The organism is Methylophilus sp. (genome assembly GCF_052173275.1).
Taxonomy (GTDB): domain Bacteria; phylum Pseudomonadota; class Gammaproteobacteria; order Burkholderiales; family Methylophilaceae; genus Methylophilus.
This window is the reverse complement of sequence record NZ_JBQMUL010000002.1, coordinates 796,054-853,724: the sequence shown is the minus strand read 5'-3', so window position 1 is coordinate 853,724 and position 57,671 is coordinate 796,054. Positions and strand designations below refer to the sequence as shown.

General features: G+C 52.1%; 49 protein-coding genes and 3 tRNA genes (2 of these 52 only partly in view). 37 read left to right on the top strand and 15 right to left on the bottom strand.

Translation table 11 applies throughout. The features are described from left to right. Positions 1-588: the final stretch of a pilus assembly protein gene (locus ACTS9Y_RS05640; RefSeq protein WP_442584996.1), read on the top strand. It extends 3,519 nt beyond the left edge of the window; 588 of the gene's 4,107 nt are visible here — the last part of the coding sequence; the start codon falls outside the window, past its left edge; the stop codon is at positions 586-588. A gap of 354 nt (positions 589-942) precedes the next feature. Here the strand turns inward: ACTS9Y_RS05640 and ACTS9Y_RS05635 are convergent, their stop codons facing one another. Beyond that, the gene (locus ACTS9Y_RS05635) at positions 943-1,098 is read right to left on the bottom strand and encodes a hypothetical protein (protein WP_379033177.1); all 156 of its coding nucleotides are present in this window, start codon (positions 1,096-1,098) and stop codon (positions 943-945) included. Between the two features lie 260 nt (positions 1,099-1,358). Between ACTS9Y_RS05635 and ACTS9Y_RS05630 the strand changes: the two genes are divergently transcribed. Further along, entirely contained in the window at positions 1,359-1,769 is a 411-nt protein-coding gene (locus ACTS9Y_RS05630; RefSeq protein ID WP_442584995.1) for a hypothetical protein, read from the top strand. Between the two features lie 4 nt (positions 1,770-1,773). Here ACTS9Y_RS05630 and ACTS9Y_RS05625 read toward each other — a convergent pair whose 3' ends face one another. The 3 genes from ACTS9Y_RS05625 to ACTS9Y_RS05615 are packed head-to-tail and all read right to left on the bottom strand — an operon-like array spanning position 1,774 to position 4,081. Then, positions 1,774-2,277, bottom strand: coding sequence for a DUF1993 domain-containing protein (locus ACTS9Y_RS05625; RefSeq protein WP_442584994.1), 504 nt, complete (start codon positions 2,275-2,277; stop codon positions 1,774-1,776). Positions 2,278-2,288: 11 nt separating this feature from the next. Beyond that, positions 2,289-3,788: a YifB family Mg chelatase-like AAA ATPase gene (locus ACTS9Y_RS05620; protein ID WP_442584993.1), complete on the bottom strand. Its 1,500-nt coding sequence runs from the start codon at positions 3,786-3,788 to the stop codon at positions 2,289-2,291. A gap of 44 nt (positions 3,789-3,832) precedes the next feature. Then, entirely contained in the window at positions 3,833-4,081 is a 249-nt protein-coding gene (locus ACTS9Y_RS05615) for an accessory factor UbiK family protein (RefSeq protein WP_442584992.1), read from the bottom strand. A gap of 254 nt (positions 4,082-4,335) precedes the next feature. Here ACTS9Y_RS05615 and ACTS9Y_RS05610 point away from each other — a divergent pair, with 254 nt between their 5' ends. The 6 genes from ACTS9Y_RS05610 (at position 4,336) to ACTS9Y_RS05585 (ending at position 11,971) form a co-directional block, all read left to right on the top strand. Next, positions 4,336-5,292: a TorF family putative porin gene (locus ACTS9Y_RS05610; RefSeq protein ID WP_442584991.1), complete on the top strand. Its 957-nt coding sequence runs from the start codon at positions 4,336-4,338 to the stop codon at positions 5,290-5,292. A 74-nt stretch (positions 5,293-5,366) separates the two neighbouring features. Then, positions 5,367-5,705: a P-II family nitrogen regulator gene (gene glnK, locus ACTS9Y_RS05605; RefSeq protein WP_018986930.1), complete on the top strand. Its 339-nt coding sequence runs from the start codon at positions 5,367-5,369 to the stop codon at positions 5,703-5,705. A gap of 15 nt (positions 5,706-5,720) precedes the next feature. Then, entirely contained in the window at positions 5,721-7,124 is a 1,404-nt protein-coding gene (locus ACTS9Y_RS05600) for an ammonium transporter (protein WP_442584990.1), read from the top strand. A gap of 128 nt (positions 7,125-7,252) precedes the next feature. Then, a complete protein-coding gene (locus ACTS9Y_RS05595) occupies positions 7,253-8,926 on the top strand; it encodes a peptidase domain-containing ABC transporter (RefSeq protein WP_442584989.1) in 1,674 nt (557 codons plus the stop codon). Then, positions 8,919-10,226 carry an HlyD family secretion protein gene (locus ACTS9Y_RS05590; protein WP_442584988.1) on the top strand — a complete coding sequence of 436 codons (1,308 nt, stop codon included), beginning with the start codon at positions 8,919-8,921 and terminating at the stop codon, positions 10,224-10,226. Before ACTS9Y_RS05595 ends, ACTS9Y_RS05590 begins: the two co-directional genes overlap by 8 nt. Before the next feature lie 11 nt (positions 10,227-10,237). Next, complete coding sequence (locus tag ACTS9Y_RS05585) at positions 10,238-11,971, top strand: TolC family protein (protein ID WP_442584987.1); 1,734 nt, start codon at positions 10,238-10,240, stop codon at positions 11,969-11,971. Between the two features lie 40 nt (positions 11,972-12,011). On the opposite strand, the gene ACTS9Y_RS05580 is transcribed toward ACTS9Y_RS05585, so the two are convergent. Beyond that, the gene (locus ACTS9Y_RS05580; RefSeq protein WP_442584986.1) at positions 12,012-12,656 is read right to left on the bottom strand and encodes a hypothetical protein; all 645 of its coding nucleotides are present in this window, start codon (positions 12,654-12,656) and stop codon (positions 12,012-12,014) included. A 22-nt stretch (positions 12,657-12,678) separates the two neighbouring features. Further along, on the bottom strand, positions 12,679-15,102 hold the full coding sequence (locus ACTS9Y_RS05575) for a penicillin-binding protein 1A (RefSeq protein WP_442586905.1): 2,424 nt from the start codon (positions 15,100-15,102) through the stop codon (positions 12,679-12,681). Between the two features lie 220 nt (positions 15,103-15,322). Here ACTS9Y_RS05575 and ACTS9Y_RS05570 point away from each other — a divergent pair, with 220 nt between their 5' ends. The 8 genes from ACTS9Y_RS05570 (at position 15,323) to ACTS9Y_RS05535 (ending at position 23,251) form a co-directional block, all read left to right on the top strand. After that, positions 15,323-16,396, top strand: a complete 1,074-nt coding sequence (locus ACTS9Y_RS05570) for a pilus assembly protein PilM (protein WP_442584985.1) — start codon at positions 15,323-15,325, stop codon at positions 16,394-16,396. Then, entirely contained in the window at positions 16,393-16,986 is a 594-nt protein-coding gene (locus ACTS9Y_RS05565; RefSeq protein WP_442584984.1) for a PilN domain-containing protein, read from the top strand. Before ACTS9Y_RS05570 ends, ACTS9Y_RS05565 begins: the two co-directional genes overlap by 4 nt. Positions 16,987-16,994: 8 nt before the next feature. Further along, positions 16,995-17,642 carry a type 4a pilus biogenesis protein PilO gene (locus ACTS9Y_RS05560; RefSeq protein WP_442584983.1) on the top strand — a complete coding sequence of 216 codons (648 nt, stop codon included), beginning with the start codon at positions 16,995-16,997 and terminating at the stop codon, positions 17,640-17,642. Continuing rightward, positions 17,639-18,169 (top strand): pilus assembly protein PilP, encoded by a 531-nt coding sequence (locus tag ACTS9Y_RS05555; RefSeq protein WP_442584982.1) that lies wholly within the window; start codon positions 17,639-17,641, stop codon positions 18,167-18,169. The genes ACTS9Y_RS05560 and ACTS9Y_RS05555 overlap by 4 nt, the downstream gene beginning before the upstream one ends. Positions 18,170-18,219: 50 nt before the next feature. Next, complete coding sequence (gene pilQ, locus ACTS9Y_RS05550) at positions 18,220-20,427, top strand: type IV pilus secretin PilQ (RefSeq protein WP_442586904.1); 2,208 nt, start codon at positions 18,220-18,222, stop codon at positions 20,425-20,427. An 80-nt stretch (positions 20,428-20,507) separates the two neighbouring features. Next, positions 20,508-21,050 (top strand): shikimate kinase, encoded by a 543-nt coding sequence (locus ACTS9Y_RS05545; RefSeq protein ID WP_442584981.1) that lies wholly within the window; start codon positions 20,508-20,510, stop codon positions 21,048-21,050. After that, positions 21,038-22,117 carry a 3-dehydroquinate synthase gene (aroB, locus tag ACTS9Y_RS05540; protein WP_442584980.1) on the top strand — a complete coding sequence of 360 codons (1,080 nt, stop codon included), beginning with the start codon at positions 21,038-21,040 and terminating at the stop codon, positions 22,115-22,117. Before ACTS9Y_RS05545 ends, aroB begins: the two co-directional genes overlap by 13 nt. Positions 22,118-22,129: 12 nt before the next feature. Beyond that, on the top strand, positions 22,130-23,251 hold the full coding sequence (locus ACTS9Y_RS05535; RefSeq protein WP_442584979.1) for a deoxyguanosinetriphosphate triphosphohydrolase: 1,122 nt from the start codon (positions 22,130-22,132) through the stop codon (positions 23,249-23,251). Between the two features lie 155 nt (positions 23,252-23,406). On the opposite strand, the gene dksA is transcribed toward ACTS9Y_RS05535, so the two are convergent. Together dksA and folD are read right to left on the bottom strand one after the other, a co-directional pair. Beyond that, positions 23,407-23,829, bottom strand: coding sequence for an RNA polymerase-binding protein DksA (gene dksA, locus ACTS9Y_RS05530; RefSeq protein WP_442584978.1), 423 nt, complete (start codon positions 23,827-23,829; stop codon positions 23,407-23,409). Positions 23,830-23,969: 140 nt separating this feature from the next. After that, a complete protein-coding gene (gene folD / locus ACTS9Y_RS05525) occupies positions 23,970-24,827 on the bottom strand; it encodes a bifunctional methylenetetrahydrofolate dehydrogenase/methenyltetrahydrofolate cyclohydrolase FolD (protein ID WP_442584977.1) in 858 nt (285 codons plus the stop codon). Between the two features lie 82 nt (positions 24,828-24,909). Here folD and ACTS9Y_RS05520 point away from each other — a divergent pair. From ACTS9Y_RS05520 to ACTS9Y_RS05460, 13 genes are all read left to right on the top strand, one after another. Further along, a tRNA-Pro gene (locus ACTS9Y_RS05520) sits at positions 24,910-24,986 on the top strand. Positions 24,987-25,023: 37 nt separating this feature from the next. After that, positions 25,024-25,100 (top strand) — tRNA-Arg (locus ACTS9Y_RS05515). A 17-nt stretch (positions 25,101-25,117) separates the two neighbouring features. Next, a tRNA-His gene (locus tag ACTS9Y_RS05510) sits at positions 25,118-25,193 on the top strand. Between the two features lie 147 nt (positions 25,194-25,340). Continuing rightward, positions 25,341-26,354 carry a GGDEF domain-containing protein gene (locus tag ACTS9Y_RS05505; protein ID WP_442584976.1) on the top strand — a complete coding sequence of 338 codons (1,014 nt, stop codon included), beginning with the start codon at positions 25,341-25,343 and terminating at the stop codon, positions 26,352-26,354. A gap of 127 nt (positions 26,355-26,481) precedes the next feature. Next, positions 26,482-28,407, top strand: coding sequence for a pilus (MSHA type) biogenesis protein MshL (gene mshL / locus ACTS9Y_RS05500; protein WP_442584975.1), 1,926 nt, complete (start codon positions 26,482-26,484; stop codon positions 28,405-28,407). 10 nt (positions 28,408-28,417) lie between these two features. Continuing rightward, positions 28,418-29,131, top strand: coding sequence for a hypothetical protein (locus ACTS9Y_RS05495; RefSeq protein ID WP_442584974.1), 714 nt, complete (start codon positions 28,418-28,420; stop codon positions 29,129-29,131). A gap of 2 nt (positions 29,132-29,133) precedes the next feature. Beyond that, positions 29,134-30,852 (top strand): GspE/PulE family protein, encoded by a 1,719-nt coding sequence (locus ACTS9Y_RS05490; RefSeq protein ID WP_442584972.1) that lies wholly within the window; start codon positions 29,134-29,136, stop codon positions 30,850-30,852. Beyond that, complete coding sequence (locus ACTS9Y_RS05485) at positions 30,849-32,048, top strand: type II secretion system F family protein (RefSeq protein WP_442584970.1); 1,200 nt, start codon at positions 30,849-30,851, stop codon at positions 32,046-32,048. The genes ACTS9Y_RS05490 and ACTS9Y_RS05485 overlap by 4 nt, the downstream gene beginning before the upstream one ends. After that, complete coding sequence (locus ACTS9Y_RS05480; RefSeq protein WP_442584969.1) at positions 32,020-33,570, top strand: hypothetical protein; 1,551 nt, start codon at positions 32,020-32,022, stop codon at positions 33,568-33,570. Before ACTS9Y_RS05485 ends, ACTS9Y_RS05480 begins: the two co-directional genes overlap by 29 nt. Then, a complete protein-coding gene (locus ACTS9Y_RS05475) occupies positions 33,567-34,184 on the top strand; it encodes a hypothetical protein (RefSeq protein ID WP_442584968.1) in 618 nt (205 codons plus the stop codon). The genes ACTS9Y_RS05480 and ACTS9Y_RS05475 overlap by 4 nt, the downstream gene beginning before the upstream one ends. An 8-nt stretch (positions 34,185-34,192) precedes the next feature. Next, positions 34,193-35,353 (top strand): hypothetical protein, encoded by a 1,161-nt coding sequence (locus ACTS9Y_RS05470; protein ID WP_442584967.1) that lies wholly within the window; start codon positions 34,193-34,195, stop codon positions 35,351-35,353. An 8-nt stretch (positions 35,354-35,361) separates the two neighbouring features. Further along, positions 35,362-36,096: a type II secretion system protein gene (locus ACTS9Y_RS05465; protein ID WP_442584966.1), complete on the top strand. Its 735-nt coding sequence runs from the start codon at positions 35,362-35,364 to the stop codon at positions 36,094-36,096. A 21-nt stretch (positions 36,097-36,117) separates the two neighbouring features. Continuing rightward, positions 36,118-36,870, top strand: coding sequence for a HesA/MoeB/ThiF family protein (locus ACTS9Y_RS05460; RefSeq protein WP_442584965.1), 753 nt, complete (start codon positions 36,118-36,120; stop codon positions 36,868-36,870). On the opposite strand, the gene ACTS9Y_RS05455 is transcribed toward ACTS9Y_RS05460, so the two are convergent. Further along, positions 36,858-37,079 carry a (2Fe-2S)-binding protein gene (locus ACTS9Y_RS05455; protein ID WP_442584964.1) on the bottom strand — a complete coding sequence of 74 codons (222 nt, stop codon included), beginning with the start codon at positions 37,077-37,079 and terminating at the stop codon, positions 36,858-36,860. The genes ACTS9Y_RS05460 and ACTS9Y_RS05455 overlap by 13 nt on opposite strands. Positions 37,080-37,214: 135 nt before the next feature. Between ACTS9Y_RS05455 and ACTS9Y_RS05450 the strand changes: the two genes are divergently transcribed. Next, on the top strand, positions 37,215-38,237 hold the full coding sequence (locus ACTS9Y_RS05450) for a serine endopeptidase (protein WP_442584963.1): 1,023 nt from the start codon (positions 37,215-37,217) through the stop codon (positions 38,235-38,237). A gap of 75 nt (positions 38,238-38,312) precedes the next feature. Here the strand turns inward: ACTS9Y_RS05450 and ACTS9Y_RS05445 are convergent, their stop codons facing one another. Beyond that, positions 38,313-41,210, bottom strand: a complete 2,898-nt coding sequence (locus tag ACTS9Y_RS05445) for a valine--tRNA ligase (protein WP_442584962.1) — start codon at positions 41,208-41,210, stop codon at positions 38,313-38,315. A 177-nt stretch (positions 41,211-41,387) separates the two neighbouring features. Here ACTS9Y_RS05445 and ACTS9Y_RS05440 point away from each other — a divergent pair, with 177 nt between their 5' ends. The 6 genes from ACTS9Y_RS05440 (at position 41,388) to ACTS9Y_RS05415 (ending at position 50,654) form a co-directional block, all read left to right on the top strand. Next, on the top strand, positions 41,388-41,825 hold the full coding sequence (locus ACTS9Y_RS05440; RefSeq protein WP_442584961.1) for an NfeD family protein: 438 nt from the start codon (positions 41,388-41,390) through the stop codon (positions 41,823-41,825). 89 nt (positions 41,826-41,914) lie between these two features. Continuing rightward, the gene (locus ACTS9Y_RS05435; protein WP_442584960.1) at positions 41,915-42,754 is read left to right on the top strand and encodes an SPFH domain-containing protein; all 840 of its coding nucleotides are present in this window, start codon (positions 41,915-41,917) and stop codon (positions 42,752-42,754) included. Positions 42,755-42,926: 172 nt separating this feature from the next. Beyond that, positions 42,927-46,214, top strand: coding sequence for a transglutaminase family protein (locus tag ACTS9Y_RS05430; protein ID WP_442584959.1), 3,288 nt, complete (start codon positions 42,927-42,929; stop codon positions 46,212-46,214). Between the two features lie 90 nt (positions 46,215-46,304). Next, positions 46,305-48,842, top strand: coding sequence for a circularly permuted type 2 ATP-grasp protein (locus ACTS9Y_RS05425; RefSeq protein ID WP_442584958.1), 2,538 nt, complete (start codon positions 46,305-46,307; stop codon positions 48,840-48,842). A 21-nt stretch (positions 48,843-48,863) separates the two neighbouring features. After that, positions 48,864-49,751 (top strand): transglutaminase family protein, encoded by an 888-nt coding sequence (locus ACTS9Y_RS05420; RefSeq protein ID WP_442584957.1) that lies wholly within the window; start codon positions 48,864-48,866, stop codon positions 49,749-49,751. 243 nt (positions 49,752-49,994) lie between these two features. Next, on the top strand, positions 49,995-50,654 hold the full coding sequence (locus ACTS9Y_RS05415; RefSeq protein WP_442584956.1) for an HAD family hydrolase: 660 nt from the start codon (positions 49,995-49,997) through the stop codon (positions 50,652-50,654). A 5-nt stretch (positions 50,655-50,659) separates the two neighbouring features. On the opposite strand, the gene tmpT is transcribed toward ACTS9Y_RS05415, so the two are convergent. The 3 genes from tmpT to ACTS9Y_RS05400 all read right to left on the bottom strand — a co-directional run bounded on the left by tmpT (position 50,660) and on the right by ACTS9Y_RS05400 (position 53,152). Then, positions 50,660-51,319, bottom strand: a complete 660-nt coding sequence (gene tmpT / locus ACTS9Y_RS05410; RefSeq protein WP_442584955.1) for a thiopurine S-methyltransferase — start codon at positions 51,317-51,319, stop codon at positions 50,660-50,662. A 63-nt stretch (positions 51,320-51,382) separates the two neighbouring features. Further along, on the bottom strand, positions 51,383-52,645 hold the full coding sequence (locus tag ACTS9Y_RS05405; RefSeq protein WP_442584954.1) for a hypothetical protein: 1,263 nt from the start codon (positions 52,643-52,645) through the stop codon (positions 51,383-51,385). A gap of 204 nt (positions 52,646-52,849) precedes the next feature. Continuing rightward, positions 52,850-53,152 (bottom strand): hypothetical protein, encoded by a 303-nt coding sequence (locus ACTS9Y_RS05400; RefSeq protein ID WP_442584953.1) that lies wholly within the window; start codon positions 53,150-53,152, stop codon positions 52,850-52,852. A gap of 207 nt (positions 53,153-53,359) precedes the next feature. Here ACTS9Y_RS05400 and ACTS9Y_RS05395 point away from each other — a divergent pair, with 207 nt between their 5' ends. Beyond that, positions 53,360-53,995, top strand: coding sequence for a PEP-CTERM sorting domain-containing protein (locus ACTS9Y_RS05395; protein WP_442584952.1), 636 nt, complete (start codon positions 53,360-53,362; stop codon positions 53,993-53,995). A 51-nt stretch (positions 53,996-54,046) separates the two neighbouring features. On the opposite strand, the gene ACTS9Y_RS05390 is transcribed toward ACTS9Y_RS05395, so the two are convergent. Beyond that, positions 54,047-56,077, bottom strand: a complete 2,031-nt coding sequence (locus ACTS9Y_RS05390) for a M3 family metallopeptidase (protein ID WP_442584951.1) — start codon at positions 56,075-56,077, stop codon at positions 54,047-54,049. A 143-nt stretch (positions 56,078-56,220) separates the two neighbouring features. Beyond that, positions 56,221-57,671, bottom strand: partial view of a phosphoenolpyruvate--protein phosphotransferase gene (gene ptsP, locus ACTS9Y_RS05385; RefSeq protein ID WP_442584950.1) — the 3' portion only. It continues 301 nt past the right edge of the window; only the last 1,451 of its 1,752 coding nucleotides appear in the window; its start codon lies beyond the right edge, outside the window; the stop codon is at positions 56,221-56,223.

Here is a 57,671-nt window from a genome sequence, read left to right as displayed (position 1 = left end):
ATGGTGGGGACTGGCAAGTTCCTGGAGCCGGCTGATCTGACTAACACCCCATTGAATTCGGTCTACGCATTCAAAGATAACGGCCAGACTTCGCCAATAGATGCTCGCAAATTAGAACCCCGGAAACTTGAAGAGGATCGCAGGGTTTCCTCCACCGTGGATGTGAGTTTTGACAATAGTTATGGCTGGCTTCTGGATTTCCCGCCTGGCGAGCGTGTGAATCTGGATCCTTTGTTATTGAACGGCGTGTTGTTAATGCCAACCATGGTACCTACCAGCCAGGCTTGCAGTGGCGCTGGTTTTGGATGGTTTAATTACTTTGACTATAAAAAAGGGCGCTCTATCCTGCCGAGTGGCCTCGTTTCAGAGCGTATGACTTCACCCGCCGTAGGTTTTAATATCGTCTATGATGGCAAGGGTGTCCCCCATGTCGTGGTGACGGGCAGTAATGACCCCACCCCGCAGCAGCTAAGTTTGGATGACCAGGTATTTGGCATCTCAGGCACGGGTAAGACGGGTAATATCTTCAAGCAGAAAACCAACGGCAGTTACGGCACCAAGCAAAGCTGGCGTGAGCTGATCCAATAGGCGATAAAAAGCCCCTGGTTGAAATGCCCGACAATAGCAGACGCAATGTCTGAAAGCGGGCAGTTCATTGAGGGGCTTTTTACAGGGCTGTGTTACTTCACTATTTTTGCGAACACATACAAGATCACACAAATCACTACAACAATACCGATCAGCGCATAGATTCCAATCGCTCCTAGAAACATACTTGCCTCCTGTCGTACCAGTTGAGGGAAGGTTTATTCTAGGGAAACATCCGGGAGCTGTCTAGGCGTATATGGCCTACAAAAAGAGAGGCATTGAGGGCAGGTGCGTAGATACACCACTGCTGCAGGCAAAGCATGCATTGAGCGCATGTTTGCTTTTTAAAAAACCTTAAACGACTTCGAGTGACAATTCAGCAGGTTTGTAGATTGCCAGGATATTGTTATCAGCCACGATGTCTTCTGCCAGGTACATAATGTCCTGCGCTGTCATCAGTTCCGGCATGCTAGCGGTGTAGGTCAGGGGTTCTTCCAGCCAGTTGTTCATGATTTTTCCTTTAGATGTGATCTGTATAAGTCTTTAACGTCATGCCGGATGAATTCTTGATGGCAGGGCGCGCATTGTTCACGCTTATTTACATCTGCTATTCATCCTGTTAATCAATAGCTTACAGACCATGTATGAAGATTTAATGAAGTAAATGTGGAAAGCATGTGTCACGGATTTGCCTGCTGGCACAAAGAAGAAAATACGCGCAAAATGACCTGACGCGCACGGCGCAACTCACTCAATGAAAGCGGCTAACGATGAAAACTGTACAGGTGGTCGGCATTCTGGCCATGGTGTTAATCACAAGTGCAGGGGTGCTCTACTGGCAGAACATGGCGGATGACCCCTCAGATCTGCCGCTCAGTGCACTGGCACAGACGTTGAATCAATGTGACCTGATTGCCGGCAAGGCGGCTGCGAGCTTGCCAGAAGCGCTGCCTTTTCAGAAGCTGGAAAAAATGGCCAGGCAGTCGCGGGTGCTGGACAGGTGCATGCAAGATCGCGGCTATCAGCAGAACCCGGCATGGGTAGCCAAAGCGAATGCTCGCGCGAGTGAAATCGCCCATGCGCAAAGCATTTCGCAGGACGAAGCCTACGAAACCCTGCGCAGGCAGGCGATGTTGAGGGATGATGCGGCGGGCACCAGCTACTGGCGCGCGCGAAAATAAGCGCTTAGCGTTTTTGCCCCAGGTAATCGGTTTTGCCCAAAGGCACACCGATGTGGCGCAGGATGTTATACGCGGTAGTACTGTGGAAGTAGACATTCGGCATCACCCATTTTTCCAGGTAATCAATGCCAGTAAACGTCAGGTCGGCTTTGCGTATGGTCAGTACGACTTCTTTATTTTCAGCCCCTTCTAATTGTGCGGGCTGAATCTGCGCTAAAAAATCCAGGGTTTTGGCTATGCGCGCATATAGCATCTCAAAACTGGTTTCATCATCTGCATATTGCGGAATTTCCAGCCCGGCCAGCCTGGCACCTGCGCCTTTGCTCATATCGCTCACCAGCTGTACCTGGCGGGTCAGCGGGTACATATCGATGGAGAGCCGACTATTGAGTATCGCCTCAGGCTCCACTTTTTTCTGCTCGGCATACAGTTCACCTTGCTGCAGGATATGTTTCAGGTTGTGCAGGTTGCGCACCAGCGGCGCGATACTGACATCATATAAATGCATGGCTAACGCTTTCAATATTCATAACGACGATATTGTAACGCCTCAGCGATATGCGCATCACTTATCGTTTGCTGCGCCGCTAAATCTGCAATCGTGCGTGCCAGCTTCAGGATGCGGTGATAGCTGCGCGCAGAGAGCGAGAATTTTTTCATGGCTGCCTGTAGCAGCGCCTGGCTTTTATCATCCAGCTGGCAGTACATCTCTATTTCCAACGGCCCCAGCGCTGCATTAGGCTTGTTCTGGCGTTGCATCTGCCGCTGTCTGGCCATCACGACACGCTCGCGGATAGTCGCACTGGCTTCGCCCGCCTGGCTATGGCTTAACTCTTCCGGTTTGAGCGCAGGCACTTCGATATTCATATCAATGCGATCCAGCAAGGGGCCGGAAAGTTTGTTTTTGTAACGGGCGATTTGCTCCGGCGTGCAGCGGCAGCGTTGGTTGTAGTGGCCGTAATAACCGCATGGGCAGGGGTTCATGGCCGCCAGCAACTGAAACTGCGCCGGGAAAGTTGCCTGCCTGGCCGCGCGTGAGATGGTGATCATGCCGCTTTCCAGCGGCTCGCGCAGCACTTCCAATACTTTTCTGTCAAATTCAGGCAACTCATCAAGAAATAACACGCCATGATGCGCAAGGCTGATCTCCCCCGGGCGTGGCACGCTACCACCGCCCACCAGCGCCACGGCTGAAGCCGTATGGTGCGGCGCGCGAAACGAGCGCTGTTTCCAGCTGGCTGCAGGAAACTGGCTGGTGAGTGACAATATCGCTGCGCTCTCCAGCGCCTCTTCGGTAGACATCGCGGGCAAAATGCTCATAAACCGATGCGCCAGCATGCTTTTGCCGGTGCCGGGCGGGCCGCTCATTAATACGCTGTGTTGTCCGGCGGCTGCCAGTTCCAGCGCACGCTTGGCGCGCAGCTGCCCTTTCACTTCCCGGTAATCTGACAACAAGGGCAATGCACTATGCGTCAGGGCCGGCTGCTGCGGCAAAACCTGTTTTTCAGACAAATGCGCACATACCGCCAGCAGGCTATCAGCGGCATAAATGGTTGAACCTTCGACCAGGCTGGCCTCGTATGCACTCTCTTGGGGCAGAATCGCCGCGCGCCTGTTTTCGGTGTCCTGACGAAGCTGATAAGTCATCGCCAGCGCGCCACGGATCGGACGCAGCGCGCCGGTGAGGGCCAGTTCGCCAGCAATCACATAATTGGCCAGATGTTTTTTGGGGAGTTGGCCGGAGGCGGCCAGAATGCCAAGTGCAATGGGTAAATCATAGCGGCCACCTTCTTTAGGTAGATCCGCCGGGGCGAGGTTGACGGTGATTCGCCTGGCCGGGAATTCGAATTGGGCAGTCTGGATTGCGGCGCGAACGCGGTCTTTGCTCTCTTTGACCTCGGTTTCAGGCAAACCGACAATGGTAAAACTGGGCAAGCCATTGGCTAAATGCACTTCTACAACCACTTCCGGTGCTTCCATGCCGCTTAACGCGCGGCTATATAACACTGCCAGACTCATGCTGCACTCCTTTTTAACGGAATGCTAACAATTGTAAATTATTTTTAACTGTCTGTTGTGTGAGCTTGTTCCAGCGCAGTGATTTTTTCTTCCAGCGCACGTAATTGTTGCTGGGTGCGCGCAAGTAAAGCCGATTGGATATCAAATTCCTCGCGCGAAACAAGTTCCATTTTGGTGAGCACGCCCTGAATTAGTGCATGAATATTCGATTCAAGCTCTGAAATTGGGCTTGAATCAATTAATTGTTTGATTTTAAAAGATAATTCTTTAATTTTTTCGTTTGAAAATAGCATGGTTGAGTGCTCCTTTTTCTTGGATTTTAGCATGCATAGTGATTGAACAGATACGTTTTATCCAGTATTTATTCCTATAAGTTTATAAAAATCAATTACTTATAAAAGTATTTATATTTATAATTAACAAAAAATACTATAACTATATGATTTTAAAGGGTTATATATATTGGCACATGCTTTGCTTAGTCGTCAATGTTGTTTCATTATCGTTTACAACATTCGATCAAGACTTTTAGAGAGAGGACTCATAGATGCGTCAATCTATTTTGATTACAGCAGTGTTAGGCACCTTGTCATTGGCACAAGTTTCTTATGCAGCTGAAGAGGAAGCAAAATCTCCTTGGGCAGCGACAGCCAACATTGGCTTCGTGTCAGATTACTATGCACGTGGTATTTCACAAAACTGGCATAAGCCTTCTGTGCAAGGTGGCCTGGATATCACGCATGACAGCGGCTTTTACGTCGGCGCCTGGGGTTCTAACGTGACGCCAAACACATTTCCTGATGCAACGGCTGAAGTTGATGTGTACGGTGGTTATAACGGTGCCGTACCTGGCATTGAAGGTTTAGGTTACAGTGTCGGCTTGATCGGTTACTTGTATCCAGGTGGTTCATGGAAAAAATACAGAAGTTCAGCAGCAGTGGATGCAGGGGGAAATAATGCTGCAAACACAGTATTAACGCCACGTGGCGGCCGCTGGGATACCGCTGAAGTTAACTTTGGCCTGGCTTATGGCTGGGTAAGTGCCAAGCTTTCTGTGACTTTGACTGACTGGTTTGGCGCTGAACGTGCTACCGGCTGGGATGGCAGCACCAAAGGCAGTACTTATTTTGAAGTGAACGCGAACTATCCATTGCCATGGTGGGATCTGACACTAGTTGGTCACGTAGGCCAATTGAATGTGAATGGTAAACTGGATACGACTTTCTCAAGCGATGGCGGCACAAACCTGCCGAGTTCGAGTTTCTCTGGTGCTTCCAGCCCTGATTACACTGACTACAAAATCGGTTTGAGCAAAGCGTTTAAAATCGGTGCTTCTGAAGGTTGGAACGGTGGTATCTACTACGTTGGTGCCAGCAACAAGCAGTACTGGGGTGAGAACGGCTACGGCGGTACCAGTTTTAACGGTAAAGGCGATAGCGTCCGTGCACAAAGTAAAGATTTGAACGAAGGTCGTTTGGTATTGACCTTGACACGTACTTTCTAAGTACAGTCAACACAAGTGCTGTAAACACATCTGGCGGGCACGGTGCCTGCCAGAGTTAACAACAGGAGAAGCAAATGAAATTTGTGTCCGCAATAATCAAGCCATTCAAGCTTGATGAAGTGCGTGAAGCTTTGTCCAATATCGGGGTACAAGGCATCACCGTCACTGAAGTAAAGGGGTTTGGACGCCAAAAGGGGCATACCGAGTTGTACCGTGGCGCTGAATACGTCGTAGACTTTTTACCAAAGGTAAAGCTCGAAGTAGCCATTAAAGACGACATGCTGGATCAGGTGGTCGATGCCATCGAAAAAGCAGCGGCGACTGGCAAGATTGGCGATGGCAAAGTATTTGTCTTCGATTTGGAACAAGTTTATCGTATCCGCACCGGTGAAACCGGTCCGGATGCGCTATAAGAGAGGGCTTCAGTTATGAAGAAAATTCTTTCTGTATTATCGCTGGTCGCCCTGATGGGTCTGGCAGCAACTCCAGTCACCTATGCTGAAGAAACTGTGACAGAGGCTGTGACGGTGACGGAAACAGTCACGCCTGATGCTGCACCTGCAGCCGAAGCGCCAGCAGCAGAAGCCGCGCCCGCTGAGGCCGCCGCCGAAGCACCTGCGACACTGGATGTCGGTAATACCGCATTCATGATTATCGCAACTGTGCTGGTGATCCTGATGACGATTCCTGGTTTGGCACTGTTCTACGGTGGCCTGGTACGTCAGAAAAATATGCTCTCGGTATTGATGCAGGTGTTCGTGGTGTTCTCGCTGATCTCAGTGTTGTGGGCGGCTTATGGCTACAGCCTGACCTTTACTGAAGGCAATATGATCGTTGGTGGGTTAAGCAAGGCGTTTCTGTCTGGCATTACTACTGACAGCCTGACCGGCACCATTCCTGAATATGTGTTCCTGACCTTCCAGATGATTTTTGCTGCGCTGACGCCTGCACTGATCGTTGGTGGTTTTGCCGAGCGTATCAAGTTCTCTGCGGTGCTGCTGTTTACTGCTTTGTGGGTGACATTTGCTTATATCCCGATTGCGCACATGGTGTGGGGTGGTGGTTACCTGGCTGAACTGGGTGCCAAGGACTTTGCTGGTGGTACTGTGGTGCACATCAACGCTGGTGTGGCTGCTCTGGTTGGCGCATTGATGCTGGGCAAACGAATCGGTTACGGTAAAGAAGCCATGCCTCCGCACAACCTGGTGATGACCATGATCGGTGCTTCATTACTGTGGGTGGGTTGGTTCGGTTTCAACGTAGGTAGCGAACTGGCTGCAGATGCGACTGCTGGCATGGTGCTGGTGAATACACAACTGGCAACGGCTGCTGCAGTATTGGGCTGGATCTTTGCTGAGTGGTTGTTCAGAGGCAAGCCTAGCATGTTGGGTGCAGCTTCAGGTGCGGTTGCTGGTCTGGTGGCGATTACTCCGGCGTGTGGTTTCATCGGCCCTATGGGTTCTATCATCCTCGGTTTCACTGCCAGCTTCGTCAGCCTGTGGGGCGTTACTAAACTGAAAGGTGCGCTGGGTTATGATGACTCTCTAGATGTGTTCGGCGTGCATGGCCTGGCAGGTATTTGGGGTGCGGTAGGTACTGGTGTATTGATGGCCCCTGGCTTAGGCGGTGTAGGTTACGCTGAAGGCGTGACCATGGGTGGCCAAGTGACTACGCAGATCATCGCGGTGGTTGTGACGCTGATCTGGACCGGTATTGTGAGCGTGATCTTGTACAAAGTTGTTGATGTCGTGGTTGGTCTGCGTGTCAGCGAAGAGTACGAGCGCGAAGGTCTGGATACGACTGAGCATGGCGAGCGTGCATACAGCTTGTAATGCGAATGATTAGCAGCCTGTGACCACAGGTTTGCTGGGGAAAAACGGCTCTTTCAGAGCCGTTTTTTTTGAACTAAATGCAGTGCAGGGTTACCAATGCACTGGGCCTGAATTACAATAACTTTATTATGGCAAATGCACAGTCGGATTTAACGCCTCTTCAACGAGTTTCCCAACTAATCAGTTTTGAAAAGCAGGATATCCTGCTCTTGGTTTACCTCACCATGGGCTACGGCCTGTTGGGCATCGCAACGCCTGTTGCCGTGCAAACCATGGTCAATCTCGTCACCATGGGCGGCGTGCTGCAACCGCTGTATGTAGTCGGTTTTATCCTGTTTTGCCTGCTGGCACTTTCCGGGGCTATCTATGCGATTGAAAGTTTCCTGGTAGAACTGATCCAGCGCCGGATCTTTATACGCAGCAGTTTGCTGATCGCCCAGAATACCCAGCAGATCCATATTTCTGTCTATGACAAAAACAACCCGGTAGAGCTGGTGAATCGTTATTTCGATATCCAGACTGTACAGAAGTCGGTTGCGACACTACTCACCATCGGCCTGACGGCTTTGCTGCAAGGCCTGATAGGCAGCATCGTGCTGCTTTTCTACAGTTTGTATTTCGGCATCCTGGTCATCATCATGCTAGTGGTGTTGTGGGCAGTCATTTTCTGGCTAGGCAAGCAGGCTGAGCAAAGCGCATTACAGGAATCCAAAGCCAAATATACGATGGCGGCGTGGCTGGAAAATATTGCCAGAAACAAATGGCTATCTAAATTCTATGGCGCAAAGCAGCGCACGCTGGATAAGACAGAACACCTGGCGCAATATTATCTCAAGGCCAGAAGTGACCACTTCAAAGTATTGATGACGCAGCTGATCAGCGCGGTCAGCATGTATGCGGTGATAGGCACCGGCATGCTGGTACTGGGGGGTACGCTGGTGATCAAGGGGCAAATCAACCTTGGGCAATTTGTCGCCGCCGAACTGATTATTTTTGGCGTGCTGTCGGCATTTGTGCGCTTTATCACCAAGCTGGAATATTTTTACGACCTGCTGGCTGCGGTGGATAAGTTAGGCGTGCTGGAAACATTGCCGGTAGAAGCCTCTGGTCAGCATCAATCGAATGGCGATGGTTATCACGAGTTACAGGCCATAGACCTGAGCTTTAATCATCATCATCAAACCGCCTTGGTCAACAAGCTCAACTTTACTGTGCAGCGCGGGCAAAGCCTGGCCATACTTGGTGCCCTGGGTACAGGTAAAAGCACACTTCTGGAACTGATTGCCGGTTTGCGGCAGCCTGAGCAAGGGCATCTGACCTATAACGGCATTGATTTGCGGCAACTGGATTTAAACCACCTGCGTGATCGTATCGGGGTGGCGAACAAGGTGGAGTGGCAGCAGGGCACGATACTGGAGAATCTGCGCCTGACCAGAAACGGGATCGAGATCGATGTGATTATCGATGTCCTGCAGGCACTGGGTTTGTGGGAGGACATCAGCAAACTGGAGCGCGGCATAGAAACCGAACTGACGGATTACGGTGCGCCCATGTCTTACACCCAGTTGCAACGCCTGATGCTGGCGAGAGCCATCATAGGTGCACCGGATTTAATGATTGTGGATGGCTTGCTGGATGGCCTGGCGCAGCATGAGCTGGAACAGGTGCTGACCGTACTCAAGCGCTACGAAGCCAACTGGATGCTGATTGTAACCACGCGCTTCAAGCATATCGCGCAACAATTCCAGCAGGTAATCACGCTGGACAGCGCTAACGGTAAGTCAGGGGCTGAACATGCATAATAAAGTGCAAACAAGCCTGATGCGTGGTGTTGAAACGCCGAATCGGCTGCGGATATGGATCAAGCGCATGGCTTGGTTACTCTTGGTGCTGCCGACCATTTTTATGTTCTTACCCTGGCAGCAAAACGTGACTGCCCTGGGCAAAGTCACTGCCTACTCGCCTTCAGAACGCGTACAAACGATTGATGCGCCGGTGAGCGGGCTGATCAACCGCTGGCATGTACAAGAAGGCACGCAGGTGAAAGAAGGCGATCTGCTGCTGGAGATCAGCGATACTGATCCCAATTTCAAGCAACGCCTGGAAGCACAGCGCGATAACCTGCAAAGCAAATTCACCGCCAAGCAGGATGAGTTAAGTGCCTATGAGTTGCAAAAACAGAGCCTGACTTCAGCCCGGGATGCCAAGATTTCGGCTGCCCAATATAAACTTGATGTCGCCAATCAAAAAGTCCGCAGCAGCCAGGAGGCCGTGAATTCTGCCCAGGCGACGCTGGACGCAGCCAGCTTGCAGGTGGCACGACTGCAACGTTTGTTTGGCGATGGCCTGGTCTCCAAGCGCGACCTGGAAGTGGCCGAGCGCGACCATATTATTGCCAGCCGTAACCTGAGTGCCGCGCAGGCACAATGGCAATCCGCCAAGGCAGAAACCAGCTCTGCCGGGGCCGATATCCAGCAGATCCGCTCGGATACACAGGCTTATCTGGATTCTACTTCTGCGACCATCAACAAGATCAAGGGTGAAATGGCCGATAGTGAAAACAGCCTGCATAGCTCTGAGATATCGTTGGCGCGCCAAAACATGCAAAAAATCGTTGCACCGCGTGACGGCACTATTTTCCGCCTGCCGGTGAACTCGCAATCGCAAATCATCAAACAAGGTGACCCTTTGCTGGTCATCGTGCCGCACACTACACAACGTGCGGTCGAGTTATGGGTAGATGGTCGTGACGCGCCTCTCATCACCCAGCGCAGTGTGGTGCGGCTGGAGTTTGAGGGCTGGCCTGCCATCCAGGTGCCAGGCTGGGCGCAAGTCGGGGTCGGCACCTTTGAAGGCGAGATTTCCTTTGTTGACCCTACCGATAATGGCAGCGGTCACTTCCGCATTATGGTGGTACACAAACCCGGTTCGCCAGAATGGCCTTCACCACGATTCCTGCGGCAGGGCATTAGTGCCAAAGGTTGGGTCTTGCTGGAGCGCGTGACCATAGGCTACGAGATCTGGCGCTTGCTGAACGGCTTCCCGCCGCGTATCCCACACGAAGTGTCGCCCTTGAATACTGGCGTGAGCAAACCGGCATGAGGCGAACTAGCATGAGGCACGCTGGCCGCCTCTGGCAGTGTGCGGGTCTATATGTGCTGATCTGCCTGTCTAATATGGCATGCGCTGACGAAGTCAGTGATACGCGTACCCGGCAGCGATTGGAAAAACCGGAAGGCCGCGCACTGGAAAAATACAGCCAGCAACCGGCACAGCCCTTGCACGATGCGATCAAACAGCAACAACGCAAGCCATCAGTCGCGGTAGATCTCAAGCGCGCGCTGCAACCGTTTGATAACCCTGAAGACGATAGCATGCTGCTCGAAGCGCAAGGCCAGCAGGTGACAATCACCGATATCCGCCAGCGCGCTCTGCAGAATAATTTGCAGGTGAAAGTCGCCCGTATGGACCCGGAACTGGCCAGACAGTCATTGCGCGAGGAGCAAGCCAAGTTCGATCAGGTGATTTTTGCTTATGCCAAATATGCCGAAAAAGACACGCCAGCCATGTCTGGCGATAAAGTGATCATCAAATCTGATAATCCGCTGCTGGATGGCGAGTTGGCCAAGCTAAACCTCGATGCGCAGAAAAAACAATACTGGGATGTGGAAGCTGGCATCAAAGTGCCATTGCGTACCGGCGGCACGGTGACCCTGAGTGCGCCGCTGGAAAACCGGCAAAGCCTGGGCAAATTCGCCAGTGACCAATACCGCAGCGCCCTGCGTTTTTCATTTAGCCAGCCTTTGTTGCGCAATGCCGGGCGGGATGTGAACGAAGCCAGCATCCGCATCGCCGAGCTGGACCGGGACGGCGTGCAGTTGCGTACCCGTTTGCAGACAATTCGTATCGTGGCCATGGTGGATAAGGCTTATTGGGAATTATACGAAGCCTGGGCAGCGCTGGATGTGCGTAAAAACCAGTTTGAATATGCCAGCCAGAATATGGCTATGGTGAAACGCCGGGTACAGGAAGGCCTCACCGCTGCCGTAGAAATCAACCGTGCCGAGATAGGTGTGGCTGACCGCATGGAAGCACTGATTATTGCCGAAACCAACCTCAAACTCGCGCACCGGCAATTACAGTTTTTGTTGAATGATCTGCCGGATGATCAGGAAAAACAATCGCCCTGGGTGCCCGCGACCCCGCCTAACCTGGTCAGATTCGAGTTTGACCGCGCGCACCTGATCCGTGACGCCCTCGACAGCCGCATCGAGCTGCTGGACCAGGAACTTAAATTAAGCGCTGACCTGATACAGATCGATTATCTACAGAACCAGACCTTGCCGATGTTCTCGCTGGATTATCAATATGGCGCATTGTCAGGCTCTGGCGAGCGCTTCAGCGATATAGGCCAGGATCTGTTTGATGGCCGCTACCGTGACTGGTCGCTGGGCCTGAAATTCGAGATGCCGGTGAGCAACGAGGCGCGCAAAGCCAAGCTGGACCGGGCGGTGGCGCAGCGCATGCAGCGCCTGACCACTAAAACGCTGCAAACGCTGACGGTGAAACGCGAGATTCATGATGCGCTCGATAAGATAGACCAGAACTGGCAGCGGATCATTGCGGCACGCCAGCAGGTATTGGTCGCTGGCATCAACTACGAAGCCGAGCTCAAGCAGTTTAACGAAGGGCTACGCACCATGACTGAAGTGCTGGAGACATTGACTCGCCTGGGCGAAGCGCAACTCAAGGAGATACGCGCCATCAGTGATTACCAGATATCGCTGGTCGATGTGGCTTTTGCGACTGGTACCGTATTAGGTCACGGCCAGATCAGTTTGCAGTAGGTTTTTACAGCAGGCGTTGGTGTCGCGAAGAGGGGTTTGGCTATGTCGGATCTGCTGAAGGCTGCGTACGCACCAACTCGCTGAACTGCGATAAATTCATGCGCTGTATGCCGGATTTCTCGCCATTTTTACGCGGTGCCGAGCGAATGTCATCCGCCTCGAAAATACTGATGCGTTGTGTGCCGAACCTTGTCTCAACCAATACCACCGGCACGCGTTTACGCACCAGTTCATGTTTCTGTTTGCCAGGCCGATCTGACATACGGTATTGCTGCTCATCGCCGTGATAAGGGATGTTCTGGTTGAGCAGGTATATCTCTAATTCTTTGGCGCTTTCGGCGAAGACATGGATATCCGTATCGGCATAAGGGCCAGCGGTGCCGTCCAGTACCGAGCCGGTCAGGTGCGGATTGAATTTTTGTAGTAATTGCATGGTCAGCAGCGCAGCCTGGCGCAGATCCAGCAAGTGGGCAGCGTCTGCCTCATCAGCATACAGCGCATGATATTCGCGCAAAGCCATATCGATTTCGGCATTGGTTGGCAGCGGCGCATCCTGCTGGATACCCAATACTTTCACCGCCTTGCGCTTAGCCCGTGCGTAGTCGCTAATGCCTTCTTCAAACATCAGCCTAGCTGCCGATTGCGCTATTTCCTGGCGCAGGTCATTTGGAAAGTCGTCGAACATACGCGCTTTTAACAATCAATCTCTAATTAGGGCTCAATAGTTTTGCTGCAGGGTTGACCGGTGCTTTTCTGTCCTCATCACCGCCGGAGTGTTCACCGATCAGGCGCTCGAGGAAGGAGGGTTCATCCTGATCCGGCGCCTGATCACTCTCAGGGTCAAACAACCCTGGCAGGTTTTCAGGTTGAGATTGCGGCAGGTGCTCTTCATAGAAGTATTCAAAAATGCCCTGGTCATCTTCTCCCACCTGTGCGCCGGTGTAAGTATCCACTTTCAGTTGCAGTATGCCTTCAGGCACTTTGTACTGATAAATCGGTACGCCTTTTAGGGTGTCCTGCATGTATTTGATCCAGATCGGCAAAGCGGCACGGCCACCGGTTTCACCACGCCCCAGGTTGTGCGGGTTGTCGTACCCGACCCAGGCCACTGCGACTTCTTTGGGGTGATAACCGGCGAACCAGGCATCAAACTGGTCATTGGTGGTGCCGGTTTTGCCAGCGATATCCGGACGGCGCAGCGACAGGGCTGCGCGTGCCGTGCCGTCACGCACTACATCTTGCAGCATGGTGGTGATAATGAAGGCGTTACGCTGGTCTATGACCCGCTCTTGCGAGATATGCTTGCCTGGTTGCACCGCCATCACCACCTTGTCACGACTGTCTGTGATCTTTTCGATCAGGTACGGGTGTACCTGATAGCCGCTGTTGGCGAAGGTCGCATAGGCTGCCGCCAGTTGCCAGGACGTGGTGGAACCCGCGCCCAACGCCGTGGACAGATACGGTGGATGGTCTTTAGGATTAAAGCCGAATTTGCGCAGGTAATTTTGCGCATAGCGCGCACCGATGGCGTTCATCAGGCGGATAGAAATAGTGTTTTTCGATTGTGCCAATGCTTCGCGCAAACGCATGGGGCCTGCGTATTTTTCATCATAGTTGCGTGGCTCCCAGTTGCTGTTGCTACCGGTTTCGGTAGAGGCAAAGCTGATGGGTGCATCTTCAAATACGCTGGCAGGTGAATAACCTTTTTCCAGCGCAGCAGAATAAATAAAGGGTTTGAAACTTGAGCCAGGCTGGCGACGTCCCTGCGTCACATGGTTATATTTATTGCGTAGGAAACTGAAGCCGCCTATCAGTGCATTGACCTGGCCGGTTTCCGGGTTGAGCGCGATAAAACCGCTTTCTACCTCCGGCAATTGCACCACCATCCAGTTATCGTTTTGCTGGTAGACGCGAATCACGGCACCTGCGGCCAGTGAGGTCGGTGTGCGCTTGGCGGGCGGCATATGGTTTTTCACCAGTAGCAGGGCTTTGTCCTGCAACTTGAGCACGGTGCCACGCTGAGTGACCAAAGTGAGCAGGTTGGGTTCGACCTTGGTGACCAAGGCGGGCACAAACTGGTTGTAAGTGACAAAATCACGCAGTAATTCGCGGGCTTCGGAAGCCCGCATTTTGCCCGCTGGCAATGGAATGACTTTTTCCGGGCCGCGGAATCCATGACGCAACTCGAAGTTGATGATGCCCTGGATCACCGCGGCATTCGCGGCTTCCTGGTGCTGTTTGTGGATGGTGGTGTAAACCTTGAATCCGCTGCTATAGACTTTTTCGCCATAACGTTTGTACAAGCTGGTGCGGACGATTTCAGACACATATTCTGCGCCTAATGCCTGCACCATGCGTTTTGACGACTGGAACTTGAGCGGTGCCTCCATGGCGGTCTCAAATTCATTTTGTGAAATCATGTTGTAGCGGCGCATATCACGCAGTACTTCATGCTGGCGCCTGATGGCAAAATCCGGGTGAATATAAGGGTCGTATTTGCTGGGCGCCTTTGGCAGGCCGGCCAGCAGGGCGGCTTCCGCCAGGTTAAGTTGACGCAGGTCTTTATCAAAATAGGTTTTCGAGGCCGCGGCAAACCCATAGGCACGCTCGCCCAGGTAGATCTGGTTCAGGTAGAGCTCGAGGATCTTATCTTTGCTGATGGCGTTTTCAATTTTAATCGCCAGCAGGGCTTCCTTGATTTTGGTCCACATGTTACGTGGCGTGGTCGGGCTGCTGAAAAAGTTCTTCGCCACCTGCATGGTGATGGTACTGGCGCCTTCGTGGCCGCGCCCGGTCAGGTTGTTGCGGATCGCGCGCAGGATGCCGGTGGTGTCAATGCCGTTGTGCTGGTAAAAGCGGCGGTCTTCAATCGCCAGGATGGCGTCTTTCATCACCTTGGGTGTTTGCTCGATTGGCACAAACGCGCGTCTTTCCTGGCCAAACTCACCGATCAGGTTGCTTTCGGCATCGTAAATGCGCAACGGAAGTTTCGGGTGGTAATCGGTCAGGGCTTCAAGCGACGGCAGCGAGGGGTAGAGGATGCTTATCATCAATACCAGTAGTGCCGCGACGATCAAACTGCCGATGATGGAGATAAAAAGAAAAGACTGTAACCAGCGTTTTGAATTCATGCCTAGTGTTGCCATCGTGAGAATTACCCCTGAATTGTAATCTTTTTTTGCTGATTCATCGGCAGTTAATTATGGAATCATGCAAATAGTCAGCGCTCGTCTATATATATGAGCAATAACATAATTTACACAATTTACATTAATGCATAAAAAAATTGAGGGGTTGGCACGTTTGATGCATGCCCCTTTAAGAATTTAATACTAGCAAAGGGCAATTCAGTTGAGTCTGGGCTTTTTACAACGGAAAAAAACCAGTTTTATCGGTGTGGATGTCAGCGCGACCGCTATCAAGATGGTGGAGCTATCGGCGATTGGCAAGCACCAGTTTCGACTGGATGGTTACGCCAGCGTTGCCCTGCCTAAAGGTGTGATCAGCGATGGCAATATCAATGATTTAACGCAGGTGGCAGATACGATACGTTCGGCCTGGCGTTTGCTGGGTTCGCGTGCGCGACAAGTGGTGATGGCTTTGCCTGCGTCTGCTGTGATTTCAAAACGCGTCATCATGCCTGCCGGCTTAAGCGATGAAGACCTCGAACTACAGGTCGAAGCCGAGGCTAATCAGTACATCCCTTTTCCGCTGGAAGAAATGAATCTGGATTTCCAGGTGCTGGGGCCGATTGGTAAAAGCACAGATGAAGTGGAAGTGCTGATTGCGGCAGCAAAAAAAGAAAAGATCGATGACCGTGTCGCCGTGGCTGAGGAAGCCGGTTTGAAAGTCAGCATCATGGATGTGGATGCCTACGCCACAGAAACCGCTTACCGTCAGATTTTTAAACAACTACCCGCGCATACCAAAAAAACCGTGACCATGATTCTCGATATCGGTGCCCATGTCACCCATATCAGCGTGATGGTCGGTTTGCATTCAGTGTATTCACGGGAGCAGGCATTTGGCGGCGCTATGCTGTCACAAGAGATTCAACGACGGTTCGGGCTTTCTCCTGAAGAAAGCGAGATCGCCAAACGTCAGGGCGGCTTGCCGGATTCTTATGATCAGGAAGTTTTGCAACCGTTTTTGCAGACGCTGGCGGGTGAGGCAGCGCGTGCTGTGTCTTTCTTCACCAACTCGACCCAGTACAACAAAGTCGACCATTTGCTACTGGCTGGTGGCGTGGCAGCGACAGAAGGCCTTGCGGCTCTGATACAGCAAAAAACCGAGATACACACGCTGGTGGCTAACCCGTTTCACGGCATGACGCTGGTGAATAAAGTGAAGCCTTCACAATTGGAAACCGACGCACCTGCGCTGATGATCGCCTGTGGCCTGGCATTGCGAGGGGTAGACGCATGATTAAAGTCAACCTGCTACCGCATCGCCAGATCCGCCGTGCCGAACGGCAGCGTGAGTTTGGCCTAATGGCATCGCTGGTCGCGATTGCTGCCGCTGCCATCCTGTTTGTCAGCTGGAGTTATGTGGGGGCGCAGATCCGTACCCAGCAGGAACGTAACCAGCGCTTGCAGGACGAAATGGGGCGCCTGGATAAAGAGATTGCGGTGATTGTGACGCTCAAGGAGCAGATCAAGCATGTGCTTGAACGCAAACAGATCGTGGAAGGTTTGCAAAGCGACAGGAACCAGGCAGTGCAGATACTGGATGAACTGGCCAGACTGCTCCCGGAAGGCGTGTCGCTGAAAAGCATCAAGCAGATAGAAAACGAGATAGAACTAAAAGGCATCGCCGATACCAATGCCAGGGTCGCCTCACTGGTGCACAACCTTAGCGGTTCGGCCATTATCCATAGCCCCAATCTGGTGGAAATCAAGGCGACCACTAGCCAGCAGGACATCAAGCAATATGAGTTTGTCGTCAAGATCACGCTCAAGCAAGAACAACCGGATGATAGCCAGGCTAAGCAAAAGCCGGCGGCCCCACAAGGATAATGCGCGTCATGCAACTTTCGGATTTTAACAATATTGATTTAAAAAACGCCGGCAACCTGCCAGTGCCCATGAAAGTGGTGCTGCTGACCATATTGGCGGCCGTGGTGCTAGTACTTGGGTATATGTTTCTGCTCAACCCTAACTTGAAAGAGTTGCACACCGAAAAAGAAAAAGAACAGGGTTTGCGCGATGAATACCTCGCGAAAAAAGCCCAGGCGATGCGAGTGCCAGCCTATCAGCAGCAAGTCGAAGAAATCCAGCGCACCTTTGGTGTGTTGCTCAAACAATTGCCCGATAGATCTGAAATGGATGGCTTGCTGACGGATGTGAATCAGGCCGGTTTGAGCCAGGGATTATCGTTTGAGGCCTTTGTGCCGCAGCCGGAAGTGTTTGCCGAGTTTTATGCTGAAAAACCTATCAATATCAAGGTATTGGGACGTTATCACGAACTGGGTGCCTTTGTGACCGAAGTGGCCAAGTTGTCACGTATCGTCACCCTGCATAATTTGCAGGTGCAGCCGATGGCAAAAGACGACAAGCAGCCACATAGAGATATTCTGGTGATGGAAGCGGTGGCAAAAACCTACCGCTATCTGGATGCGGAAGAAGTCGCCGCACGCAAGGCACAAGAAGACGCCAAGGCAGGTAAAAAATGATGCGCATTCAACCCCTGTTGATTATTAGTCTGACTCTGCTGCTGGCAGCCTGCGGCGCTTCGAAAGAGGATGATCTGACGCAGTTTATGAACGAAGCCGACCATGCGCCAGTTGCGCCGATCGAGCCATTGCCGCAAGTGCAGGGATTCTCGCCTAAGCAATATAACGCGGATGGCGCGCTGCATGACCCGTTTGTGCCGCGCAAGGCGACGGTACATAACACTTTCCAGCCTGACCTTAAACGCCATAAAGAACCGCTGGAAGCTTATCCGCTGGAAAGCCTGAAGTTCGTTGGCGTGATGAGCAAGGCGAGCAAAATATTTGCCACCATACAAACGCCAGACAACATGGTTTACCAGGTCAAGCCAGGCAATTATGTAGGCGAGAAGCTGGGGCTGATCACCGCGCTGGCCGAAAACAGGCAGACATTGAAATACGAATTAAAAGTTAAAGAGACCATTCAAGACACGGTAACTGGTGAATGGACCGAGCAAATGACGACATTGGAATTGCAGGAACATCAATGATGAAAACACTTATATCTTTTGCTACACCGCTAGCATTATTTTTCGTTGGGATGACAACGCAACCATTGATGGCGGCAGACATGCCCGCGGGTAATAATCAATTGCAAGCGGTTGAAGTGACGACACTGCCAGGCGGGCGGCTGAATGTGCAGTTGCAACTGGCACGGCCATTGTCTGCGGCTCCGGCCAGCTTTACTTTGTCGAATCCGCCAAGAGTGGTGTTTGATATCCCGCGCACCAGTAATGCAACGGGTAAAAATGTCGTGGCTATCAATCAGGGCGCGTTGAAATCCGTACAGGTTGCGCAGGCGAATGATCGTAGCCGTATCGTGCTAAATTTATCCAAACCAGTGCAACACCAGTTGCAGTTACAGCAAAATAACTTGCTGATCGCGCTCGCGCAGGAAAGTGGCGAGCTGGTGCCTGCTGCCGCGGCTGCGAAAAGATTCTCGGAGCCAGCCGCAGTAGCAAATCACCGCATCCAGAATATTGATTTTGTACGTGGCAAAAATGGCGAAGGCCGTATCCTGGTCGACCTGTCTGACAGCCATGTCGGCGTGAATGTGCGAAATGCCGGTAAAACGGTGGTGATTGATTTCACCAACACTGAGTTGCCCGAGTCCTTGCAGCGCCGCCTGAATGTGACTAATTTCAACACGCCGGTGCTGTATGTCGACGCCATGCGGCATAACAACCAGGCACAGATTGTGATTGAGCCGCAGGGCGACTGGGAGCAATCAGCGTATCAGGCTGACCGCAAACTGGTGGTGGATATCCGGCCATTGGTGAAAGACCAGAACAAGTTGATTCAGGGTTCTAAACAGGGTTATGCGGGTGAGAAACTATCGCTTAATTTCCAGCGTGTAGATGTCAGGGATGTACTGAAAGTGATTGCTGACTTCACCGGTAAAAATATCGTGGTCAGCGATTCTGTTTCAGGCAGCGTCACCATAGGCCTGAAAGATGTGCCATGGGATCAGGCGTTGGATGTCATCATGCAAAGCAAAGGCCTGGATATGCGGGTGAATGGCAGTGTGATCTCCATCGCCCCGGCGGAAGAATTTGCAGCCAAGGAAAAAGCGCAATTAACCGCAGATGCAGAGCGTGAAACGCTGGAAACATTGCGCACAGAAGTGTTTTCCTTGAAGTATCAAAAAGCCGCTGATTTCAGGAATATGTTACTGGGCGGTGGTGCTGGTGGTGGGGCTTCAACATCGGGTACTTCATCATCGACAGGCTCTTCAGCAGGCCGTATGAACCGTATTCTGTCGCAACGTGGCAGCGTGACTTTCGATGCACGTACCAATACCATTTTTGTACAGGATACGACCAAGAAGCTGGAAGAGATCCAGACCATCATTAATAAAGTAGATGTGCCGGTGAAGCAAGTGATGATTGAGTCACGCATGGTGATCGCTTCCAATACCTTCTCCAAAGCGCTGGGCGCGCGTTTCGGCATTCAGCAAACGGGTACGCCTGGCAGTAATTCGGCCGTAGCGATTGGTGGCAACATCGGTAATAGAGCCACGGCTTACACCGCACCCACTACGCCAACGGGTAATGGTACTTACACCCAAGGTACGCAAGGCGGTACTGTGCAAACAGTGACTGGTTTTGATAACGGGCGTGTGGACCCCAATGGCTATCTGCTGAGTTCAAATGGGCAACCTGACCTGATGTCCAACTTGCCAGTGACCAATGCCTATGGCGGGATCGCCCTGAGCCTGCTCAAGCTGTCGGCTAACTTGTTATTAAACCTTGAGTTGTCTGCTCTGGAAGCAGATTCTCGCGGTAAAGTGATTTCCAGCCCGCGCGTGACCACTGCCAACCAGCAAAAAGCACGTATTGCACAGGGTGTAGAGATCCCTTATCAGACCGCAACCAGCAGCGGGGCAACGGCTGTCAGCTTTAAAAAGGCGGAGTTAAGCCTGGAGGTCACACCACAGATCACACCAGATCAGAAAATCATCATGGATCTGGATGTACGTAAAGACAGCAGGGGTGAAGTGTTGCCTGGTGGCGTGGCCATTAATACGCAAAACGTGCAAACGCAAGTCTTGGTCGGCAATGGTGAAACCGTCGTGCTTGGCGGTATTTATGAGCAAGTGTCGCGTAAAAGTACTGACAAAGTCCCGTTTTTTGGTGACTTGCCTGTTGTCGGCTACGCTTTCAAGCGTAATACCAAGCAGGAAGACAAAACCGAGTTGTTGATTTTTATCACCCCTAAAGTCATGGATGAGACGCTGGCCTTGAACTAATTCCCGCTTGCAACCCCGCTGTTACTGACAGCGGGCGAGCTTTGCCTTAAAATGCCCAACTGGATCGGTTGGGCTTTTTTATGGGTGAGCGTATACCAAACAATATCTTTTTAATCGGTTTAATGGGTGCAGGCAAAACCACGGTTGGCAAATTGATCGCCAAAAGTCTGGGAAAAACCTTCTATGACACCGATCATGTGATCGAGCAGCGCACCGGCGTTAAAATCCCCACCATCTTCGAGCTGGAAGGGGAGGCCGGTTTTCGCAAGCGCGAAACGTCTACCCTGGAAGAGTTCGGGCAGCAGGATAATATCGTGCTGGCCACCGGCGGCGGCGCCATCATCGCGCCAGAAAATCGCGCCATTCTTAAACAATACGGCTATGTGGTGTATCTGCGGGCAAATGTGAATGAGCTATACCTGCGCACCCGCAATGATAAAAATCGCCCCTTGCTGCAAAATGTCGATGTCAAAGCCAAGCTGGAGCAGCTGTTCCATGCCCGCAACCCCCTGTATACCGAAACAGCCGATTTAATCGTCGATACCGGACATCAGCCGGTGGCTGTCATCATTCAAAAAATAGAAACCGCATTGCACGCGCTGGAGCCCTCATGCAAACCTTGACTGTTAGCCTGGCTGACCGTAGCTACCCTATTCATATCGGCAATGGCCTGCTGAGCCAGGTCGAGCTGATCCTGCCACACCTGAAACGCAAGCAGGTGGCGATTGTCAGCAACACCACCGTTGCACCGTTGTATATGCAGGCACTTGCCCAGCCCTTGCGTGAAGCGGGCATCAGTGTCATTGAAATTATTCTGCCCGATGGCGAGGCTTACAAGAATAGCGAGACGCTGCAAACGATTTATGATCATTTGTTGCAGAATCGCTGTGAACGTAACACCACCCTGATTGCACTGGGTGGCGGCGTGATTGGTGACCTGACCGGTTATGCTGCGGCGACTTATTTGCGCGGCGTGCCGTTTATCCAGGTGCCAACCACATTATTGTCACAGGTCGATTCCAGTGTTGGTGGCAAAACCGGCATTAATCATCCATTAGGTAAAAACATGATAGGCGCGTTTTATCAGCCTAAACTGGTGTTGGCGGATATTGATACCCTGAAAACATTACCGCAGCGTGAGTTATCCGCAGGCGTGGCTGAAGTGATCAAATATGGCCTGATCCGCGATGCCGATTTTTTTGACTGGCTGGAAACCAATATGTCTGCACTGATGGCCTTGGACACTGCCGTGACCAGCTATGCGATCTATCGCTCCTGCCAGAACAAAGCCGAAGTGGTGGCAGTGGACGAGCATGAGCAGGGCGAACGCGCCTTGCTGAACCTGGGCCATACCTTTGGGCATGCCATTGAAAACGCAATGGGCTATGGCGTGTGGCTACATGGCGAAGCGGTCGCGACCGGTACGGTGATGGCGGCGGACTTGTCTCAACGCATGGGCTGGCTGAATGCCGCCGAAGTGCAGCGCATCAAAGCCATTCTGCAGGCTGCCAGATTACCGATTGAGGCGCCAGATTTTGGCGCTGAAGAGTATTTGCGACTCATGCAGCTGGATAAAAAAGTCGCTGATGGCCGCATTCGCCTGATTTTGCAGCAAGCAATAGGCAAGGCCGTGATCACCGCTGATTATGATGCCGACAAGTTACAGCAAACACTCTCACTCGCTGCTTGATCGAAACCCACAATGACCTTAGCCAGCTTTGCCGCCAATCCCGAACAAACGCGTGGCCGCAAGGTCGTTGAGCAAGAGTCACCTACGCGCAATGTGTTTCAGCGCGACCGTGACCGCATCATTCACTCCACCGCTTTTCGCCGCCTGGAATATAAGACCCAGGTATTCGTCAACCACGAAGGCGACTTGTTCCGCACCCGCCTGACCCATAGTATCGAAGTCGCACAACTGACGCGTGGCATCGCGCGTACGCTAGGCTTGCATGAAGACCTGGCCGAAGCGATTGCGCTCGCACATGACCTTGGTCATACGCCATTTGGCCATGCCGGGCAGGACGCGCTCAACCACTGCATGCGCGATTTTGGCGGGTTTGAGCATAATCTGCAGTCGTTACGGGTGGTCGATCTGCTGGAAAACCGTTACGCCAGTTTTGACGGGCTGAACCTCACGTTTGAAGTGCGTGAAGGTATCTTAAAGCATTGTTCGCGTAAAAATGCCGAGCAATTAGGCGATGTCGGCGAGCGCTTCTTGCACAAAGGGTCACCCAGCCTCGAAGCACAAGTGACTAACTTTGCTGATGAAATCGCCTATAACAATCATGATGTGGATGATGGTCTGCGCTCAGGCCTGATCACCATTCAGCAGTTATCTGGCATTCAGCTGTTTGCCGAAAATATGGCGGAAGTGAAACACCTGTATGGCGAGATCGAAGAAAAGCGCTTGATTCATGAAACCATCCGCCGCATGATCAATGTGCTGGTGGTGGATTTGTGTGAGCAGAGTCGGCAGGCCATCGCAGCGCTTAATCCGGCGACTATTGCAGATGTGCGCAAAGCACCGTATTTGGTCGGCTTTAGCCAGCAAATTGCTGCTAAAAATCACGAACTGAAGAAATTTTTGCACAAGCATTTATATCAGCATTACAAAGTCAATCGTATGAGCGCCAAAGCCAGGCGGATCATTGAAGAGTTGTTTTCTGCTTTTACGCAATCACCCAAGTTAATGCCAGATGAGCACCAGCTCGCAGCCAGGCAGGATCCGGCGCGTGCTGTCGCCGATTATATTGCTGGCATGACAGACCGCTATGCGATACGCGAGCATAAGCGACTTTTTTCTGTTGAGGAAAGCTGGTAAGGGGCTGAAGGGTGTTGCTGGTGGTTTTGGATCAGGCCAGATACCCAGGCTAGCTGAGCAATCGCCCGCGTTGTGGCTGAAAGCGTGTTGAGGGTGGTTAGGGAAAATAAAAAAGCGAGTGGCAGTTTGCGCACTCGCTTTTTTACCGCAGTTAGCTATTTAGCGACTTGCCTTTCACGCATTTCATCCAGCGTTTTGCAATCAATACACAGTGTGGCAGTTGGCCGTGCTTCCAGGCGTTTGAGGCCGATCTCAATGCCGCAGCCTTCGCAGTAGCCATAGTCGCCGGCATCGATATTGCGCAATGTCTCGTCAATTTTCTTGATCAACTTACGTTCGCGGTCACGGTTGCGCAGCTCCAAAGCCATGTCTGACTCCTGGCTCGCGCGGTCGTTCGGGTCCGCAAAGCTAGTCACTTCGTCCTGCATGGTGTGCACCGTACGGTCAATATCGTGACTCAGTTCAGCTTTCCAGTTATTGAGGATGCTTTTGAAATGATCCTGCTGTTTTTTGTTCATGTACTCCTCACCGGCGGCTGGCTGGTAAGGGACAAAAGATTTGTTAACGGTGTCTGCCATGATGGTTCCAAAGGACGAAACTACTTGATATTACTGCCTTTACGGCGCTTTTTACTGCATTACGTTAATCAATAATCGCGCGAGTTTACACCGATTTTATGGGCTTGCAAAGCATCTTTGTCAAAGGGCGGCTTTGCCAGTTAAGCCTGCTCCCTTAGTTCCAGCGCCTTCAGCGTATTTTCCATCAGGGTTGCCACTGTCATGGGTCCAACGCCACCAGGTACCGGCGTAATATAAGCGGCGCGTGACTTCGCTACCTCGAATTCAACATCACCCGCTAGTTTGCCGTCCGGCAGGCGGTTAATGCCGATATCCACCACAATCGCGCCTGGTTTGATCCATTCCCCTTTGATCAGTCTAGGCTTGCCCGCGGCCGCGACCACGATATCCGAGCGCGATACATGCGCTGCCAGATCTTTGGTATGGCGATGGCAACTGGTCACTGTACAGCCAGCCAGCAATAATTCCAGTCCCATGGGGCGGCCGACATGGTTAGAAACGCCGACCACCACCGCATCCAGCCCCTTCAGGTTAATGCCACTGGCTTGCAGCATTTTAATGACGCCATAAGGCGTGCAGGAGCGCAATTGCGGCTGACGCACGGCCAGTAAGCCTATATTGTAGGGGTGAAAGCCATCCACATCTTTGGCCGGGTCTATCAGTGCCAGAATCGCAGTTTCATCAATATGATGCGGCAGGGGTGATTGCACCAAAATGCCATCGGTATTCGGGTCCTGATTCAGGGTTTGAATCAGGCTGAATAACTCCGTTTGTGAAATGCTGGCATGCAATCTATGCGCCTGGGAAACAATGCCTACTTTCTCGCAGGCGATCTGTTTATTGCGTACATAAATGGCAGATGCCGGATCATCACCTACCAGTACAACCGCCAGACAAGGGGCGCGTTTACCGGCTTTCAGGCGTTGGTCAATATTATTTTTAATATCGTCTAATAGTTGATTGGCAATTTGCTTACCATCAATAATGTGTGCGCTCATGAGCAAAAAATCATCGTTAAAAATAGAATTTTATCACATCAGGATTGACACGATTTCGGAAAATCGGTTATATTCCTGCTTTCGGCGTGTAGCGTAGTCTGGTAGCGCGCCTGCTTTGGGAGCAGGATGTCGGGAGTTCGAATCTCTCCACGCCGACCAGTTTCTCTGGAATGCCCAATCGTAATGTAACTACTATCTGCTCGTAGCTCAACTGGATAGAGCACCAACCTTCTAAGTTGGGGGTTACAGGTTCGATTCCTGTCGGGCAGGCCAATGTAAAAGTCTCTATGGTGGCTGTAGCTCAGTTGGTAGAGTCCAGGATTGTGATTCCTGTTGTCGTGGGTTCGAGCCCCATCAGCCACCCCATTTATCTCCTGCTGTTTCCAGCCATATCTAACATTCGTTTTAATATTTAGCTAAATTTAAAAGATTGATTAAAAATACTGGCTCTCTTCGCCAGTAAGTCGGAAGCTTGCCTCTGGTAAAGTGTTCAAAACCCTTAATGCTGAACACATGACTACTCCATTACATCTTGGCGAATTTATGCAAGCGCTTACTGACCTTACTAAGGTCAGGGAGAGTCTTGCGCTGGACCCAGCCTTGCTTTCGCTGATGCAGCACTGGTTAAATGTTTTCGCGGCCCAACCGCAGCCGATCAGAATGCAGGTGTTATCAAGGCGACAACTGGTTTCTGTCATCCATACGCTTGAAGATGGTAAGAACACCCATGCGGCATTTGATGGCTGGATGCCGGAAAATTACGCCTTATTGCTGGATCACATGGATAAGGGTTCTCATCAATATGAATGTCTGGAAACCAGTAGCGGCAAGCTGCATATTTTCCCTTTACAACAAAGCATTGCGCACAAGCATGCCATCCTGCTGATACAGCATGAAGCCCTGGATGACGTAGCGATAGGCTTGATCAAACAATGCCTGGATATGTTTCATCATTATGCCAGCCTGATTATCGAGAACGAGCGTGATGCGTTAACCGGGCTGCTCAATCGCAAAACCTTTGATCATTGCGTCAGCAAAATCCTGCTCAATGATTACAAGCCTGAATTCAAGTTTCCGCTGCATCACTTCCTGGCCATTTTTGATATCGATTTTTTCAAGAAAATTAATGATACTTATGGTCACCTGATTGGTGACGAAGTCTTGTTATTGCTTTCCCGGCTGATGCAGCAGACCTTTCGCGAAGGCGATTTGCTGTTCCGCTTTGGCGGGGAGGAGTTTGTCGGTGTATTTTCATGTGCAGATGAAAATGACATCACTGTTTTGCTTGAACGATTTAAAACGACGTTGAACGCCTATGTCTTTCCACAGGTGGGGCACGTTTCCATGAGCGTCGGCTGTTCACGCATGGCACTGAATGTGCTGCCAAACACGGTGTTGGAGCGCGCTGACGAGGCTTTATACTACGCCAAAGAACATGGTAGAAACCAGATATGTTTCTACGAAGAGCTGATTGAAAATGGTCTGCTCAGTGACAGTACTAAAGCAGGCGAAATCGAACTGTTTTAAATTTCGTGCCCGATTTTTTTCATTTAAAACTTGAAGTTACCTGCGCCAGTTTCTCTGATGATTTGACAATTATTATTAACTATTATTAATATATGTTAACAATAATCAAATTCATCAGGGGGAGTGGATGCGTTTCGCAGCCATACTACTTGCTTGTCTATGGCTTATAGCATGCGCTAGGCAGGCTGTAGATGATGGCAATCGTCATTCCACTTTACACCTGCCTGAACTCAGGGCACATAACACATTCACCCCACCGCTAGTCAATTATCCTGAAGTTGACGCGCTTGAAGTTGAGCCCGCGCTGGTGGCCAAACCGCCTCTCAAATCAGCAACACCTACCTTATTAATCAACCTTGTGGTCCAGGAAGCACCAGTGCAGGAAGTCTTGCAGGCGCTTGCCAGGGAAAGCCATCTCAATATGGATATCCATCCTGGTTTGAGAGGCAAGGTCTCCTTACATGCGGTACAGCAATCTATCCCCGCGATCTTGTCACGTATCGCCAGGCAGGTGGATATGTATTACGAGTGGGGCAATGGTGTCTGGTCGATTGCGCCGGATATGCCGGTATTGCGCAGCTACCGTTTGAATTACGTGAATATGACGCGTGATACCACAGGTTTTATCGGTGTGGCTAGCGAGATCAATAGCACTGGCAGACCAGCCACCGGATCCCCACAAAATAGTAATAGTGCAGCGGTCACATCGCTGTCAACCCCAGGCGGCAATAGCAACAGTTCGCGAACGGCCGTTGCAACACAATCGCGTTACCACTTATGGGAAAGCGTTGTGCAAAATATCCAGGCTTTGCTGGAAGAAACTGATAAAGCGACTATCGCCAGAGACGAAGTAGTGGAAGCCAGCACAGCTATCACAAGTCTGGTGCTACCAGTCTCAGAGCCTTTAGAGGGCGAAACGACTAGCCAGAATGCTGAGAGAAATACGCAATCTCCGCAAACTGCTGCCAGGTCAGAAAAAGCACAGCAAGCGCATATTCGCTGGCGCGCTTCACGATTAATCGCCAATCCCGAGACTGGCATACTCACGGTGCGCGCGTCGCATAGCCAGCAGGCGCAAGTGAAGGCTTATCTGGAGTCCGTCATGCAAGTGGCAGCCAGGCAAGTGCTGATCGAAGCGACGATCGTAGAAGTAGAGTTAAGTAAAAGTTTCCAGATGGGCATAGACTGGAGCCGCTTGTCTTCATCCGCCCAGCAGCGTGGATGGCAATTTTCGCAATCATTGGGCAACGACGCCGCACAATTCAATAGCACTACCAGCCGCTTCGAAAGCAATAACAGTAAAAATGCGCTTGGCCAGAATAACGGCGATGTGGCGTTTATGTTGGGATACTTCAACCCATTTAGCCGGTTTGGCAATTTGAGTGCCAGTGTCACTTTGCTCGAGCAGTTTGGCAAAACGCGCGTACTTTCCAGCCCCAAATTAATGGTGCTGAATAACCAGACCGCGATTTTGAAGGTGGTCGATAACCTGGTGTACTTCACTATCCAGTCGCAAATCTCACAAAGCAGCAGTAATAACGGCGCAAATCTGCAGGCGGTGACCACCACGGCCAATACCGTGCCGGTAGGGCTGGTGATGGCAGTGACCGCCCAGATCAATAGCCAGAAACGCGTGAATCTGAATGTGCGCCCAACCGTCTCCAAAGTGCTGCGTTATATAGAAGACCCTAACCCGCAACTGGGCAGTGGCAGCACGCGCATCGTCAGCAGTATTCCCGAAATACAGGTACGCGAAATGGAATCTGTCCTCAATATCGCCAGCGGCAATGTAGCGATATTGGGCGGGTTGATGCAGGAAGACCAGCGTGATTTCAAGGATAGAGTGCCTGGGCTGGCGAGTATCCCGCTCATCGGCTATGCGTTTCAGGGTAAAAATCAGGCGGCTAAAAAAACAGAGCTAGTGGTTTTCTTGCGGCCCACTGTCATTGGTCTGGCCGATGTCAAAGCAGGTGACCTGAAGCCATTTGAATCTTTGTTGCCGGAGTCATTGCCCGCAGACGATATTGATTTTGGATTGGGCGAGCCATCATGAAGATTATCCCATGAGCAAGCGATTTATCAGGCGGATCAAACTTTATCTGTCGTTTAAAAAGGTATATCGCGGCTCTTTGGTGCTGACACCTACCTGGAAAACCGAGACAGGGCTAACCGCGCTGTTGTCTGCCGGTATGGCGCTGATGGGCGTAGTAACGGCAGTGCTAATCAAAACGATGTTTTTTGATACACAGTCGCATACGGCAGAAGTCGGATTGAAAAACATGCAGCCACCACCCCTGCTGACTAGTCATGTACCTATTGAACAAAAGGTGTCAAACAGCCTGGTTGCCGTAAAAAACAATGAAACATTGTTTCAGTTAAATAAGCCGCCAGTACAGGAAGCACCACCAGCCGAGCAACATGCGCAGCTTGAAAGGCCGCATCGCACAGCTAAAGTGCCCATACAGCAAATGCGGCCTTGGCACTTGCAAATTCACCGTCCATCCATGTCAACAACACACATGGAGGGCATAATTGCCAACGCACACGAGCTCTTGCAATCCGGGCAAGTCAGTCTAGCCAGGCAGGCTTTTCTCATGCTTTTAACCCAGGATGCGCATAGTGTGGAAGCGATAGCGGGCATGCTGCTGGTTTCCCGGCAGTTGGGCGATAGCCAAAGCGAGGAAGAATATCTGGAGAAGTTGCGGCAAGAGATTCCGGATTATGAAGAGGGCACCGTGATGGGCAACGAAGTTTCTTCGATCAAGGAACAAGGATAGCCATGTTGAGTAACGCAGACAAAAAGCGCTTGGGTGACTGGATGCTGTCTAAGGGCATGATCACGACAGACCAGCTGGAGATCGCCTTGATAGAGCAGCGTGAAAGCCGCTTGTTACTTGGCCAGCAGCTAGTACGGCTGCATTTTGTGACGGATGCCATGATCAGGGATGTGTTGGCCCAGCATCATGCGCAGGAAAGTATCGATTTGCAGCAAGTGATCCCGGACCCTGAAGTGCTGGCCATGGTGCCTGAGGCGTTTGCCAAACAACATCGTGTGTTGCCATTGGATTTTTCTGCCGATCAAAAAGTGTTGCGGGTCGCCATGGCGGAGATGAATCGCGTGGCAGTGCTAGATCAGTTGCGTTATTTACTGGGCCGCGAAGTACAACTGAAATCAGTGCTGGCTACCGAGACGCATATCGAGCAGGCGCTGGATAGATGTTATGGGCATCACTTGCTGCTGGATGCGATCTTGAATGAAATAGAACAGGAAACCGTGCATGCCCAGGGGCTGACGCAACAGGATACGCGGCCCGTGATCCGCCTGGTCAATGCCATTCTGGTAGATGCCGTCAAGCAGGGTGCCTCGGATATCCATTTTGAGCCGGAGCAGGCATTTCTCAGGATACGCTACCGGATAGACGGCGTGTTGTGGCAAATCCGCAGCCTGCATGACCGCTATTGGCCTGCCATGTGTGTACGGCTCAAGATTTTGGCTGGAATGGATATTGCCGAGCAGCGCACGCCGCAGGATGGGCGGGTGAACCTGTTTTTATGTGGTAGCCAGATCGATTTCAGAGTTTCCAGCCATCCTACCTTGCATGGTGAAAATATCGTGCTGCGCGTCCTCGACAGGGATAAATCCATTACTCCTCTCGATGAGATGGGCTTGCGGCCACCGCAATTGCGGTTAGTTAAAAACATGCTGGAAAAGCCGGAAGGATTATTGATTGTGACCGGCCCGACCGGTAGCGGAAAAACCACCACGCTGTACTCTATGCTCGGGCATCTCAACCATCAGCATGTGAATATCATGACGCTGGAAGACCCGGTGGAATATCCGCATATGCTGATGCGACAGACATCGGTGAACGAAGCTAACAAAGTAGATTTTGTCAGCGGTATCAGGGCCATCTTGCGACAAGACCCCGACATTATCCTGATTGGCGAAGTACGCGATGAGCCCACTGCCGCCATGGCTATCCGCGCAGCCATGACCGGACACCTGGTCATGACCACCCTGCATACCAATCACGCGATTGCAGCTTTTGCACGGTTGCAGGATTTTGGTATCAGCCCGCAAATGATGGCGGGTAGCCTGGTCGGTGTGATCGCGCAACGCCTGCTGAGGCGGCTATGTGCACATTGCAAAATTCAAACTAAACCCGATGCCAGCACACAGGCATGCTTGCAAAGTTTGCACTTGAGCAATGCACCAGGCAGCATGACTTTATATGAGCCCGCTGGGTGCGAGCAGTGCCGCATGAGCGGCTACCGGGGGCGGTTAGCCATCATGGAGATTCTCACCATGCAGCCAGAACTGGATGAGATGCTGGCTAGCCAGCCTTCAACGCTGGCGTTACAGCAACAGGCGCGGTTGTATGGCTACACCACCCTGGCAGAAGAGGGGTTGCAACTCGTGCTGGCAGGAGAAACCAGCTTGCAGGAACTGCGCCGGGTCGTCGATATCAGTGCAATTCTGCACGGGCAGGCGGTATGAACAGTTACCGTTACACGGCGATTGATCATCATGGGCGACCACAACGCGGCACCCTGCAAGCGGCGAATGAACAGGCGCTGGAAGCATCCCTGCAACAGCAAGGGCTGGAATTGCTGACAGTGAAGATCGGGCAGCCCCAGGCCTGGTTGCAGCCGCGTATTCAGGCGCAACATCTGATTTTATTCTGTATCCAGATGGAGCAATTGCTGCAAGCAGGGGTGCCCCTGCTACAGGCATTGGAGGAGTTAGCCGGGCAGTGCGAGCACCGTTTAATGTCAGAGGCGGTGCGCAGCTTACACCATGAGCTGGAAGCAGGAAAGTTGCTATCACAAGCCTTGCATCTGCAACCACAGGTGTTTCCCGCATTGATCTGCCACCTGGTCGCCGCGGGCGAGCATACCGGGCAGTTGCCTGAGATATTTGGCCATCTGGCGCAGACACTGCAATGGCAGGCCGAGCTGATAGCGCAGACAAAGCGTGGGCTGACATATCCTGCATTATTGTGTGTGATGGTTAGTGTCGCCGCTGCCGTCATGCTCACTTTTCTGGTGCCGCAGATGGTGGGTTTTCTGCACAGTCTGGGCCAGGAGTTGCCGTGGTCTACCCGCATGCTGCTTGGCTTGTCTGACTGGGTGGTGGCTTATGGCGGCATCATGTTGGTGGTTTTGGTGCTGCTGGTGGCAGGGGTGCGATCCGCAATCAAGCGTTCGCCTGCCTGGGCCCTTTACTGGGATCAAAAACTGTTGCAATTGCCGGTCATCGGTCGCTTATGCCATCAGCTGGTATTAACCAGGCTATGTCGCTTTCTCGGGTTGATGTACCAAACCGGCATCCCGTTGCTACAAGCACTAGAGTGGTGCCAGCCCTTATTGCATAACCGTGCCATGGCGCAGGCTTTAAATCAGGTGCAGCAGCGGGTGCAGGCAGGTGAAGGCCTGGCGAGCAGCTTTGCTGCTAGCGGCTGCTTCCCCTCATTGCTGGTACGCATGATACGGGTGGGAGAAACCACTGGCGTGTTAGACCGGATGCTCGCGCAACAAGCCGCTTTCTATGACAGGGAGGTTCAGGCACAGATACAACTGTTGCTACGATTGCTGGAACCGTTGTTAACCATCGTGCTTGGCCTGATGCTGTTATTTTTGATGGCAGCCGTCATGCTACCGGTGTATGACAGTTTTTCGACACTGCGGTATTAATATGGTGCAACAGCAGCTTGTCATTCTGGTGACGCATGATCAATGGCGAGTGGTCCACTTCATGGGCTGGCGATATCACGCGCTACGTGTTTTCCCGGCTAATGTGGAGAATCAAGGTTTACTGCTGGAGTGGCTTAAACAAGCTACTGGTGCAAGCGTCTATTTCCTCACGGATATTGCCGATGAGCATTACCATGTTGAAGTATTGCCGCCTGTGCGTGGTACAGTCAGAAAACAGTTACTGACCCGCCGACTGGCTGTATGGCCATATGCACAAGGCCTGCACACCGTGCATAAAATCGGTAGCGTGCAAAGTGCCAATCAAGAGCAACTCTACCTGTTTTCAGCTATTCATTACCCGCCGTTGCGTGAGTGGTTACAGGCGTTGCAGCAGCAAACCATGCGTGTGCAAGGCGTGTATACCCAGGCTTTGTGTACCCCTTGCTGGGTTGCGCACTGGCAATCTGGGCATGCGCAGTGCCTGATCGCCTGGTTCGAAAGTCAGCAGCTTTCTATCCGCTACCTATGCCGATCAAAGTTACTTTTCAGCCGTCTGCTGACGCTAAAGCAAGATACATCCCTGGGCACGCGTATCAGCAGTGAGATTGCCCAGACCAGGTTATATTTAGTGAGCCAGAAATGGCTGCAGGAAGTCGAGCCAGTTCATTTGATCTGGTTGAGCGAAGATGCCGATCACAATGACTTTCACTTGGGGCCGCTGCCAACGGTCATTCAACAAACCAATCTCTCTTATGCAGAAGTACTGCGCCAGTCAGGATGGCAGCCTGTACCGGCGGGATTAAGTGTTATGGACTGGGCGGCTATCCAGGTATTGCGCCATAGCCGCCGACTGCCCAATTTTGCACCGGAAGCCTCTTTGCTTAACGCGCGTATCGCCAGCGCTAAACGCAATATTATCGCCGCCTGCATTTTAATGATTTGTTTGTGTGTCGTGGCAAACTGGATAAGCCAGCAGGCCTTGCAAAAAATGCAATCCGATATCCAGCGCACTAACGCTCAGTTGCATTTATGGCAGTCTGCGCAACCCGGTTTGGGGGTGCCCGAAGCGGATCTGCCACGTTTACAAATACTGTCGCAATCTGTGCAGGCTCTGGAAACCTCTGCGCGCCTTCCACATCGGGCCATGGCAATACTGCAATCTGTGATGGCAGGGCAGCCGGTGTGGCAAGTAAAGACGCTGGCATGGGAGTACGGGGTTGCTTCTGGCTTCACTGATGAGCCCAGGCATGAACATTCTGAACAGGCAGATAGCCTCTGGACGGAAACCATCACAATCAGGCTTGCCCGGCAGCAAGGCGTGATTTCTTCTGATACGCAGCAGGCATGGCAGTTGCTGCTGGAGAAGTTACGCCAGCACCCTGACATCCTTGAGCTAAAAGAAATCAGTGTTTCAGCCGAATCAGCTAGCCAGACACAAAAAGGCGATACGCGCCAATCACTTTCGCCTGATCATCAACCATCACTCACCATCAGGTTACGTCCATTGGAAAGTGCAGCATGATCACGAGCAGATATTGGCATGCCCTGCGCTGGTTTTTAGCCGCCTGGTTGCTGGTGAGCTTGCTGGGTTTCGCGTTACTGGGTTTTCATTCTTTAAGACAAATTGAAATCATGCGTGAATTAAAGCAACTGAAACAGCAGCTACATACTACCCGGCAGCAAGCCGCGCATAACGCAAGTTATCAGCCGGACGTGACTTTCTATCTTTTGCATCGCGCTCGCTGGCAACAGCTAGGAATCAACCGGCCAGCAGACCCGCAACAATGGACAGCTTCCTGGCTTGCACTACAGCAGCAATGGCATTTGTCACATATGCAGTACGACATTCAGCCGACTATCACCTGTGAAGGCGCGGCATGCGAACCATTCTGGCCAGGCAAACCGCTAGCCGGATTGTCGATGACAGTGACTACAGTGCAGATGCGCTGGACGGTTAACCATGAAGCAGATGTCCTGGATTGGTTGCAGCCATTGCAGCAAGCGTATACCGGGATGTTTTTGTTGCGTGGCTGTACATGGGCACTTGAGGAATCCACTGAGTTAATCGTAGCGCAATGCGAATTGCAATTGTTTAACTTTCCGCAGATGTTTCCCGCTTCATTAAACCCTACATGAGGCGGTCAATGAAATTCCAAGGGGGCATCATTGCCTGGATCATCTTGTTATTACTTTCCGGCATCGGTGGCGTGGTCTTGCAGGCTTCATTTCAGCATCAGCCCAGGCAAGCTGCCCTGCACAAAACCATGGCAGCACTGGCGCTGGCCCAACAGGCATTGCTGGCGTATGCCAATCAGCCCTTAGGCAGCACGCCGTGTGACATGAACTGCCCGCGTCCGGGTGATTTGCCTTGCCCGGATCGTAATAACGATGGCGATGCAGAATCCAGTTGCAGTAATACCGCCCGCGTGGGGCGTTTGCCATGGAAAACGCTGGGTTTGGGTGATATCCGGGATGGCAGTGGCGAGCGGTTATGGTATGCCGTTGCTGAACGCTATAAAAATAATCCCCGCAAATCGCCGTTAAATAGCGATACACCTGGTAGTTGGATTGTGCGATCTGCAGAAGGTGTTTCTTGGGATGCGACGCAAGGCAATGCTGTCGTTGCCGTCATCATTGCACCCATGCAACCACTGGTTCGCGAAGATGGCTGGGCGCAGCAACGCGATATCGCCAGCAGTGACTTAGCAAAGCATTATCTGGATGTTTCTGAGCTAGGCGACAATGCCAATGCGGTAGAAAATGCTGATGATGGGTTTGTGCAGGCCTCCGCTTCGGCTCATTTTAATGATGTGGTCTGGCCAGTCACTGCCACCACGATGCATCGCCATATGCAGCAACAGGTGCTTGCAGAATTAAAGCGCGCGTTACGGTGCACTCTTAATTCTTGCGTTAGTTTTCCATTGGCCGCGGCTGTCGCTGATAGCAGTTGCCTAGGTGCGGGTACTTTAAGCAGAGGGCAATGCTTACCAGCAACTTCCGGCTTGGGCAGGCTTCCTCTCGATGCTGGCGCACATTGGCCGTTGGCCGTGCAACATATACTGGATGGAGACGCCAGACACCATTGGTTCCAGCAAAATGGCTGGCGCGAACTGGTGTTTTATCAGCCAGGGTCGCTGCGGGCAACGCTGGTAGTTGCCGGCGAAAAACTGCCATTGCAAATGCGGACTACCGAAACAGAAAAAAGCAGCCTGGCAGCCTATCTGGAGGCAAGCACCTTACAAAAGCTGCAAATACCTGATGTGAACGCACTGGCCGTGCCCAGTAACGACAGTTTAGAGCGATAAGAGTTGTGATGATTTATCAAGCTGCCACCAATCTGCGACACAAGGTTTTCAATCCATATATGCATGGTTTCAGCTTGCTGGAGCTGGCCATTGCCATGGTAGTGCTCAGCCTGATGATGGGCTGGCTGATGACGCCCTTGCGGGTACAGCACAGCCTGCAAAAGTACCAGCAAACAGAGCAGCGGTTGCAAATGGCGCAGCAGGCATTGCTGGGGCACGCGGTGATTTATCATTATCTGCCATGCCCGGACACGGATAGTCCGCCCGATGGTTGGGAGAACGTGCTCCCTAACCAAAGCTGTGCCAGTGATGAAGGGATGCTGCCGTGGATGCAGCTCGGTCTGGTGGCCACCGATGCCTGGGGTCGTTATTTCCGCTATCGGGCAGACAGTACGTTTACGCACCATGCGCAATGGTTTTCTGTGACCGCCGCTGAGAAAGCCAGCAATATCCAGGTCACGGGTGATACTGGCTCTGCTACTAGCGTCTCCAGTAACCCGGCAGCCATCGTGCTTTCACATGGCGAAAACGGGCTGGGTGGCATACAATCCGTGTCTGGCGGGGTGAGCCACGCCATGAGCGCGCCTGTGCATACGGATGAACAGGAAAACGCAGATGGCGATCTTATGTTTGTCGACCAAGCCCAGCAGCAAACTGCGCATGCAGTTTTTGATGACAGGCTGATCATGCTGTCACCCAAAGTGCTGATCCAGCAAATGGTGCAAGCACAACGCCTGCCCTGAAACGGAATCCATACATTAGCTATGCAAGACAATCTATTGTTACGCTACAGTCGGCACATCATGCTGCCGCAAATCGAATATGCGGGTCAGGAAAAGCTGACGCAAAGTCACGCGCTGATTATCGGCGCTGGCGGGCTGGGTGCGCCGGTGGCCATGTATCTGGCAGCGGCAGGGGTGGGCACCTTGACCATTTGTGATTTTGACCAGGTGGATATGACCAATCTGCAACGTCAGATTATTCACACCACTGCTGCTGTCGGGCAGAATAAAGCGCTGTCAGCGCAAGCGACGATTGCGCAGCTCAACCCTGAAATCACGGTCAATACTGTGCTGACACGCATGAGCGAACAAGAAGCCTCGGAGCGCATTGCTGCCGCAGATGTAGTCATAGACTGCTCGGATAACTTTGCCACCCGCTACCTGCTGAATCAATTATGTTTTACCGCCAGGACACCACTGGTTTCCGGCGCTGCGATTGGGTTTGAAGGGCAACTGAGCGTGTTTGATTTCAGGCATGCCGAGTCACCCTGTTACCATTGCCTGTATCCCGACGTAGGTGATGATCAGGAATTGCGCTGTGCCGATAATGGCGTTTTCGCTCCCCTGGTAGGTATCGTTGGGTCCGCGCAGGCGGCAGAAGCGATTAAAGTATTATTGAATATCGGGCAGACCATGCAGGGCAGGTTGCTGTTGCTGGATGCGTTAAGCGCAGAATGGCGCACCATCAAATTATCCAAGGATCCCGCGTGTAAAATCTGCGGTCACTCCGTCTGATCAGGCGCCGGCGGCCATTCCGCCATTAACGCCTTCACCAGTTCGCCTATATCCCATTCACAGCCGCCACATCCGGTGAGCGCACCGGAATAGCGCGAAATGGCGTCCAGATCTTTGCCTTGCCTGACCATGTCCTGAATCATACCGCGCGTGGTGCCACTGCAACTGCACATCACTTCATTGGGCGATTCTTGGTTTTCTTCAAGCATGCGTATGTATTCAGGTAAAACCGCATTTTACTGCCAGCAGCCACACCATGCCAGTGTCGGTTGATCTACAAGCGCTTGCCGCAAACCTGAAACCCCGTTAGCATCGTTAGCAATATCCCTGTTTAAGGCCATGTCATGAGTAAAGGCGTTCGATTATCCGAGAAATGGTACAACCGTGCTTTATGGATGGTAGCCATTATATTTGCCTGGTTTCTCACCGGCCTTGGCAAAAATATCATAGGCGATTTGCCACGGGTAGAGGCCAGCTACACCACAGAACATTTTGTCGATCACCGCAAAATCGACCCGCTGCGTAGCGAGCTTAAAGTATTGGCCAGACAGCACCAGACCTTGATTGATCAACTAGAGCAGGTCAACCTGCAACTGATCATCCGGCAAAAAGATTACCAGGCCGCACGTGCCACTTTCGATAACTGGGTATCCACCCGCGATGTCACCGACCAGGTGGATGACCTGGTCGGCCGCACGCGGACATTGGATACCTTGAAAAAATTGGAGCGTGATGCTGAAAAAGCCATAGAAGATATCCAGCAGAAACAGACGGATATTTCGCAGCACGAAGCCCAGTTGCTGGCGCAAGTGAACATATTGGAAGATATCGCGCGTCAGCGCTATGACGAGGCGTATGAAGATCAGGCCATACGTGTATTTTTATACCGTTTATTGCTGACCTTGCCTTTGCTGGCAGCGGCTGCATGGTTGTTTGCCCATAAAAGAAAATCCCAGTACTGGCCGTTTGTCTGGGGTTTTATTCTGTTTGCTTTGCTGGCATTTTTTGTTGAATTAGTGCCTTATTTGCCGGATTATGGCGGCTATGTGCGGTATATTGTCGGCATCCTGCTCACGGTAGTGGGTGGTAAATATGCCATTGCTGCATTGCAAAACTACCTGGAACAGCAAAAACTGGCGGAATCGCAGCCTGAGTTCAAACGGCGGGAGAAGTTGGCCTATGACACAGCGCTGGCACGCCTGGCCAAAAATGTATGCCCGGGTTGCGAGCGCAATGTGGACCTGAAAAACGAAAGCAATGATTTTTGTACGCATTGTGGCATTTGCCTGCACAACTATTGCAGCGCCTGCCAGTCCCGCAAGAATGCGTTCGCAAAGTTCTGCCACAAGTGCGGTGCTGTGGCTTGACACCTAGTCAGTAAAATACCGTGACCCAAAGCCGGGCCACGGTATTGCAAGCCAAAAAGCTGTTTGATCAGAACACTACTTCAATTTTGCAAGTTGCGCCTGTAGTTTTTCCAGATTGGCGCTGAACTCTGCCAGCCGGGCTTTTTCCTGCTCAACCACTGCTGCCGGGGCGCGGGCGACAAAACTCTCGTTGCCCAGTTTGCTATCCGCTTTGGTGATTTCGCCTTGCAGGCGGGCGATTTCCTTGCCTAAGCGCTCTTTCTCGGCAGCGACATCAATCTCTACCTTCAGCATCAGCCTGAAATCTGCTGCCAGCATCACTGGTGCATCGGCTTCTGGCAATTCAGCCACAATCGCTACATTTTCCAGTTTGGCCAGTGATTTGAGGTAAGGCGCAAAGGTCGCCAGCTGCCCGGCATCACCCGCGGCAATCAACGGCACTTTCGCCGCAGGCGAAATGCTCATTTCGCCACGCAGGCTGCGGCAGGCTTCTACCGCGGTTTTCAGCGTGGCCACCCAGGCTTCGGCTTCTTCATCAATCTTTTCCAGATCAGCCTTGGGGTAAGCCTGCAACATAATGCTTTCCGTGCCGCGTGACTTGTCTTTCAATTCTGTCATCGGTGCCACGGTCTGCCAGATTTCTTCAGTCACGAAGGGGATGATAGGGTGCGCCAGGCGCAAAATGGTTTCCAGTACGCGCAACAGGGTGCGGCGGGTGGCGCGTTGTTCGGCTTCGCTGCCGCCCTGAATCTGTACTTTTGCAATCTCCAGATACCAGTCGCAATACTGGTCCCAGACAAACTCATAAATCGCCTTGGCCGCCAGGTCAAAGCGGTAGTCGTTAAACGCACGCTCCACTTCAGCTTCGGTGCGTTGTAACAGGCTCACGATCCAGCGGTCTGCCTGGCTGAATTTACGGCCACCATCGTCGCAACTTTCCACGCCAAAACCGTTGTCGTGGCCTTCGGTGTTCATCAATACAAAGCGTGTCGCGTTCCATAATTTGTTACAGAAGTTGCGGTAACCTTCGCAGCGTTGCAGGTCAAATTTGATATCGCGTCCTGGTGAAGCCAGGCTGGCAAAGGTAAAGCGGAGTGCATCGGTGCCATAAGCCGCAATCCCTTCGGGGAATTCCTTACGCGTACGCTTCTCGATTTTTTCGGCATCTTTGGGGTTCATCAGGCCGGTGGTGCGTTTGCTTACCAGCGATTCCAGGTCTATGCCGTCGATCAGATCTATCGGGTCCAGCACGTTGCCTTTGGACTTGGACATCTTCTGGCCTTCGGCATCGCGGATCAGGCCGTGCACATACACGTGCTTGAATGGGATCTTGCCGGTGATGTGCTTGGTCATCATCACCATGCGCGCCACCCAGAAGAAGATAATATCAAAACCAGTCACCAGCACTGACGATGGCAAAAATTGCTGTAAAGCCTGATTCTGTGCGTCGATCGCTTCGTCACCGGTCCAGTCCAGTGTCGAGAATGGCCATAGCGCAGATGAGTACCAGGTATCCAGTACATCATTGTCACGGGTCAGTGCGCCACTGTAACCATCTTTTGCCGCCAGTGATTTAGCTTCTGTTTCATCATGGGCGACATAGACTTTGCCATCATCGCTATACCAGGCCGGAATCTGGTGACCCCACCATAACTGGCGTGAGATACACCAATCCTGGATATTGTTCAGCCACTGGTTGTAGGTATTCACCCAGTTTTCCGGGTAAAACTTGATTTCACCATTGGCCACTACTTCCAGGGCTTTTTCAGTGATGCTCTTGCCGTCTTCACCTGGCTTGCTCATCGCGACAAACCACTGGTCAGTCAGCATAGGCTCGATCACCACGTTGGTGCGGTCACCACGCGGCACTTTCAATTTGTGTTTTTCGACTTTCACCAGGAAACCGCCAGCTTCCAGATCAGCGACCACCTGTTTGCGGGCAGCAAAACGTTCCAGGCCGACCAGGTTGGCAGGCAAGGTGATCGGTGATTTGCTGCTGCCATCGGCGGCATAGACTTCAGCTGACTCTGGCACAAAACCTTGCAGGTTCAGGATCACGATTTTGTCCAAGCCCTGGCGCTGGCCGACCATATTGTCGTTAAAGTCGTGCGCAGGGGTGACTTTCACCACGCCAGTGCCGAATTCTTTATCTACATATTCATCGGCGATCACCGGGATTTCACGGCTGCACAATGGCAATGAAACGCGCGTGCCTATCAGGTGCGTATAGCGCTCATCTTCCGGGTTCACCATCACTGCCACGTCACCGAGCATGGTTTCCGGGCGGGTCGTTGCGACAGTCAATGTACCGGAGCCATCGGCAAGCGGGTAGTTGATATGCCACATGGAACCGTCTTCTTCTTCCTGCACCACTTCGAGGTCAGACACGGCGGTACCCAGCTTCACATCCCAGTTGACCAAGCGTTTGCCGCGGTAGATCAGGCCTTCGTTGAACAGGCGCACAAAGGTCTCGGTCACCACTTTATTGAGGCCGGCGTCCATGGTGAAGCGCTCACGGCTCCAGTCTGGCGAAGTGCCCAAACGGCGCATTTGCTGCGTGATGGTGCCGCCGGAATACTCTTTCCACTCCCATACTTTTTCCAGGAACTTTTCGCGGCCTAAATCATGGCGGCTGACCCCTTGAGCGTCGAGCTGGCGTTCTACCACGATCTGCGTGGCGATACCGGCATGGTCTGTGCCTGGTTGCCACAGGGTGTTGTCGCCGCGCATGCGGTGATAACGGGTCAGCGCATCCATAATGGTCTGGTTGAAACCATGGCCCATATGCAGGGTGCCGGTGACGTTAGGAGGCGGCAGCAGAATACAGAAGTTGTCTTTGACTTCGGGGTTCATGCCAGCGGCATAAAAGCCTTTGCTTTCCCAAAACGCATACCACTGGCTTTCAATGGTTTTTGGGTCAAAAGATTTGGCGAGTTCGCGTGCGGTGTTGGAATTTTGTGTTGGGGTCGTCATACGCCTGATTTTACCATAGGCCAGTGTGCGCTTTGATGCCTGAGCAAGTCTTTGCCACAGATTCTATTGCGTAATCAATGTAAAGCATTCAGCCGCTGTCATATCTGCAATCGGCAGACAATGCTAATATGCAACACTCATTCTTTAACCTGGGTGCATGCAGTGGGGGTATTTGACATGGATATTATGTGGATTTGGTGTGGTGTAGGCCTGATTTTACTGTGTCTGGAAATGCTGTCCGGCACCATGTACCTACTGTGGCCAGGTTTGGCCGCGCTGGCCATGGCCTTGCTGGCCTGGTTATTACCTGCGTTTAGCCCGGCGTGGCAAATCTTCATGTATGCGATTTTTTCCGTGTTAGCGGTGGCCATCTGGCGCAAGCGCGAAAAAACCCAACCTACACCGCGGGTAGGGCAAGCGCAGGGCGAAGAAATCGGCCGCCAGGGGACTATCGTCCAGGCCGTCAGCCCAGCACAGCCGGGGCTGATCCGATTTAGCCAGGGTGTGATGGGCAGTAAAGAATGGTCAGCCGTGGCTGATGTCGAGATCGCGCTGAATCAAGCCGCGAGGATCGTGGCGGTAGAAGGCAATAGCGTACGCGTGACCCCAGTTTAAAAGGCGAGCAAAGCATTTAAAAACATCGTCTTATTCACGAGTTGCCAGGGTATCAGCAACTCAAACATTTGTTAATTGAAGGAGTACACATGGAAATCAGCATCATCGTGTTGATACTGGCAATCATTGCCATCGTCAAAGGCGTTCGTATCGTGCCGCAGGGGGAAGAATGGGTGGTTGAACGCCTGGGTAAATTTGCCGGGATCATCAGCCCGGGGTTGCATGTGATCAATCCGGTATTGAGCAGAGTCAGCTACAAAGTCACTACTAAAGACATTATCCTGGATATTCCTGAACAGGAAGTGATCACCCGTGATAATGCGGTGATTCTGGCCAACGCGGTCGCCTTTATCAAGGTTTCCAATATTGAACGCGCGGTTTATGGTATTGAGAATTTCAGGGAAGCGATGCGCAATATGGTGCAAACCAATCTGCGCTCTATCATTGGCGGTATGGATCTCAACCATGCACTCACCTCGCGCGACCGCATCAAGACTGAATTGAAGATCGCTATCGCCGACGAAGCACTTGATTGGGGCCTGACGGTAAAAAGTGTAGAAATTCAGGACATTAAGCCTTCTGCCAATATGCAGCACGCCATGGAACAACAAGCCAGTGCCGAGCGTGAACGTGTTGCCGTGGTCACACGTGCCGAAGGTGAGAAACAATCACTGATCCTGAACGCTGAAGCACGCCTGGAAGCGGCGCGCAAAGATGCAGAAGCGCAAATGGTAGCGGCCAATGCATCAGCAGAGTCCATCAAAATGATTTCGGAAGCAGTCAAAGAAAATAATTCTTCCGCGACCTTTTTGCTGGGTGATCGTTATATCCAGTCATTGCAGAAGATCAGCAGTTCAAACAACAGCAAGATCGTGGTGCTGCCAGGTGATGTGGTCAGTGCCGTTAAGAACCTGGTTGGCGGCAAGTAACTCCCCACCTCCTGGTTGTCAGCTTTATCGCAAACGCGGCAAATTTACACAGTTTGCCGCGTTTTTTGTTTCTATTGTCGTCGCCCGATTTTTAATCGTTGCCCAGTGCTAGTACAACTGGCATATTTCCTGCATCTCACTGCTTAAAACCATCATTTCCAGAGGGGTCGCAGTGGCAATTCGCGTGGCGTTACATCACCGCACCAGTTATACCTTTGACCGCCTGGTCAATCTTTCTCCTCATGAAGTCCGCCTGAAGCCAGCCGCCCATGCGCGCACGCCTGTATTGGCCTATTCGCTGACGGTGACACCTGAGAAACATTTTATCAACTGGCAGCAAGACCCTTACGGCAATTACATTGCGCGCTGTGTATTCCCCGAAATGGTGCGCGCGCTCGACTTTACGGTCGATTTGGTGGCGGATATGACGGTCATCAACCCGTTTGATTTTTTTGTTGAGAAATATGCCGAGCAATATCCATTTAATTACACCGAACAACAGGCGTTTGAACTGACGGCCTATTTGCAGCCGGATGACCTTGGTTTTTTACTGCAAAACTGGATAGATAAAATACGCGGCCAGGTGATTCAGCCTGGCATGGGCATCGTTGATTTCCTGATGGGCGTGAACCAGTGTCTGCAAAGCGAGATCGGTTATACGGTACGCCTGGAGCCGGGCATTCAAACGCCGGAGGAGACCTTGCAAAAGCTGACAGGCTCATGTCGTGATACGGCCTGGTTGCTGGTGCAGGTCATGCGCCATCTGGGGCTGGCAGCAAGGTTTGTTTCCGGCTACCTGATCCAGCTTAAAGCCGATGTCGCCGCGCTGGATGGCCCAAGCGGCACAGCCCAGGATTTTACCGATCTGCATGCCTGGACTGAAGTATTTATTCCCGGTGCCGGCTGGGTGGGGCTGGACCCGACTTCCGGCCTGATGGCTGGTGAAGGCCATATTCCACTGGCCTGTACTGCTTTGCCCTCATCGGCTGCGCCGGTGGTGGGGTTTACCGATGTGGCGGGAGTCACCTTTAAACATGAAATGACGGTGACGCGTATCCACGAAGACCCGCGCGTGACCAAACCCTATAGCGAAAACGACTGGCAGGCTATTGTCAAACTCGGTGACGAGGTCGATGAGCAACTGCTGGCGATGGATGTGCGGCTGACGCATGGCGGTGAGCCTACCTTTGTCTCAATTGATGATATGGATGGTGCGCAGTGGAATACGCTGGCACTCGGTGATCATAAGCGGGCCCTGGCGGGCAAGCTGGCGCTGCGCCTGAAATCACAAGTTGCCGCTAATGGCTTTTTGCATTACGGGCAGGGCAAATGGTATCCTGGCGAAGCCTTGCCGCGCTGGGCGATCAATATTTACTGGCGTCCGGATGGTAAACCGGTCTGGCATGATGCCAGCCTGTTCTCAGCCGAAGGCGCCGATGACGGTTACACGCTGGTGCAAGCGCAGGCGTTCACCAATCACCTGGCGGATATGCTGGGTTTTCCGCAGGCCTGTGTGATCCCGGCCTATGAAGATGCGCTGGCGCTCACCCTGCAGGAGCAGCAGTTACCGGACAATGTTGATCCGCTGCAAGTGGATTTGAAAGACAGCGCTGAGCGCAAACGCCTCGCTCAATTGTTGAATCAGGGCCTGGGTTCAGTGGTCGGCTTTATCATGCCGCTGAAGCCAGACGAAAAGCGCAAAGCCGGCGAGTGGCTGACCAGCAAGTGGCCGTTGCGACGCGAGCATCTATACCTGCTGGCGGGCGATTCGCCCATGGGCTTGCGCCTGCCGTTGGCGTCGCTGCCCTGGCAACTGCCTGCCGATATTGAACCTGATTTTCCGCTAGACCCCTTTGAGCAGATGCCTGCACTTGGCGCAGCCACGGCGCCTATCGTTCGCCTCAAACATAAAACGGTACAGCCCTCGGCACGTGAGGTCATTCACACTGCTTTATGCGTGCAGGTGCGCAAGGGTCGGTTGTATGTCTTTATGCCGCCGGTGACGCGACTGGAAGACTATCTCGATTTGTTGAATGCTCTGGAGCAGACCGCCAGCGATTTAAAACTCAAATTGTGGCTGGAAGGCTATACGCCGCCACGCGATAGCCGGCTCAGGCTGCTAAGTGTGACGCCTGACCCAGGCGTGATCGAAGTGAATATTCATCCATCCCGAACCTGGCAGGAGCTGGTGACCAATGTCAGCATGCTGTATGAAGAAGCGCGGCAATGCCGCCTGGGCACTGAAAAATTCATGCTCGATGGCCGCCACACCGGCACAGGCGGGGGCAATCACGTCACGCTGGGCGGCGAGACGGCAGCGGATAGCCCTTTGCTACGCCGTCCGGATGTGCTGCGCAGCCTGATCACTTACTGGCAACATCATCCGGCCTTGTCTTACCTGTTTTCAGGGACATTCATCGGCCCTACCAGTCAGGCACCGCGTGTGGACGAAGCACGCGACGACAATCTGTATGAGCTGGGCATCGCTTTCCAGCAAATGGAAAAAGTCGTCCCCGCCGGTAAAGAGAGCAAACAACCGTGGCTGGTGGACCGGTTGTTGCGGCACTTGCTGGTGGATCTCACCGGCAATACACACCGGGCCGAGTTTTCCATTGATAAGTTGTATTCACCCGATGGCCCCACCGGGCGGCTGGGGCTGGTTGAATTCCGCGCGTTTGAAATGCCGCCGCATGCCAGGATGAGTTTGCTGCAAAGCCTGCTTTTGCGTGCACTGGTGGCGCGCTTCTGGAAGCAGCCTTACACCGGCAAACTGGTGCACTGGGGTACCGAGTTACATGACCGCTGGATGCTACCGCAATTTATCGCGCAGGACATGGCCGATGTGGTGAATGATTTACGCGTAGCTGGTTACGCTTTCGAGCAGCGCTGGTTTGAGCCGTTTATCGAATTCCGCTTTCCGCGCTATGGCACAGTGGCGTATCACGGCATTGAAATGGAGTTACGGCAAGCGATTGAACCATGGAACGTGCTGGGTGAAGAAGTCTCGGCAGGCGGCACCGCGCGTTATGTGGATTCGTCCGTCGAGCGCATGCAATTACGCGTGCGTGGCCTGACCGAAGGGCGCTATACAGTGACCTGCAACGGGCGCCCGCTGCCCTTGCAGCCCACCGGCGTAGCAGGCGAGTATGTCGCCGGCGTGCGTTTCCGTGCCTGGCATCCCTGGTCTGCGCTGCACCCGACCATAGATGTACAGGCGCCACTGGTGTTTGACCTTGTGGATACCTGGAGCAATCAGTCACTTGGCGGCTGTACTTACCATGTCTCGCATCCGGGCGGGCGCAATTACAATACCTTTCCGGTTAACGCCAATGAGGCGGAGGCTCGACGGTTTGCCCGTTTCTGGGCGCATGGACATACGCCTGGTCATATAGATGTGGTCAAAGAACCGCCGAACCCGCGTTTTCCGTTTACACTGGATCTGCGCTGGCAGGCCAGTTAGGAACCTACTGCGACACTCACTCCTCTATGATGAGTACACTAACGAATGTGTTTTATTTTAATCAACGGATTTCTTATATAGATCATCAGCATGCAACCAGTGCTCAACCAGCTCTATTTTTCTGACCGCTACAACGAACTGCTGGATAGCAACGGGCAGTTGCGTCCGCATTGGCAGGCGCTGGTGGCGCAGCTGGAGTCAGAAGCGCCCACCGCGATGCGCCAACGGCAGGAGGCGGTGCAGCGCCAGGTGCGTGATAATGGCGTCACTTACAATGTATATGCCGACACGCATGGTGTGCAGCGGCCGTGGGACCTGGATGTATTGCCGCTGATCATTGCGCAGGATGAATGGCAACATATCGCTGCTTCAGTCGCGCAACGTGCTACTTTGCTGAATAAAGTATTGCTGGATGTTTATGGCGAGCAACGCTTGCTGGAAAGTGGCCAACTGCCACCAGCACTGGTTTATGGCCACAGTGGTTTTTTACCGACCTGTGTCGGTATCCCGCATTACGATAACATCGCCCTGCATAGTTACGCCGCCGATATTGCGCGTGCGCCTAACGGCCAGTGGTGGGTGGTGACTGACCGTACGCAAGCACCGACTGGTGCTGGCTATGCGCTCGAAAACCGTACCATTATCTCCAGTGCTTTTCCCGAGCTGTTCCGCGACCTGAATATCGAGCGCCTGAGCGGTTTTTTTGCCAGCATGCGTGACAGCCTGGCGCAGTGGGGCCATAGAGTGGCGGAGAACCAGGCACTCACCGTGCCTGAAATCACCCCTTTGGGCGCGGGAGAGCCGCCACTGGTGGTGATCCTGACGCCAGGGCCATATAACGAGACCTACCATGAGCAGTCTTTCCTGGCCGGTTATCTCGGCTATCCGCTGGTACACGGCAGCGACCTGACCGTACGTAATGGCGTGGTCTGGTTAAAAACGGTAGCAGGGCTCAAGCCGATTCATGCCATCCTCCGCCGTATCGATGATGACTATTGTGACCCGCTGGAATTGAATGCCGAGTCACTGTTGGGCGTGGCCGGGCTCGCGCAAGTGGCGCGGCTGGGCAATGTGCTGATCGCCAATGCCCTGGGTTCCAACCTGTTGCAATCCGGTGCGTTACTGGGCTTTTTGCCCAAGCTTTGCCAATCGCTACTGGGCGAAGAGTTACGCATGCCTTCGGTTGCTACCTGGTGGTGCGGCGAGCCTGCGGCGCTGGATTATGTGATCAACAACCTGGATTACCTGGTGATACATCCGGCCTATCCGCAGGTGCAATCATCACCAGTGTTTGGTGAAGACTTAAACGCGGAGCAGAAAGAAGCACTCATCGCCAGGTTGCGCGCACAACCAGATCACTATATCGCGCAGGAACAATTGGATATTTCGCATGCCCCGGTGCTGGTCAATCACCCGCAACCGCAGATCAGTTCGCTGGCGGTGAGTTTAAGGGTATATGCATTTGCCACACCGAATGGCTATGCGATTATGCCGGGCGGTTTGTCGCGCGTAGCCAGCGGAAAAGATGCGCGTGAGGTGACCATGCAGCGTGGCGGAACCAGTAAAGATACCTGGGTATTATCCAATGATAATCAGCCGCCGGTCAGCCTGTTGCGAAAAACCAGTTCCAGCCATGACCTGGTGCGTGAGAACACTTATCTTTCCAGCCGCATGGCAGAAAACCTGTTCTGGTATGGCCGCTATTGCGTACGCAACCTGCAAAAAGCCATTATGTTGCGGGCAACCATACGCGCACTGGTGGAATACACTCCGGACACCCGCGCCGGTGAGTGGGCCACCATGCAGGGCTTGTGCCAATGGTTTGATTTATTACCCACGGCCAAAGACGAAGAAGCTTTGGCGCCCTGGCAGCCATGGACGGATGATGACATTGCGCCTTTGCTGATACAGGCGGTTTTCTCGCAGCAATCTGCCAGCCTCGCCACCAGCGTGCAGCAATTGTTCCAGCAGGCATTCAATCTGCGTGAGCGGATTTCCAATGACCACTGGCGCACGGTGAATACGCTGTCACGCCAGTTTATTACCCGTCACCAGCAGCCGACTTTGCAAGAGGCCATGGCATCGATTGAAGTGGCGATTAATCATTTTGTGACCCTGACCGGTTTTGCAATGGACTGGATGACGCGCGACCTGGGCTGGCGCTTTATGTCACTCGGCCGCCGCATCGAGCGATTGCAGTTTATGTGTGTGCTGCTCAGCCGGGCGCTGACGATGCCGGAGCAAAGCAACCTGGAGTGGTTGTTGCAAGTGACCAATAACCTGGTGACTTACCGTGCGCGTTATGCGGCGCAGCCGGAGTGGTTGCCGGTGCTGGATTTATTATTGATGGATGAGAATAATCCGAATGCCATCGTGTTCCAGATCAAAGGCCTGTTGAAATACCTGGAAGACATGGACGCTCAGGATCATGCGGGTGGCATGGCCGTTGCGCTGGGAGATTGCTGGCAAGCCTTGCTGCAGCTTGATGCGGACCAGTGCTTTCATGCCGGCAACCTGACGCTGGCTGACTGGCTGAATCGAACTTACAATGTGACGCAGTCGTTGTCAGACCGGTTGAGTTTGCGCTTTTTCAGCTATACCAGCCCGCACGCGACGCCTGGTTACTAAGAGGGAGTTTAAGAGGCTGACATGCGTTATCAAGTCGAACATCGTACCATTTATAACTATGATATTGCTGTGATTCAGTCACAGCAGTTGTTGCATATGATGCCGCGCGAAACGCCTTATCAGCAAAGTGTTTCTTATACGTTGGTCTGTGAACCACAACCAGCCGAACAATCGCGCCGTCTGGATTTTTTTGACAACCATAATGATTACGTCACTATCCTGATCCCGCACCAGTCACTGCAAGTCACCTCGCGTTTTCAGGTAGATGTGTTGCCACGCCCGACCATGCTGACATTCACCGATAGCCCGGCCTGGGAGCAGGTGCAAGCGACCTTGCAGTCGCAAGGGACTCAGCATATTGAAGCGATGCGCTATATATATTCCACCGTGAAAGTAAAAAGCAGCGAGGCGCTGGCCGATTTTGCCCGTAGCTGTTTTACGGCGCAACGGCCATTGCTTGAAGCGGCCATGGCGCTGACACAACAGATCTACCAGGAGTTTGAATTCGACCCGCAGGCGACAGATGTGGCAACGCCGCTGGACGATGTGCTCAAAGGCAAACGCGGTGTTTGCCAGGATTTCGCCCACCTCATGATAGGCGCGATGCGTTCACTGGGGCTTTCTTGCCGCTATGTGAGTGGTTACATACTGACCCACCCGCCCGCAGGCCAGCCACGTCTGGTGGGCGCAGATGCTTCGCATGCCTGGGTGTCGGTATATTGCCCGGTGTATGGCTGGGTAGATTTTGACCCGACCAATAATTGCCTGGTCCAGCACGAACATATCACGGTGGCCTGGGGCCGCGATTTCGGCGATGTTTCGCCCATGCGCGGCGTGGTACTGGGTGGCGGGCAGCAACAGCTGGATGTCAGCGTCACTGTCACGCCTCTCGAATACGCGCTGACTTAAAAGCTATTTCTGCAATGAGCATTCCGTTTCCTGGTATGTTTTCACAGCATAAAAATGATGCAAACAGGTATGCTGGATTGATCTCCGCCATCATTGATACACGCGGATGCCTTGCGCATTTTTTTTGGAGCTAAACAAAGCAAGTGGTTGTTTAGTATGTTTTTTATTGCGACTGGCATAAGCCAGGCAGGCAATCACGCTAAAATAGCAGATTGAATTTTTAAGACTTGCTGAGACTGCGACGTGATTAAAGCTGCAATTTTTGACATGGACGGTCTGTTGATCGACTCCGAACGCATCATTATGCAGGGCTGCATCCAGGCTGCCGCCACCATAGGCATCACCTACACGCAGGCGGAATATGTAGAACTGGTCGGGCGCGTCTGGTCGGATTCCACCCGTTTAATGACCCAGCAACTGGGCAGTGAGGAAAACTTTCAGCATGTGATGCAGGGGCTGAATACCTATCTGGATACCTGCAACCACGTGTTTCCGCTCAAGCCGGGTGCGCACAAATTGCTGCAGTTTTACCAGGCGCAAGGCATTATCTGCAGTGTTGCGTCGTCCTCGCCGATTCCGCATATCACCCATCGTTTAAGCCATACCGGCGTGCTGGATTATTTCAGCCATGTCACCAGCGGGCAGGAAGTCAGCCGCGGCAAACCCAACCCGGATATTTATTTGCTGGCATTACAAAAGCTGGGCTTGCAGGCAGATGAATGTATTGCGTTTGAGGATAGCGAATTAGGGGCACAGGCGGCGATTGCTGCCGGATTACGCGTGGTGGTGGTGCCCGATTTAAGACAGCCCAGTGATCTGGTGCGCACGCATGCGCATCAGGTGGTGGACAGTCTGGAGCACTGGCTGCAACAGCATCCCTCGCTGGCAGGTTGCATTATCTAGCGCGCTTACTTTGGTTTTAATAGCCAGCTCTTTTCCAGCGCCGGGTATTGCCCTTTTAAACCCGTCGGCATGATCTCTTCAGCCAGCAGGGTAATGCTGTAAATCTCCCCATAATGCGCGCTGATCTCATCGGCGCTGACATTGAATGGCGGCCCGGCTAGCAAAGATTGGTCGTAATGAAAGCTGATCAATAGCTGGGGTGCACTATGGGTGATATTGATCAGGTGCTTGCTATAAGTGACGCGCAAGTCTGGCGGCAACGCGATTAGTGCGGCCCTGTCGTATACGGCATTGATCTCCCCCAGCAACGCCTGCTCCAGTGCAAAAAAATCACCTTGAAAAACATCAATCGTTACTGCATGTGGAGTCACCGCGTGATAATGCCGCAACTCGCCGGACTGCGTGATGGTGGCTGTCAACCCTAACTCGGCAAACAAACTATCTACTGCCAGCTGGTTTAACTCTGCCCCTGCCACGTGTATGCCTTGAGATAACAGCCAATGGATATCCAGCGTTTTACCGCACAACGGAATAAATACGCGTTGGCCAGGCGTTAACGCAAGTGCCTGAAAATGCGCAGCTAACAGCGGGTTCACTGATTTCAGGTGAAAGCCGATTTGCTGGTTCTGCCAGCGCTGATGCCAGAAATTGTGGTCGGGTTCCATTGCTTACACACATTGATTAAATGGCGCCTAGTATAAAGCAGCCGCCACCCGCACGCAGGCAGTTTATTTATGATTGGTGTGGCTCAGTTTCGCCTGCGCTTCCAATACGCCTTCTTCAACACCTGCAGCTTCGGTCAGTTTTGCCACGTTATCGCGGGTAAAAAATCCGTTAAACCCGTTATAGCGCTGTACATATTCAATGATCAGCGACGAATGTTCAGATGCATTGGAAAATATCTGTTTCAGGCCTTCTTCCTTGGAGCCTATCACATCCAGCAAGAAGCCTTTGCCTTGCGCGGCAATCGCATTCACCACGAATTCGATATTCTCCAGGCCGTCACGCGAGCCGTCTTTCACTGACAGCGCGACATGGTGCAAGCGCGGCCCGTAGTTACGCACAAAGGTTTCGGTGGGAGAAGGCAGCTTTTCCAGATGGTTAACGAAGTAGGGCGTATTGTTGGCAGTAAACACTTTGGCCGGACTTTTGGTTTCGGAGAATCCGTGCACGCTCTTGGTCACATTGGTAGAAGAGTTCTGGTCCCAAATATTATAAGCGCCCCAGAAGTAATAGCTGGACCAGGACAGGTATTCAAGAATCGCGACTTCCCGGTTCTGGCTATAGACGCGGGTAGCCAAGTGGTCGACCGGCAAAATGAGGTCATCCACGCGCAGTTTGGCTTGCAGGTTCTTTGCCTCACTATAAGTCGCGTGTACATCTGCGCGTATGGTGCTGATGCCCAATGCATACACGCGCAGCTCGCCCGGCTCACGTTTCATGTAGCCGATAATGTTGTGGGTGTATGGCGACGGTTTGCTGATTGCGACATTGCCTGGCAATTCCAGTTTGCGCACTTCATCCTGGGTAAAGAAACGGAACTCGCGTTCTTCCTGTAGCTTGACCACTTCATGCATATTGGTCACGCGGATGATTTCACCCATATAACGGCTATTGGGCTTGCGCGCGCCAACCGGGTAGATTTCATTCAGTGAGCGGAAAATGCCGCGAAAGTTGGGGTCTTTGACTTCACGCACCAGCAGGTCCGGTGAATCCAGGTCTATGCGCATCACATGCGTCCAGTGCTGCTCACTCTCCAGCGTCACCAGGTAGTGATATGAAGTCATCAGCGACAGTTCAGCGATATATTGAATCGAATGGTCGGGATCTACCGTGATCATCAGGGCGTCGATTTCCTGAATCATATCGGTCAGGCCGAGTTGATCACGTTCTTCCAGTAATTTTTGCAGATACTCCTCAAAAAAAGCGGAATTCTGTTTATCGCCATGGCGGGCAAACTGGAAGGAGTTAAGCGTAGAAGGCGTATTCATAGGCGTTTTACCAAGTTATGCATACCGTTATTAAGCAAAGCTTGTACCTATGACTGAATATTGGATAGATAGTGCAAAAAAGTCATTTTTGGGGCTGAATTCGTAGTTATCAATCAAAGTCTTGCCAGGAAAAGAAAACAGGGCACTTTAAAGTGCCCTGTTTTAGTGCCACGTAATGCCAGAAACTGGCGCGTAGTGATTGAATTAGCGCGGTTTCAACGAACCGCGACGCAGGATAGGGTCGTCAAACGCAATGCAGCGCCCCACGCCTAAAAAGCTAGGCCGCATGCCCGAGGGGCAACCATTGCTACGCTCGAACTGTTCCACTTTCACCTTTGCCACTTCAGCTTTCTTGGCGTCTTTAAATTCCCAATAGCCGTTGGCGTGCAATACCACTTCATCCCCTTCGGCTGTTTTGGCGTGTATATCGTCTGCCTCTTCTTTGGCGGCGAAAGCCATTGTTGGTAGAAGCAAACAAACAAAAATAAGCGTATACAAACGAGACATTAATTCAGTCTTTCTATAAGTTTTTTACTAGGTCATGCAATGGTCCTAGAGCGTTGAGTCGAGACCAAAGGAGGCGCTGAGTGAGTATATGTAGTTATATAATGAAATACTTTATCAGAAGTCTATCGGGCATTAAGTAGTTATTTTCAGCTTTTTATTTAGTGATATTATTTTAGAGTCAAAAAAACAAAAATTGAGAGGGTGGAGATGCAGAAAGTCGTGATCAGCGCGTTAACATTTATTATTCTATCTTGGGGGGTAAATGCTAATGCGATTACTATGACTTTTGAGGGGTTATATCAAAACAACGATGAATCTACTTTTTTAGAGGGTGCTTATGAAGAGGCTGGTTTTACTCTCACGGCTTCAAATCCCACACCCTATAGTTTTGGTACTGCAGGAGACTTGAATGCCCGTTTTGGGGGCAGTACAGCTATTGCCACTTATAACTATGGATATATGGCACTTGAAAATAGCTCAGGTGACAAATTCAGTTTGTTATCTTTGGATGTTGCACCAGTTTCATTAGGTGCAAATGATCCATATGGGAATCGTATTGTTGGAGAGTTATATCAGGCAACGATATATGGACTTCGTGTAGATGGTAGTATCGTGAGTCAAGTTATCACATTGCCAAATGCCACATCTGCAAATGTACTTACTCTAGTGAATGTTATCGGATTTACAGAGTTAACACGCGTAGAGATACATAGTTATGCTCTACCTGGGATTCAGATTGACAATCTCGTATTGAATGCCGTATCAAGTGTGCCTGAACCAGAAAGCATAAGTTTATTTTTATTTGGAATAGGCTTATTAATTGGTGCGCGTCGGATTCGTTAGATAGCACTTTAAGCGTAGTAAAAAAGCTCCATTTCATGGAGCTTTTTTACTTTATGCAGCCATCCCGTTATGCCTGAGCAAAGCATCCAGACTAGGCTCACGGCCCCTGAATGCGACGAAAGATTCCATTGCCGGGCGTGAGCCACCTTGCGCAAGGACTTCGTTCTTGAAGCGGCTGCCTGCTTCGGCCGACAATACGCCCAGTTCTTCAAACAGGCTATAAGCATCGGCAGACAATACTTCGGCCCATTTGTAACTGTAATAACCGGCTGAATAACCGCCGGCAAAAATATGGCTGAAGCTATTGGGGAAGCGGTTCCATTTTGGCGGGCGCAATACCGCCACTTCGTCACGCACCTGTTCCAGGATATCCAATGCCGTTTGTTTGCTATCCGGGTCAAAACTGCTGTGCAGACGCATATCGAACAGTGAGAATTCGATCTGGCGTACGGTTTGCATGCCGGCCTGGAAGTTTTTGGCGGCGACCATTTTGTCGAACAGTGCGCGCGGCAGTTGTTCACCGGTGTCCACATGCGCAGTCATATGACGCAGCACGTCCCATTCCCAGCAGAAGTTTTCCATAAACTGGCTGGGCAGTTCGACGGCATCCCATTCCACACCTTTAATGCCAGACACGCTGTATTCATCTACCTGGGTCAGCATATGGTGCAAGCCGTGCCCAAACTCGTGGAACAGGGTAATTACTTCATCATGTGTGAACAGGGCAGGTTTGCCAGATACCGGTGCTGAGAAATTGCAGGTCAGGTAAGCTACTGGCAGTTCAATGCCGTCGGCGGTTTTGCGGCGGGTGATGCATTCGTCCATCCAAGCACCGCCGCGTTTACCATTGCGTGCGTACAAATCGAGGTAAAAGTAGGCGATAGGCTGGCGCTGCTGGTCAGTGATCTCGTAAAAGCTGGCATCTTTATGCCACAGTGGTGCCTCAGTCTGGCGCACCTGTACGCCAAAAATGGTTTCAACAACCTTGAACAGGCCCGCTTTTACTTTATCTTCTGGGAAATACTGTTTCACTTCCTGATCAGAAAAAGCGTATTTCTCTTCGCGCAGTTTCTCGCTGACATAACCGACATCCCAGGCTTGCATGTCGCTAAAACCCAGTTTGGCGGCATAGGCTTTTAGCTCGGCCATATCTTTCTCGGCATAGGGTTTGGCGCGTTTGGCTAGGGTGTCCAGAAAGTCGGTCACTTGCTGTGGTGCATCGGCCATTTTGGTCGCTAGTGACAATTCGGCATAATTTTTAAAGCCTAATAGCTGCGCTTCTTCGCGCTTGAGTTTCAGCAGATCGGCGATCAATGGCGTGTTATCCCATTCCGCTTTGCTGAATTCTGAAGCACGCGTGGCATAAGCGCGATACAGTATTTCGCGCAGGGCGCGGTTGTCACAATATTGCATGACCGGCATATAAGAAGGGAAGTGCAGGGTGAAAAGGTAGCCGGTCTTGCCTTCTGCTTTGGCGGCTTCAGCAGCGGCCTGCAAGGCGTCTTCAGGCAATCCGTTTAATTCGGCAGCATTTTCAACGATGTGCTTGAAGTCGTTGGTGTTGTCGAGGATGTTTTCTTCAAATTTGCTGCCGGATTTGGAAAGCTGTTCGGCGATCTCCTTAAAGCGTGCTTTTTCAGCGGCTGGCAATTCGGCACCGCCGAGTTTGAAACCACGCACCTCATTTTCGATGATTTTCTTTTGCGCCGGGCTCAATTGCGCGAATTCGGTACTGGCCTGGATGGCTTTATATTTGTTATACAGGCGCTCATCCTGTGACAAATCACTATAAAAATCAGTCAGTTTAGCCAGGTTGTCGTTGTAGGCTTCACGCAGTTCAGGCGTATTCACCACTGCATTCATATGCCCCACCGGGCCCCAGCTGCGCGATAGCTTTTCAGAGAAATCTTCAATCGGCTGCACAAAGTTCTGCCAGCTGGCCTGGTCAGTGGCTGTCGCCAATTGTTCCACCAGGGCGCGACCTTCGCTGATGAGCTGCTCGATCGCCGGAGACACATGCTCAGGTTGTATCTGGTTGAATTTTGGCAGGCCGCTAAAAATGAGTAATGGATTTGTGCTCACAACTTGTCCTTTGATGAAATGCAATATCGCTAATGATCAGATGCCTATTATTGGCCAAATGTTCGCGTTTGGGTGATTGTATATATTGATGATGGTGATGAGTTTTGTTAAATCAAGCAGCTTTGCTGCAGCCTGAGCCCTGATCAGGCAAACTCGCCATTGAACTTTTTCACCAGCGGTTCTATTTTCTCCAGGTCGCTCAGGGACAGGATCTTTTTCGCCTGCCTAGACAATATGGCTTCTTCACATTGCAGGATCTGTGATTTCACACTGAGTATCTGCGAAGGGTGCATGGATAATTGCCGCATACCCAGGCCTACCAGCAAGCGCGTCAGCTTGATATCGCCCGCCATCTCGCCGCAGACGGAGACCGGCTTGCCATATTTTTCTGCCGCCTGTATGGTCAATTGGATCAACTTTAATACAGCCGGGTGCAACGGGTTATACAGGTGCGCCACCGTATCATCGGCACGGTCGATCGCCAGTGTGTACTGGATCAGGTCATTGGTACCTATGGACATAAAATCCAGCTCCTGCGCAAACGCTTCGGAATTAATCGCGGCGGCCGGGATTTCAATCATGCCACCCAGCGTGATCTGCTCATCAAACGGGATATTCTGCTGGCGCAATGACTCTTTGGCGCGCTGTAACAGTAGTTTGGTCTGCCGCAACTCAGCCAGCGTGGAGAGCATGGGGATCAGGATTTTGACTTTGCCGTAATGCGAAGCACGCAACAGCGCCCTAAACTGGGTATGGAAGATATGCGGTTCTGACAGGCAATAACGCACCGCACGCAAGCCCAGTGCCGGGTTGGTGGCGGTGACGATCTCATCAGGATGTAATTGTTTGTCGGCACCGATATCCAGCGTACGTATGGTCACCGGATAGCCTTTCATGGCCTCGGCTACATGTTTGTAGGCTTCAAACTGTTCCTGCTCGCCCGGCATTTCAGTGCGGTTCATAAACAGGAATTCGGTACGGTACAAACCAACGCCTACCGCACCCGAAGCCTTGGCGCTGACTACATCTTCCGGGACTTCAATGTTGGCTAACAGGTCGATGGCAATGCCATCGACCGTGACGGCTTTGGTGGTTTTGATGCGTTGCAGCTTTTGCTGCGCCAGTTGCCACTGGTTTTGCTTGAGCTGGTATTCAGACAGGACTTCAGGGTCGGGATTGACGATCACTACGCCCTGGGTGCCATCGACGATCATCAGCTCGCCGTCATTGATCAGGTCACGGGCACGTTGCAAGGCCACAATAGAAGGAATATTCAGGCTACGCGCCAGGATGGCGGTGTGCGAGGTGATGCCACCGACATCGGTGATAAACGCCGCGAACTGGTGATGCTTGAACTGGATGGCGTCGGCCGGAGAGACGTCATGCGCGACCAGGATCATGGCGCGCTCCTGTTTGGCCTGCTGTTTTTTCTCGCTGGCATCCAGCTGGTCGCGGCCCAGCAATACTTTGATCACACGCTCGACGACTTGCACCACATCATGTTTGCGTTCACGCAGATAGGGGTCTTCGATCGCCTCGAACTGGGCGACGATATCGTCCATCTGTTGCTTGAGCGCCCACTCGGCATTACATC

Excerpts from the sequence above, each read along its gene's own strand:
- ACTS9Y_RS05565 (WP_442584984.1), top strand. The coding sequence starts at position 16,393 with ATGATTAAAGTCAACCTGCTACCGCATCGCCAGATCCGCCGTGCCGAA.
- ACTS9Y_RS05560 (WP_442584983.1), top strand. The coding sequence starts at position 16,995 with ATGCAACTTTCGGATTTTAACAATATTGATTTAAAAAACGCCGGCAAC.
- ACTS9Y_RS05435 (WP_442584960.1), top strand. The coding sequence starts at position 41,915 with ATGGAAATCAGCATCATCGTGTTGATACTGGCAATCATTGCCATCGTC.
- glnK (WP_018986930.1), top strand. The coding sequence starts at position 5,367 with ATGAAATTTGTGTCCGCAATAATCAAGCCATTCAAGCTTGATGAAGTG.
- ACTS9Y_RS05580 (WP_442584986.1), bottom strand. The coding sequence starts at position 12,656 with ATGTTCGACGACTTTCCAAATGACCTGCGCCAGGAAATAGCGCAATCG.
- ACTS9Y_RS05555 (WP_442584982.1), top strand. The coding sequence starts at position 17,639 with ATGATGCGCATTCAACCCCTGTTGATTATTAGTCTGACTCTGCTGCTG.
- folD (WP_442584977.1), bottom strand. The coding sequence starts at position 24,827 with ATGAGCGCACACATTATTGATGGTAAGCAAATTGCCAATCAACTATTA.
- pilQ (WP_442586904.1), top strand. The coding sequence starts at position 18,220 with ATGACAACGCAACCATTGATGGCGGCAGACATGCCCGCGGGTAATAAT.
- ACTS9Y_RS05620 (WP_442584993.1), bottom strand. The coding sequence starts at position 3,788 with ATGAGTCTGGCAGTGTTATATAGCCGCGCGTTAAGCGGCATGGAAGCA.
- ACTS9Y_RS05475 (WP_442584968.1), top strand. The coding sequence starts at position 33,567 with ATGATCACGAGCAGATATTGGCATGCCCTGCGCTGGTTTTTAGCCGCC.
- ACTS9Y_RS05575 (WP_442586905.1), bottom strand. The coding sequence starts at position 15,102 with ATGAATTCAAAACGCTGGTTACAGTCTTTTCTTTTTATCTCCATCATC.
- ACTS9Y_RS05405 (WP_442584954.1), bottom strand. The coding sequence starts at position 52,645 with ATGAATACGCCTTCTACGCTTAACTCCTTCCAGTTTGCCCGCCATGGC.
- ACTS9Y_RS05635 (WP_379033177.1), bottom strand. The coding sequence starts at position 1,098 with ATGAACAACTGGCTGGAAGAACCCCTGACCTACACCGCTAGCATGCCG.
- ACTS9Y_RS05545 (WP_442584981.1), top strand. The coding sequence starts at position 20,508 with ATGGGTGAGCGTATACCAAACAATATCTTTTTAATCGGTTTAATGGGT.
- ACTS9Y_RS05465 (WP_442584966.1), top strand. The coding sequence starts at position 35,362 with ATGATTTATCAAGCTGCCACCAATCTGCGACACAAGGTTTTCAATCCA.
- ACTS9Y_RS05400 (WP_442584953.1), bottom strand. The coding sequence starts at position 53,152 with ATGTCTCGTTTGTATACGCTTATTTTTGTTTGTTTGCTTCTACCAACA.
- ACTS9Y_RS05450 (WP_442584963.1), top strand. The coding sequence starts at position 37,215 with ATGAGTAAAGGCGTTCGATTATCCGAGAAATGGTACAACCGTGCTTTA.
- dksA (WP_442584978.1), bottom strand. The coding sequence starts at position 23,829 with ATGGCAGACACCGTTAACAAATCTTTTGTCCCTTACCAGCCAGCCGCC.
- ACTS9Y_RS05625 (WP_442584994.1), bottom strand. The coding sequence starts at position 2,277 with ATGCATTTATATGATGTCAGTATCGCGCCGCTGGTGCGCAACCTGCAC.
- ACTS9Y_RS05615 (WP_442584992.1), bottom strand. The coding sequence starts at position 4,081 with ATGCTATTTTCAAACGAAAAAATTAAAGAATTATCTTTTAAAATCAAA.
- ACTS9Y_RS05610 (WP_442584991.1), top strand. The coding sequence starts at position 4,336 with ATGCGTCAATCTATTTTGATTACAGCAGTGTTAGGCACCTTGTCATTG.
- ACTS9Y_RS05495 (WP_442584974.1), top strand. The coding sequence starts at position 28,418 with ATGAGCAAGCGATTTATCAGGCGGATCAAACTTTATCTGTCGTTTAAA.
- tmpT (WP_442584955.1), bottom strand. The coding sequence starts at position 51,319 with ATGGAACCCGACCACAATTTCTGGCATCAGCGCTGGCAGAACCAGCAA.
- ACTS9Y_RS05490 (WP_442584972.1), top strand. The coding sequence starts at position 29,134 with ATGTTGAGTAACGCAGACAAAAAGCGCTTGGGTGACTGGATGCTGTCT.
- ACTS9Y_RS05595 (WP_442584989.1), top strand. The coding sequence starts at position 7,253 with ATGGCAAATGCACAGTCGGATTTAACGCCTCTTCAACGAGTTTCCCAA.
- aroB (WP_442584980.1), top strand. The coding sequence starts at position 21,038 with ATGCAAACCTTGACTGTTAGCCTGGCTGACCGTAGCTACCCTATTCAT.
- ACTS9Y_RS05480 (WP_442584969.1), top strand. The coding sequence starts at position 32,020 with ATGACAGTTTTTCGACACTGCGGTATTAATATGGTGCAACAGCAGCTT.
- ACTS9Y_RS05590 (WP_442584988.1), top strand. The coding sequence starts at position 8,919 with ATGCATAATAAAGTGCAAACAAGCCTGATGCGTGGTGTTGAAACGCCG.
- ACTS9Y_RS05455 (WP_442584964.1), bottom strand. The coding sequence starts at position 37,079 with ATGCTTGAAGAAAACCAAGAATCGCCCAATGAAGTGATGTGCAGTTGC.
- ACTS9Y_RS05395 (WP_442584952.1), top strand. The coding sequence starts at position 53,360 with ATGCAGAAAGTCGTGATCAGCGCGTTAACATTTATTATTCTATCTTGG.
- ACTS9Y_RS05420 (WP_442584957.1), top strand. The coding sequence starts at position 48,864 with ATGCGTTATCAAGTCGAACATCGTACCATTTATAACTATGATATTGCT.
- ACTS9Y_RS05425 (WP_442584958.1), top strand. The coding sequence starts at position 46,305 with ATGCAACCAGTGCTCAACCAGCTCTATTTTTCTGACCGCTACAACGAA.
- ACTS9Y_RS05440 (WP_442584961.1), top strand. The coding sequence starts at position 41,388 with ATGGATATTATGTGGATTTGGTGTGGTGTAGGCCTGATTTTACTGTGT.
- ACTS9Y_RS05630 (WP_442584995.1), top strand. The coding sequence starts at position 1,359 with ATGAAAACTGTACAGGTGGTCGGCATTCTGGCCATGGTGTTAATCACA.
- ACTS9Y_RS05460 (WP_442584965.1), top strand. The coding sequence starts at position 36,118 with ATGCAAGACAATCTATTGTTACGCTACAGTCGGCACATCATGCTGCCG.
- ACTS9Y_RS05585 (WP_442584987.1), top strand. The coding sequence starts at position 10,238 with ATGAGGCACGCTGGCCGCCTCTGGCAGTGTGCGGGTCTATATGTGCTG.
- ACTS9Y_RS05535 (WP_442584979.1), top strand. The coding sequence starts at position 22,130 with ATGACCTTAGCCAGCTTTGCCGCCAATCCCGAACAAACGCGTGGCCGC.
- mshL (WP_442584975.1), top strand. The coding sequence starts at position 26,482 with ATGCGTTTCGCAGCCATACTACTTGCTTGTCTATGGCTTATAGCATGC.
- ACTS9Y_RS05470 (WP_442584967.1), top strand. The coding sequence starts at position 34,193 with ATGAAATTCCAAGGGGGCATCATTGCCTGGATCATCTTGTTATTACTT.
- ACTS9Y_RS05445 (WP_442584962.1), bottom strand. The coding sequence starts at position 41,210 with ATGACGACCCCAACACAAAATTCCAACACCGCACGCGAACTCGCCAAA.
- ACTS9Y_RS05600 (WP_442584990.1), top strand. The coding sequence starts at position 5,721 with ATGAAGAAAATTCTTTCTGTATTATCGCTGGTCGCCCTGATGGGTCTG.
- ACTS9Y_RS05485 (WP_442584970.1), top strand. The coding sequence starts at position 30,849 with ATGAACAGTTACCGTTACACGGCGATTGATCATCATGGGCGACCACAA.
- ACTS9Y_RS05505 (WP_442584976.1), top strand. The coding sequence starts at position 25,341 with ATGACTACTCCATTACATCTTGGCGAATTTATGCAAGCGCTTACTGAC.